55 protein-coding genes and 2 tRNA genes (2 of these 57 running past the window's edge) are annotated in these 55,245 nt (G+C 60.0%); 22 read left to right on the plus strand and 35 right to left on the minus strand.

Going from position 1 to position 55,245, the window contains the following annotated elements:
- The 4 genes from QLQ16_RS01685 to QLQ16_RS01700 all read right to left on the minus strand — a co-directional run.
- On the minus strand, nucleotides 1-1,074 hold the 5' portion of the coding sequence (locus QLQ16_RS01685; protein WP_283222949.1) for a TRAP transporter large permease. The gene continues 204 nt to the left of window position 1, outside the view; the window shows 1,074 of its 1,278 coding nt (coding positions 1-1,074); the start codon lies at nucleotides 1,072-1,074; its stop codon lies off the left edge, out of view.
- The gene (locus tag QLQ16_RS01690) at nucleotides 1,071-1,565 is read right to left on the minus strand and encodes a TRAP transporter small permease (RefSeq protein WP_283222950.1); all 495 of its coding nucleotides are present in this window, start codon (nucleotides 1,563-1,565) and stop codon (nucleotides 1,071-1,073) included. The genes QLQ16_RS01685 and QLQ16_RS01690 overlap by 4 nt, the downstream gene beginning before the upstream one ends.
- Nucleotides 1,566-1,639: 74 nt before the next feature.
- Nucleotides 1,640-2,611: a TRAP transporter substrate-binding protein gene (locus QLQ16_RS01695; protein WP_283222951.1), complete on the minus strand. Its 972-nt coding sequence runs from the start codon at nucleotides 2,609-2,611 to the stop codon at nucleotides 1,640-1,642.
- 191 nt (nucleotides 2,612-2,802) lie between these two features.
- A complete protein-coding gene (locus QLQ16_RS01700; RefSeq protein ID WP_283222952.1) occupies nucleotides 2,803-4,494 on the minus strand; it encodes an electron transfer flavoprotein-ubiquinone oxidoreductase in 1,692 nt (563 codons plus the stop codon).
- 140 nt (nucleotides 4,495-4,634) lie between these two features.
- On the opposite strand from QLQ16_RS01700, the gene QLQ16_RS01705 reads away from it, so the two are divergent.
- Complete coding sequence (locus QLQ16_RS01705) at nucleotides 4,635-5,417, plus strand: SDR family oxidoreductase (RefSeq protein WP_283222953.1); 783 nt, start codon at nucleotides 4,635-4,637, stop codon at nucleotides 5,415-5,417.
- A gap of 9 nt (nucleotides 5,418-5,426) precedes the next feature.
- Nucleotides 5,427-5,849 (plus strand): acyl-CoA thioesterase, encoded by a 423-nt coding sequence (locus QLQ16_RS01710; protein ID WP_283222954.1) that lies wholly within the window; start codon nucleotides 5,427-5,429, stop codon nucleotides 5,847-5,849.
- Nucleotides 5,850-5,872: 23 nt separating this feature from the next.
- Here QLQ16_RS01710 and QLQ16_RS01715 read toward each other — a convergent pair whose 3' ends face one another.
- A complete protein-coding gene (locus QLQ16_RS01715) occupies nucleotides 5,873-6,763 on the minus strand; it encodes a metal-dependent hydrolase (RefSeq protein ID WP_283222955.1) in 891 nt (296 codons plus the stop codon).
- 124 nt (nucleotides 6,764-6,887) lie between these two features.
- On the opposite strand from QLQ16_RS01715, the gene QLQ16_RS01720 reads away from it, so the two are divergent.
- Complete coding sequence (locus tag QLQ16_RS01720) at nucleotides 6,888-7,565, plus strand: TetR/AcrR family transcriptional regulator (RefSeq protein ID WP_283222956.1); 678 nt, start codon at nucleotides 6,888-6,890, stop codon at nucleotides 7,563-7,565.
- Here QLQ16_RS01720 and QLQ16_RS01725 read toward each other — a convergent pair.
- Nucleotides 7,523-8,119, minus strand: coding sequence for a peroxidase-related enzyme (locus QLQ16_RS01725; RefSeq protein ID WP_283222957.1), 597 nt, complete (start codon nucleotides 8,117-8,119; stop codon nucleotides 7,523-7,525). The two genes, QLQ16_RS01720 and QLQ16_RS01725, sit on opposite strands and share 43 nt — an antisense overlap.
- A gap of 57 nt (nucleotides 8,120-8,176) precedes the next feature.
- On the opposite strand from QLQ16_RS01725, the gene QLQ16_RS01730 reads away from it, so the two are divergent.
- From QLQ16_RS01730 to QLQ16_RS01740, 3 genes are all read left to right on the plus strand, one after another.
- The gene (locus tag QLQ16_RS01730; protein ID WP_283222958.1) at nucleotides 8,177-8,596 is read left to right on the plus strand and encodes a carboxymuconolactone decarboxylase family protein; all 420 of its coding nucleotides are present in this window, start codon (nucleotides 8,177-8,179) and stop codon (nucleotides 8,594-8,596) included.
- A gap of 79 nt (nucleotides 8,597-8,675) precedes the next feature.
- Nucleotides 8,676-9,347 carry a nitroreductase gene (locus QLQ16_RS01735; protein WP_283222959.1) on the plus strand — a complete coding sequence of 224 codons (672 nt, stop codon included), beginning with the start codon at nucleotides 8,676-8,678 and terminating at the stop codon, nucleotides 9,345-9,347.
- Between the two features lie 60 nt (nucleotides 9,348-9,407).
- Nucleotides 9,408-11,726 carry an acyl-CoA dehydrogenase family protein gene (locus QLQ16_RS01740; protein ID WP_283222960.1) on the plus strand — a complete coding sequence of 773 codons (2,319 nt, stop codon included), beginning with the start codon at nucleotides 9,408-9,410 and terminating at the stop codon, nucleotides 11,724-11,726.
- A 12-nt stretch (nucleotides 11,727-11,738) separates the two neighbouring features.
- On the opposite strand, the gene QLQ16_RS01745 is transcribed toward QLQ16_RS01740, so the two are convergent.
- Nucleotides 11,739-12,308, minus strand: coding sequence for a PAS and helix-turn-helix domain-containing protein (locus QLQ16_RS01745; RefSeq protein ID WP_283222961.1), 570 nt, complete (start codon nucleotides 12,306-12,308; stop codon nucleotides 11,739-11,741).
- A gap of 78 nt (nucleotides 12,309-12,386) precedes the next feature.
- Between QLQ16_RS01745 and QLQ16_RS01750 the strand changes: the two genes are divergently transcribed.
- From QLQ16_RS01750 to QLQ16_RS01760, 3 genes are all read left to right on the plus strand, one after another.
- On the plus strand, nucleotides 12,387-13,094 hold the full coding sequence (locus QLQ16_RS01750) for a CoA transferase subunit A (protein ID WP_283222962.1): 708 nt from the start codon (nucleotides 12,387-12,389) through the stop codon (nucleotides 13,092-13,094).
- Between the two features lies 1 nt (nucleotide 13,095).
- Nucleotides 13,096-13,737: a 3-oxoacid CoA-transferase subunit B gene (locus tag QLQ16_RS01755; RefSeq protein ID WP_100119696.1), complete on the plus strand. Its 642-nt coding sequence runs from the start codon at nucleotides 13,096-13,098 to the stop codon at nucleotides 13,735-13,737.
- A gap of 159 nt (nucleotides 13,738-13,896) precedes the next feature.
- Nucleotides 13,897-14,820: a RodZ family helix-turn-helix domain-containing protein gene (locus tag QLQ16_RS01760; protein WP_283222963.1), complete on the plus strand. Its 924-nt coding sequence runs from the start codon at nucleotides 13,897-13,899 to the stop codon at nucleotides 14,818-14,820.
- Between the two features lie 46 nt (nucleotides 14,821-14,866).
- Here QLQ16_RS01760 and QLQ16_RS01765 read toward each other — a convergent pair whose 3' ends face one another.
- Together QLQ16_RS01765 and QLQ16_RS01770 are read right to left on the minus strand one after the other, a co-directional pair.
- Nucleotides 14,867-15,643, minus strand: coding sequence for a plasmid replication/partition related protein (locus QLQ16_RS01765; RefSeq protein ID WP_283222964.1), 777 nt, complete (start codon nucleotides 15,641-15,643; stop codon nucleotides 14,867-14,869).
- Nucleotides 15,644-15,694: 51 nt separating this feature from the next.
- A tRNA-Gly gene (locus tag QLQ16_RS01770) sits at nucleotides 15,695-15,768 on the minus strand.
- Between the two features lie 155 nt (nucleotides 15,769-15,923).
- Here QLQ16_RS01770 and QLQ16_RS01775 point away from each other — a divergent pair.
- Complete coding sequence (locus QLQ16_RS01775) at nucleotides 15,924-16,952, plus strand: tripartite tricarboxylate transporter substrate binding protein (RefSeq protein WP_283222965.1); 1,029 nt, start codon at nucleotides 15,924-15,926, stop codon at nucleotides 16,950-16,952.
- A 61-nt stretch (nucleotides 16,953-17,013) separates the two neighbouring features.
- Here the strand turns inward: QLQ16_RS01775 and QLQ16_RS01780 are convergent, their stop codons facing one another.
- On the minus strand, nucleotides 17,014-18,492 hold the full coding sequence (locus tag QLQ16_RS01780) for an NAD-dependent succinate-semialdehyde dehydrogenase (protein ID WP_283223120.1): 1,479 nt from the start codon (nucleotides 18,490-18,492) through the stop codon (nucleotides 17,014-17,016).
- Between the two features lie 151 nt (nucleotides 18,493-18,643).
- On the opposite strand from QLQ16_RS01780, the gene QLQ16_RS01785 reads away from it, so the two are divergent.
- Nucleotides 18,644-19,621, plus strand: coding sequence for a helix-turn-helix transcriptional regulator (locus QLQ16_RS01785; protein ID WP_283222966.1), 978 nt, complete (start codon nucleotides 18,644-18,646; stop codon nucleotides 19,619-19,621).
- A gap of 278 nt (nucleotides 19,622-19,899) precedes the next feature.
- Here QLQ16_RS01785 and QLQ16_RS01790 read toward each other — a convergent pair whose 3' ends face one another.
- The 5 genes from QLQ16_RS01790 to dnaQ all read right to left on the minus strand — a co-directional run bounded on the left by QLQ16_RS01790 (nucleotide 19,900) and on the right by dnaQ (nucleotide 23,489).
- Nucleotides 19,900-20,820, minus strand: coding sequence for a uracil-DNA glycosylase family protein (locus QLQ16_RS01790; RefSeq protein WP_283222967.1), 921 nt, complete (start codon nucleotides 20,818-20,820; stop codon nucleotides 19,900-19,902).
- 107 nt (nucleotides 20,821-20,927) lie between these two features.
- Nucleotides 20,928-21,134 carry a hypothetical protein gene (locus QLQ16_RS01795; protein ID WP_283222968.1) on the minus strand — a complete coding sequence of 69 codons (207 nt, stop codon included), beginning with the start codon at nucleotides 21,132-21,134 and terminating at the stop codon, nucleotides 20,928-20,930.
- Nucleotides 21,131-22,273: a cyclic-phosphate processing receiver domain-containing protein gene (locus QLQ16_RS15780; protein WP_348534144.1), complete on the minus strand. Its 1,143-nt coding sequence runs from the start codon at nucleotides 22,271-22,273 to the stop codon at nucleotides 21,131-21,133. Before QLQ16_RS15780 ends, QLQ16_RS01795 begins: the two co-directional genes overlap by 4 nt.
- Entirely contained in the window at nucleotides 22,270-22,653 is a 384-nt protein-coding gene (locus QLQ16_RS01805; RefSeq protein WP_283222969.1) for a hypothetical protein, read from the minus strand. Before QLQ16_RS01805 ends, QLQ16_RS15780 begins: the two co-directional genes overlap by 4 nt.
- Nucleotides 22,650-23,489, minus strand: a complete 840-nt coding sequence (gene dnaQ / locus QLQ16_RS01810) for a DNA polymerase III subunit epsilon (protein ID WP_283222970.1) — start codon at nucleotides 23,487-23,489, stop codon at nucleotides 22,650-22,652. The genes QLQ16_RS01805 and dnaQ overlap by 4 nt, the downstream gene beginning before the upstream one ends.
- A 130-nt stretch (nucleotides 23,490-23,619) precedes the next feature.
- Here dnaQ and alaS point away from each other — a divergent pair, with 130 nt between their 5' ends.
- The 3 genes from alaS to QLQ16_RS01825 all read left to right on the plus strand — a co-directional run bounded on the left by alaS (nucleotide 23,620) and on the right by QLQ16_RS01825 (nucleotide 28,215).
- Nucleotides 23,620-26,343, plus strand: coding sequence for an alanine--tRNA ligase (gene alaS / locus QLQ16_RS01815; RefSeq protein ID WP_283222971.1), 2,724 nt, complete (start codon nucleotides 23,620-23,622; stop codon nucleotides 26,341-26,343).
- 79 nt (nucleotides 26,344-26,422) lie between these two features.
- On the plus strand, nucleotides 26,423-26,947 hold the full coding sequence (locus tag QLQ16_RS01820) for a TlpA family protein disulfide reductase (protein ID WP_283222972.1): 525 nt from the start codon (nucleotides 26,423-26,425) through the stop codon (nucleotides 26,945-26,947).
- Nucleotides 26,948-27,105: 158 nt separating this feature from the next.
- Nucleotides 27,106-28,215, plus strand: coding sequence for a transglutaminase-like domain-containing protein (locus tag QLQ16_RS01825; RefSeq protein ID WP_283222973.1), 1,110 nt, complete (start codon nucleotides 27,106-27,108; stop codon nucleotides 28,213-28,215).
- 69 nt (nucleotides 28,216-28,284) lie between these two features.
- Here QLQ16_RS01825 and QLQ16_RS01830 read toward each other — a convergent pair whose 3' ends face one another.
- A complete protein-coding gene (locus QLQ16_RS01830; RefSeq protein WP_283222974.1) occupies nucleotides 28,285-29,079 on the minus strand; it encodes an SDR family NAD(P)-dependent oxidoreductase in 795 nt (264 codons plus the stop codon).
- 64 nt (nucleotides 29,080-29,143) lie between these two features.
- On the opposite strand from QLQ16_RS01830, the gene QLQ16_RS01835 reads away from it, so the two are divergent.
- On the plus strand, nucleotides 29,144-29,737 hold the full coding sequence (locus QLQ16_RS01835) for a TetR/AcrR family transcriptional regulator (protein WP_283222975.1): 594 nt from the start codon (nucleotides 29,144-29,146) through the stop codon (nucleotides 29,735-29,737).
- Between the two features lie 10 nt (nucleotides 29,738-29,747).
- Here the strand turns inward: QLQ16_RS01835 and QLQ16_RS01840 are convergent, their stop codons facing one another.
- The 7 genes from QLQ16_RS01840 to QLQ16_RS01870 form a co-directional block, all read right to left on the minus strand.
- Nucleotides 29,748-30,680, minus strand: coding sequence for a pseudouridine synthase (locus QLQ16_RS01840; protein WP_283222976.1), 933 nt, complete (start codon nucleotides 30,678-30,680; stop codon nucleotides 29,748-29,750).
- A 29-nt stretch (nucleotides 30,681-30,709) separates the two neighbouring features.
- Entirely contained in the window at nucleotides 30,710-31,432 is a 723-nt protein-coding gene (trmB, locus tag QLQ16_RS01845) for a tRNA (guanosine(46)-N7)-methyltransferase TrmB (protein ID WP_283222977.1), read from the minus strand.
- Nucleotides 31,433-31,488: 56 nt separating this feature from the next.
- A complete protein-coding gene (locus QLQ16_RS01850) occupies nucleotides 31,489-31,956 on the minus strand; it encodes a PIN domain-containing protein (RefSeq protein WP_283222978.1) in 468 nt (155 codons plus the stop codon).
- Nucleotides 31,943-32,170, minus strand: coding sequence for a DUF6364 family protein (locus tag QLQ16_RS01855; protein WP_283222979.1), 228 nt, complete (start codon nucleotides 32,168-32,170; stop codon nucleotides 31,943-31,945). Before QLQ16_RS01855 ends, QLQ16_RS01850 begins: the two co-directional genes overlap by 14 nt.
- Nucleotides 32,171-32,281: 111 nt before the next feature.
- Nucleotides 32,282-33,184, minus strand: a complete 903-nt coding sequence (gene gluQRS, locus QLQ16_RS01860) for a tRNA glutamyl-Q(34) synthetase GluQRS (RefSeq protein ID WP_283222980.1) — start codon at nucleotides 33,182-33,184, stop codon at nucleotides 32,282-32,284.
- 6 nt (nucleotides 33,185-33,190) lie between these two features.
- Nucleotides 33,191-34,237 (minus strand): NAD(P)/FAD-dependent oxidoreductase, encoded by a 1,047-nt coding sequence (locus tag QLQ16_RS01865; RefSeq protein WP_283222981.1) that lies wholly within the window; start codon nucleotides 34,235-34,237, stop codon nucleotides 33,191-33,193.
- A gap of 10 nt (nucleotides 34,238-34,247) precedes the next feature.
- Nucleotides 34,248-35,186, minus strand: a complete 939-nt coding sequence (locus QLQ16_RS01870) for a LysR family transcriptional regulator (RefSeq protein WP_283222982.1) — start codon at nucleotides 35,184-35,186, stop codon at nucleotides 34,248-34,250.
- Between the two features lie 131 nt (nucleotides 35,187-35,317).
- Here QLQ16_RS01870 and QLQ16_RS01875 point away from each other — a divergent pair, with 131 nt between their 5' ends.
- From QLQ16_RS01875 to dnaE, 4 genes are all read left to right on the plus strand, one after another.
- Nucleotides 35,318-36,019, plus strand: a complete 702-nt coding sequence (locus QLQ16_RS01875; protein WP_283222983.1) for a pirin family protein — start codon at nucleotides 35,318-35,320, stop codon at nucleotides 36,017-36,019.
- Nucleotides 36,020-36,053: 34 nt separating this feature from the next.
- Nucleotides 36,054-36,587, plus strand: coding sequence for a flavodoxin family protein (locus QLQ16_RS01880; protein WP_283222984.1), 534 nt, complete (start codon nucleotides 36,054-36,056; stop codon nucleotides 36,585-36,587).
- 134 nt (nucleotides 36,588-36,721) lie between these two features.
- A complete protein-coding gene (locus tag QLQ16_RS01885) occupies nucleotides 36,722-37,417 on the plus strand; it encodes a DUF599 domain-containing protein (protein WP_283222985.1) in 696 nt (231 codons plus the stop codon).
- A 54-nt stretch (nucleotides 37,418-37,471) separates the two neighbouring features.
- Nucleotides 37,472-41,038, plus strand: a complete 3,567-nt coding sequence (dnaE, locus tag QLQ16_RS01890) for a DNA polymerase III subunit alpha (protein WP_283222986.1) — start codon at nucleotides 37,472-37,474, stop codon at nucleotides 41,036-41,038.
- 72 nt (nucleotides 41,039-41,110) lie between these two features.
- On the opposite strand, the gene tolA is transcribed toward dnaE, so the two are convergent.
- The 9 genes from tolA to QLQ16_RS01935 form a co-directional block, all read right to left on the minus strand.
- The gene (gene tolA, locus QLQ16_RS01895; protein ID WP_283222987.1) at nucleotides 41,111-42,055 is read right to left on the minus strand and encodes a cell envelope integrity protein TolA; all 945 of its coding nucleotides are present in this window, start codon (nucleotides 42,053-42,055) and stop codon (nucleotides 41,111-41,113) included.
- Between the two features lie 22 nt (nucleotides 42,056-42,077).
- The gene (locus QLQ16_RS01900) at nucleotides 42,078-42,497 is read right to left on the minus strand and encodes a biopolymer transporter ExbD (RefSeq protein WP_283222988.1); all 420 of its coding nucleotides are present in this window, start codon (nucleotides 42,495-42,497) and stop codon (nucleotides 42,078-42,080) included.
- Between the two features lie 10 nt (nucleotides 42,498-42,507).
- On the minus strand, nucleotides 42,508-43,212 hold the full coding sequence (gene tolQ, locus QLQ16_RS01905; protein WP_283222989.1) for a protein TolQ: 705 nt from the start codon (nucleotides 43,210-43,212) through the stop codon (nucleotides 42,508-42,510).
- Nucleotides 43,213-43,297: 85 nt separating this feature from the next.
- Nucleotides 43,298-43,711, minus strand: a complete 414-nt coding sequence (ybgC, locus tag QLQ16_RS01910) for a tol-pal system-associated acyl-CoA thioesterase (protein WP_283222990.1) — start codon at nucleotides 43,709-43,711, stop codon at nucleotides 43,298-43,300.
- Entirely contained in the window at nucleotides 43,708-44,895 is a 1,188-nt protein-coding gene (locus tag QLQ16_RS01915; protein WP_283222991.1) for a pyridoxal phosphate-dependent aminotransferase, read from the minus strand. Before QLQ16_RS01915 ends, ybgC begins: the two co-directional genes overlap by 4 nt.
- 15 nt (nucleotides 44,896-44,910) lie before the next feature.
- Nucleotides 44,911-45,414: a transcription antitermination factor NusB gene (gene nusB / locus QLQ16_RS01920; protein WP_283222992.1), complete on the minus strand. Its 504-nt coding sequence runs from the start codon at nucleotides 45,412-45,414 to the stop codon at nucleotides 44,911-44,913.
- Nucleotides 45,414-45,911 carry a 6,7-dimethyl-8-ribityllumazine synthase gene (gene ribH, locus QLQ16_RS01925; protein ID WP_283222993.1) on the minus strand — a complete coding sequence of 166 codons (498 nt, stop codon included), beginning with the start codon at nucleotides 45,909-45,911 and terminating at the stop codon, nucleotides 45,414-45,416. The genes nusB and ribH overlap by 1 nt, the downstream gene beginning before the upstream one ends.
- Nucleotides 45,912-45,913: 2 nt before the next feature.
- Nucleotides 45,914-47,041 (minus strand): bifunctional 3,4-dihydroxy-2-butanone-4-phosphate synthase/GTP cyclohydrolase II, encoded by a 1,128-nt coding sequence (gene ribBA, locus QLQ16_RS01930; RefSeq protein WP_283222994.1) that lies wholly within the window; start codon nucleotides 47,039-47,041, stop codon nucleotides 45,914-45,916.
- A complete protein-coding gene (locus QLQ16_RS01935; protein ID WP_283222995.1) occupies nucleotides 47,038-47,676 on the minus strand; it encodes a riboflavin synthase in 639 nt (212 codons plus the stop codon). The genes ribBA and QLQ16_RS01935 overlap by 4 nt, the downstream gene beginning before the upstream one ends.
- A gap of 187 nt (nucleotides 47,677-47,863) precedes the next feature.
- On the opposite strand from QLQ16_RS01935, the gene phaR reads away from it, so the two are divergent.
- Complete coding sequence (gene phaR, locus QLQ16_RS01940; protein ID WP_431310365.1) at nucleotides 47,864-48,433, plus strand: polyhydroxyalkanoate synthesis repressor PhaR; 570 nt, start codon at nucleotides 47,864-47,866, stop codon at nucleotides 48,431-48,433.
- Nucleotides 48,434-48,490: 57 nt separating this feature from the next.
- On the plus strand, nucleotides 48,491-49,879 hold the full coding sequence (gene rimO, locus QLQ16_RS01945) for a 30S ribosomal protein S12 methylthiotransferase RimO (protein ID WP_283222996.1): 1,389 nt from the start codon (nucleotides 48,491-48,493) through the stop codon (nucleotides 49,877-49,879).
- Between the two features lie 129 nt (nucleotides 49,880-50,008).
- Here the strand turns inward: rimO and QLQ16_RS01950 are convergent.
- Nucleotides 50,009-50,093 (minus strand) — tRNA-Leu (locus QLQ16_RS01950).
- 18 nt (nucleotides 50,094-50,111) lie between these two features.
- On the opposite strand from QLQ16_RS01950, the gene rnr reads away from it, so the two are divergent.
- On the plus strand, nucleotides 50,112-52,418 hold the full coding sequence (gene rnr, locus QLQ16_RS01955) for a ribonuclease R (RefSeq protein ID WP_283222997.1): 2,307 nt from the start codon (nucleotides 50,112-50,114) through the stop codon (nucleotides 52,416-52,418).
- Nucleotides 52,419-52,476: 58 nt separating this feature from the next.
- Here rnr and QLQ16_RS01960 read toward each other — a convergent pair whose 3' ends face one another.
- Both QLQ16_RS01960 and QLQ16_RS01965 read right to left on the minus strand, forming a co-directional pair.
- Nucleotides 52,477-53,946, minus strand: coding sequence for an NAD(P)H-hydrate dehydratase (locus QLQ16_RS01960; RefSeq protein ID WP_283222998.1), 1,470 nt, complete (start codon nucleotides 53,944-53,946; stop codon nucleotides 52,477-52,479).
- Nucleotides 53,947-53,951: 5 nt separating this feature from the next.
- On the minus strand, nucleotides 53,952-55,245 hold the 3' portion of the coding sequence (locus QLQ16_RS01965; RefSeq protein ID WP_283222999.1) for an amidase. Its footprint extends 56 nt past the window's final position; only the last 1,294 of its 1,350 coding nucleotides appear in the window; the start codon falls outside the window, past its right edge — the gene reads right to left on this strand; the stop codon is at nucleotides 53,952-53,954.

A 55,245-nucleotide genomic window follows, 5' to 3' on the forward strand; every position in this document is an offset into this window, starting at 1 on the left:
GACCAGGCCGAAGTGCACTGGATCGATCCCGAAGTGCATGGCCACTGGGGCCAAGATGGGGGCCAGCACGATGATGGCGGCGCTGGTCTCGATGAACATGCCAATGAAGAACAAGGCGGCGTTGACGCCCAACAAGAAGTAAGCGGGTGACTTGAGCACATCTTGCAACCAGTGTCCAATCGCTTCGGGCACGCCCGCACGGGTGATCAGGAAGGCGAACAAACCGGCGTTGGCAATGATGAACATGATCACAGCGCTGGACAACACCGACTTGCGCATGATGATGGCCAAGTCTTTCAGCTTGATCTCGCGGTAAATCACGGTGCCCACGATCAGCGCGTAAAACACCGCCACGGCAGACGCTTCGGTGGGGGTAAACACCCCGCCGTAGATGCCGCCCAAAATGATCACGGGCATCATGAGCGCCCAACCGGCTTGCCACGAGGCTTTGCCAAAGCTCAGACGTCCTTCACCATCGTTCTTGCCCCAGCCTTTGTATTTGCAATACACCCAAACCCAGAACATCAAAGCCGCGCCAATGAACAGGCCTGGACCAAAACCAGCGATGAACAATTCACCAATGGAGACTTCGGCGCTCACGCCGTAAAGGATCATGGGAATCGATGGGGGGATGATCACCCCCAATTCGGCCGATGTGGCTTGCAAAGACGCCGCATAGGTGGTGGGGTAGCCGTGCTTGATGAGCGCGGGGATCAAGATGGTGCCGATGGCAAATGTGGTGGCCACCGACGAGCCCGAGACGGCTGCAAAGATCATGCAAGTCAGCACGCAGGTCATGGGCAAGCCACCTTGCACGCCACCCACGATGCTCTTGGCGAATTCCACCAAGCGGCGCGAGATGCCGCCGGTTTCCATGATGTTGCCCGCCAAAATGAAGAAGGGGATGGCGGCCAGCGGGAATTTGTTGATCGAATTGAACATCTCTTTGACCGAGATGAGCATGTTGGCGTTGCCGATTTGGATGCCGACGATGGCCGACAAACCGATCGAAACAGCCACGGAAATGGTGAGTGCAAAGCACAGCACCATGGTGCAAAGCATGACGACGCTCATTGTGCGGTCTCCAATTCAAGGCGCTGTGGATCGAGCCAGTTGCCGATGATGCTGATCACGCTGAAACATGCGCCCACAGGCAAAGCCATGTAAGCCCAAAACATGGACACGTCTTCCAAGCCAATCATGGACTGGACCTTACCGCGATTGGCGTAGTCCCAGCCCCACCAAATGATGATGCAGACCAAAGTCAGTGCAGCCAAGGCCACGGCGGTGTCGAGGACTTTCTTCATGCGGGGGCCGCTCCAGCGGTAAAGCACGTCGACGCTGACCATTGCGCCTTGACGAAAGGCCATGGGGATGCCCATGAAGACCATCCAGATCAGGCTGAAGCGGATGAGAACTTCGGTCCATTCAATCGGCACTTCCAACACAAAACGGGTAAAAATTTGCAGCATGCCGAGACTGGCGGCCACAAACAGCATGAAACAGGCCACGAACATGGAAAAGGTGGTGGTCCACTTTTCAATGCTCAGGTAGAGGGAGCGCATAAAGAATCCTTCAAGACAAAATCAAAAAACGCCCGCCAATCCTGGATTGGTCGGGCGTTTCCACATGCTTCAAATCACTTGTAGTTGCGGATGCGGTCCAGGTTGGCTTTGCCGAACTGCTTTTCAAATTCGGCCATGGCGGTGCCCATGGTGGCGACGAATTTGGTTTTGTCCACGTTCTCGATCACGTTCATGCCTTTTTTGCGCAATTCAGCCACGCCATTGGCATCGTCTTTGTCCACGCGGGCGCGGTTGACTTTGACGGCCTCTTTGGCGGCATCCAAGAAGATTTGCTTGTCAGCGGCGCTGAGATTGTCGAACGAGCCTTTGTTCATCAGGATCACCACGGGTGAATAAACGTGGCCAGTGAGTGTCAGGTGCTTTTGCACTTGGTCAAAGTTGGCGGCCATGATGACGGACAGTGGGTTTTCCTGGCCGTCCACGGTGCCTTGTTGCAAAGCCGTGAACACTTCTGGGAAGGCCATTGGTGTGGTCACAATGCCCAAGCTCTTGTAGGCTGCGACGTGCACTGGGTTTTCCATGGTGCGCATCTTCAGACCCTTCAGGTCACCGGGTTCGTTGACCGCACGTTTGCTGTTGGTCATGTGACGCACGCCGTTTTCACCCCAAGCCAAAGCCTTGAAACCCTTGGCGTCGAATTTGGACAGCAGCTCTTGGCCGATGGGGCCATCGAGCACGGCGCGTGCGTGCGCTTTGTCGCGGAACAAAAAGGGCACGTCCAGAATTCGCGCTTCAGGCACAAAGTTGGGTACAGGGCCGGTGGAGGTGGTGGCCAATTCTTGGGTGCCCAGTTGCACCGATTCGATGGACTCGCGCTCGCCGCCCAAAGAGCCGGAGTAGAAGTTTTGGATCTTGATGCGACCGTTGGTGCGTTTTTCCACTTCTTTGGAAAGTGTGTCGATGGCTTCGCCTTGGTGGGAGTTTTGCGCCACCGAAATGCTGTTGCGCATGACCGTTTGTGCGGAGACTGCGGTCATCACACCGATGGCCAAACTCAGGCCCAACATCAATTTGCTCAATTTCATTCAATCACTCCTCGTGGATCAGGGGACAAGAACAAGTTGACCATCAACTTGTCATACAAGTTCATTATGGTGTGATCATTGACTTGGTGATCTAGGGTTTTCGCGGGGATGGTGATGCCAAGGTGACGCGGCGAATCAAGTGGGCCAAAAAAAAGGCCCTTCGCAGGGCCTTTTGCTTGGAGGTGAATGCTTCACATGCCCGAATAGTTCGGACCGCCGCCGCCTTCGGGCGTGACCCAGACGATGTTTTGTGTCGGGTCCTTGATGTCGCAGGTTTTGCAGTGCACGCAGTTTTGCGCGTTGATTTGCAAGCGGTCGGAGTTGTCTTCGTTTTTCACAAACTCGTACACGCCGGCAGGGCAATAGCGCGACTCAGGGCCTGCAAACTTGGCCAGGTTGACATTGACCGGCACCGAGGCGTCTTTCAGCGTCAGGTGGGCGGGCTGGTTTTCTTCGTGGTTGGTGTTGCTGATGAACACGCTGCTCAAACGGTCGAAGGTCAACTTGCCATCGGGCTTGGGGTAGTCGATCTTGGGGCAATCGGCCGCAGGCTTGAGGTAGGTGTGGTCGGCCTTGTCGCGGCGCAGTGTCCATGGGATGTGGCCGCGCAGCACGAACTGCTCGAAGCCGTTCATGAGTGTGGCCACCGTCAAGCCCTTCTTGAACCAGGTCTTGAAGTTGCGCGACTTGTTGAGCTCGGTGTGCAGCCAGCTGGCTTCAAAGGCCTCAGGGTAGGCGCTCAACTCGTCGTGTTGACGGCCTGCCACCAGGGCGTCGTAAGCGGCTTCAGCGGCCAGCATGCCGGTCTTGATGGCGGCATGGCTGCCCTTGATGCGGCTGACGTTGAGGTAGCCAGCATCGCAACCGACCAAGGCACCGCCAGGAAATACGGTCTTGGGCAGGCTCATCAAACCGCCCGCCGTGATGGCGCGGGCGCCATAGCCCAGGCGCTTGGCGTTGACCTTGCCTTTGTCGTTGGTGAAATACCACTGGATGTTGTTGTGGGTTTTCCAGCGCTGGAACTCTTCAAAGGGGCTGAGCCAGGGGTTGGCGTAGTCCAGACCGACCACATAACCGATGGCGATCTTGTTGTCTTCCATGTGGTACATGAACGCGCCACCGTAGGTGTCGTTGTTCATGGGCCAGCCAGCGGTGTGCATCACAAATCCGGGCGTGTGGCGTGAGGGGTCGATTTCCCAGACTTCCTTGATGCCGATGCCGTAGGTCTGCGGGTCGCGGCCTTCGTCCAATTTGTACTTGGCGATGAGTTGCTTGCCCAGGTGGCCGCGTGCGCCTTCGGCAAACACGGTGTATTTGCCGTGCAATTCCATGCCCAGTTGGAAGTTTTCGGTGGGCTCGCCGTCTTTGCCAATGCCCAGATTGCCGGTGGCCACACCTTTGACGGAGCCGTCGTCGTTGTAGAGCACTTCAGCGGCTGTGAAGCCGGGGAAGATTTCCACGCCCAGGTTTTCAGCCTGCTGGGCCAACCAGCGGGTGAAGTTGCTCAGGCTGATGATGTAGTTGCCGTGGTTTTGTGCACACTCGGGCAAGAAGATGCCGGGGGTGCGGGTGGCACCCGTTTCAGACAAAAAGCTCCAAGCGTCGTCGGTGACGGGCTGGTTCAGCGGGGCGCCCAGTTCTTTCCAGTTGGGGAAAAGTTCGGTCAAGGCCTTGGGATCCATGATGGCGCCGCTCAAGATGTGCGCGCCGGGCTCGCCCCCTTTTTCAAGCACCACAACCGACACGTCCTGGCCTTTTTCAGTGGCCAGTTGCTTCAGGCGAATGGCCGTGGACAGGCCGCCAGGGCCGCCGCCGACAACGACCACGTCGTATTCCATGGATTCGCGGGGGCCGTAGGTGCTCAGGATTTCTTCGGGGCTCATGAACGTCTCTTGATGAAGTTGCAAAGGTCTCGACCGGTTGTCGAGCGAGTGACTCATTTTATGCGGCGAGACCAGCGTTCCCCGCCACAATGGCGTCAACCGTGGGTTTCCACTGAGTTCAGCAGTTCAAAGGAGTTGTCATGGCGTATGAAATCGATTTGTCGGGCCGCGTGGCCCTGGTGACGGGCGCATCCAGCGGCCTGGGTGCGCAATTTGCCAAAACACTGGCCGCCGCGGGCGCGGGCGTGGTGCTGGCCAGTCGCCGGGTGGACAAGCTCAAGGATTTGCGTGCCGAGATCGAGGCTGCTGGCGGCAACGCCCATGTGGTGGCGATGGACGTGACCGACCAGCACAGCATTGCGGCGGCCGTGGCGCATGCCGAAACCGAGATGGGCAGCATCGACATTCTGGTCAACAACTCGGGCGTGAGCACCACCCAGCGCATCCAGGACGTCACCGAGGCCGATTACGACTTCATCATGGACACCAATGTGCGCGGTGCTTTCTTTGTGGCCCAAGAGGTGGGCAAGCGCATGCTGGCCCGCGCCAAGGGCGCGGCGCCGGGCAGTTTCACCGGCGGGCGCATCATCAACATCGCGTCCATGGCGGGCTTGAAGGTCTTGCCTCAAATCGGCGTTTACTGCATGAGCAAGGCAGCGGTCATTCAGATGACCAAAGCTTTTGCGGTGGAGTGGGGGCGTTTTGGCATCAACGTCAACGCGATTTGCCCTGGCTACATCGACACCGAAATCAACCACCACCATTGGGAGACCGAGCAAGGCCAAAAGCTCATCAGCATGCTGCCGCGCAAGCGGGTGGGCCAGCCGCAAGACCTGGACGCCTTGTTGGTCATGCTGGCCAGCGACCAAAGCCACTTCATCAACGGCGCGGTGATCGCGGCCGACGATGGCTTTGCGGTGTGAGGTGAGGCGATGAAATTTGAATTGCCGGCCCACAAAAAATTCGTGCACAAGCTGGTGATCCCGATCCGCTGGGGCGATATGGACGCGATGGGTCACGTCAACAACACCGTGTATTTCCGTTACCTCGAGACCATCCGCATCGATTGGTTTGAAGCCATCGGCTGCCAGGTCAACCCCCAAGGGCAGGGGCCGGTGATCGTGAACGCGTTTTGCAATTTCTACAAACAGTTCGAGTACCCAGGCGACATCCTGGCCAAGCTGTATGTGAGCGACCCGGGACGCACCACTTTTGAAAGCTGGTGCACGCTGGAGCGCACCGATCAGCCTGGTGTGGTGTTTGCCGCAGGTGGGGCCACCACCATCTGGGTGGACTTTCCGCAGCAAAAAGCCGTGACTTTGCCCGATTGGGTCAAGGACTTGGTCACGCCCTGAGCGCTCAGCCCAGGCGCGGCGCCTCAGGCTTTGGCGCCCACGGCGGTCCATTGGTCGGCATGGTTGGCCAACCAGTCTGTGGCTTGGGTGGGGTGGCCTAACTGCATGGGGTGAAAGTCTTTGCGGGTGTATTCCCAAACGGGTTTGGCCACGCGCCAGACCAGGCCATGGCGACCGAACAGGAATCGACTGGCCGACCACCAGGTGCTCGGTTTGAACAAGGTCTTGTCATGCCAGAGGTTGTTGACCGTTTGGCGCATCACATCGGTGCTGAACTGCACTGTCACGTACCAAAACCAGCGCATGCGCCAGGCGTGGTTGCCGCCCAAACGTTGGTACAGGTCAAAAGCCACGCACTTGTGCTCGGACTCTTCGGCGGCATGCCAGCGCCACAGGGTCTTGAGGGGTTCTTCGGCGCCTGCAAACCAGTCGCCAGGCTGGTCCAGACTTTCCAAGGTCAAGTCGCCAAAAATCGAGGTGTAGTGCTCGAAGGCGGCGGTGATCGCCAATTCATGCAGGTGGCCCTTGGCACTTTTGCTGAAAAACTCCTCACGGCCTTTTTTCAGGCGGCGCTCGGCGCGTGGGCCCCAGTGGTTGACCAAGCCTTGCTTCTCAAGGTGGGCGTTGTACAAGCCGTGCAGGTGGCGGTGCGTGGCCTCTTGGCCGATGAACCCTTTGGCCACACTTTTGAGGTCGGCGTTTTCGGGGGTGTCGGGCAGGGCCTTGGCGCCGTTTTTCACCGCGTCAATGAACGATTGCTCGCCCACTGGGAAACTCATGGACAGGGCATTGGCATACGCCGTCATGAAGGCATCACCGCCATTCCAGTGGCGTGAAAAGCCTTTGGACAAGTCCACCGACAGGCGGCGCACGGTCAGGTCGGTGGGGCTGGGCAATGTGGTGGGGGTGTTCATGGCGGATTGCTTTGCAAAAACATTCGGAATATGAGCATTATTCAGATTTAATAGGGGCCTGACAACTCGCGAACTGCTCAGATTTGAAAGTGTCCCCCAAATGTCCAAAGCAACTGCTCCCAAAATGCCGTCAGCCCCGAAAACAGGCCGTCGCCAGCCCATGCAGGTGCGTTCGCAGCAAACCATCCAGACCTTGTTCAAGGCCGCTGCTCAGATTTTGGACAAGGAGGGCGAGGCGGGTTTGAGCACCAACAAAGTCGCCGCAGCGGCGGGTTTTTCGATCGGCACCCTGTACCAGTACTTTCCCAGCAAGGAGGTGTTGGTGCGGGCCATGGCCGCCAAAGGGCAGGGCTTGGTGCTGGAGGCGCTCGAGGCGTATTTGGCGGCACTGGAAGGCCGGGCCGATGTGGCGCAAATGGATGCCAAAGAGCTGCTGCGGCAAGCGATCCGGATTTTGCTGAAAGGTTTTGCCGGTGGCAAAGGCTTTACCCCAAGCTTGATCCGTTTGGGTTGGGCCAGCGAGCAACCGCAAGAAACCGCCAGCGTGGTGCGCCAAGTCTCGGACCGGCTGGCCATCTTTTTGGAGCGCATCGAGCATCCCCAGTTGCCCCCGCCTTCGGCCGCTGTTTTGTTTGTGCTGACCCGTTCTGTGATTGGCACCTTGCGAAGTGCCAGCCTGGAAAAGTCGCCCTTGCTGGGCGGTGCGGCGTTGGAGGATGCCTTGGTGCAATTGGCCTGGGCCTTGCTGGCCCCGCCCCATCAGGCGGAGGGCTTGGCCTTGGGCAAGCGGCCCATCACATAAAACTCGGGGTTGGGCATCATGCCGCTGAAGCTGGCCATGCGGTTGCTCAGGCCAAAGAAGGCGGTGATGGCCGCGATGTCCCAGATGTCCTCGTCGTTGAAGCCGTGCGCGTGCAGGGCGGCAAAGTCAGCGTCGTTCACTTCGTCAGAGTGCTGGCAAACCTTCATGGCGAAGTCCAGCATGGCGCGCTGGCGTGGGCTGATGTCGGCCTTGCGGTAATTGATGGCCACCTGATCGGCCACCAGCGGTTTCTTTTCATAAATGCGCAAGATCGCACCATGGGCCACCACGCAATACAGGCAGTTGTTGGCCGAGCTGGTGGTGGTCACGATCATCTCGCGCTCACCCTTGGTGAGGCCACTCTCGCGCCCTGCGGACTCGGGCACCATCAGGGCATCGTGGTAGGCAAAAAAGGCGCGCCATTCGGCTGGGCGACGGGCAAAAGCCAGAAACACATTGGGCACGAAACCGGCTTTTTCCTGGACTTCGAGGACCTTGGCTTTGATGTCTTCGGGCAGGTCAATGATTTCGGGGGCGGGGTAGCGTGTGCTCATGGTTTCTCCAGGTTCGTTTGCATTTGATTATGCTCAACACACTTAAAGGAGCCTGTCATGTCCAACACACCCACACCTTCTCAACAAGCGCGCCAAGCGCGTCCCGACGATGCCGCATTTCAGGCAGGCATTGACACCCGCACCCAAGTCATGGGGGTGGAGTTTGTGGACCGCGCCTTTGGCAACGCCAACGACTACACAATGCCCATGCAGGAGTTCATCACCCGCAATGCCTGGGGCAACGTCTGGCAACGCCCCGGCCTGGACCTGAAAACACGCAGCTTGATCACCGTGGCCATGCTCGCTGCCCTGGGCAAACAACAAGAGCTCAAGGGCCATGTGCGTGGGGCGCTCAACAACGGTGCCACGCCCGAAGAGCTGCGCGAAGTCATGCTGCACGCCACCGTGTACTGTGGTTTTCCAGCGGCCATCGACGCGTTTCGCTCGGTCACCGAGGTGGTCCAGTCCCAAGGCTGAAGATCGAGTAACCAAGGCAACAAGCGCGCATTGACGGGCTGCGTCTTTTCACCGATTCTCGGCAGAGGAGACAAAAACCATGGAATTTTCAGAACTCATCAAGGCCCGAAAAAGCGTTCGCGGCTACCTGCCCAAACCCGTGCCACGCGCGGTGATCGAAGAGATCATCGAGGTGGCCAAGTGGGCGCCTTCGTCGATGAACACCCAGCCTTGGCATGTGCATGTGGTCACGGGCGAGCCCTTGGACCGTATTCGACGGGGCAACACCGAGAACATGCTCAAGGGCGTGCCGCCCAAGCGCGACTTCCCAATGAAAGAGTCCTACGAGGGCATTCATCGTAAACGCCAGGTCGACATCGCGATTCAGCTGTTCGACGCCATGGGCATCGCCCGCGACGACAAAGAGCGGCGCACCGATTGGGTCATGCGCGGATTTCGGCAGTTCGATGCCCCTGTGTCGCTGGTGCTGACCTATGACAAATACCTCGAACCTGCGGCCATCAGCCAGTTTGACTTGGGCGCTTTGTCGCATGCGCTGGTGTTGGCGGCGTGGGAGCGCGGCCTGGGCAGCGTGATCAACGGCCAAGGCATCATGCAGTCGGCCGTGGTGCGTGAGCACGCGGGCATCCCCGACGATCAGAACATCATGATTTGCATCGCTATGGGCTACCCGGACGAAGACTTTGTGGCCAACAGCGTGAAGTCGGTGCGCGAGGACGCCGCCAACTTTGTGCGTTACGTCGGCTTCTGAGCCCACTTTTGACCCAGGCGCCATCGGGCGATGGCGGCCGCCTCTGAGAGTGAAGACCCCATGAACTTGAGTAAAGACGAGCTGGCTTTTCGTAACGAAGTGCGCGCCTTTGTGGCCGCCGAGTTGACCGATGAAATCCGCCTGGGCGGGCACCGCACCTCGGGCATTTTTTCGGACTACGAGGTCGGCATCCCTTGGCAGCGTGTTCTGGCCAAGCGCGGCTGGGCTGCGCCGCACTGGCCGGTGGAGTGGGGCGGCTGCGGCTGGTCGCCCAGGCAACACGATATTTTTGCCAGCGAGATGTCGGCGGCCGACGCCCCCAAAGTTTCGCCTCTGGGGCTGGTGATGGCCGCGCCCGTGCTGGTGGCGTTTGGCACGCAGGCCCAAAAAGAGCGTTGGCTCGCGGACATCCGCAACGGTGTGAGTTACTGGTGCCAGGGCTACAGCGAGCCGGGTTCGGGTTCCGACTTGGCCTCGCTGCAGTGCCGCGCCCGCCGCGATGGCAACGAGTGGGTCATCAACGGCTCCAAAATCTGGACCACCCACGCCCACCGCGCCACGCACATGTTTTGCTTGGTGCGCACCGACAACAGTGGCAAACCGCAGCAAGGCATCAGCTTTTTGATGTTCGAGCTGAACAACCCGGGCATCCAGATCCGGCCGATCATCAGCATCTCGGGCGATCACGAATTTAACCAGGTCTTTTTTGACGAAGCCCGCGTGCCTGCTGACGCGCTGATCGGAGAAGAAAACCAGGGCTGGACGATTGCCAAGTTTTTGCTGGAGCACGAGCGGGGCGGCTCATCTGCGCCGTTCTTGCGGGGCCGCCTGGCCCGCTTGCGCGAGTCCTTGCAAGAAGCCTTTGCGCAAGGCGCGCCGGGCACCGAGCACGAAGACATCGCCTTGAGCTTGGCCAATGCACAGTGCCGCATCGACGCCTTGCACGCTTGGGAACAAGAGGTGCTGACCGCTCGCATTGGCGGCGGCACGCAGCCTGCCTGGATGCCGGCTGCGCCGTCCATGGGCAAAGTGCTGGCGACCGAGCTCAAGCAGCACCTGACCGAGCTGGGTCTGGACATTGCAGGCGCCTATGGGGCTACCAGCCTCACCATCGAAGAGGCCAACGCCCACGCGCTGCCTGTGCCTGAAGAGTCGGTGTTTGCGACGCGGGCATACCTGAACGACCGAGCCGCGTCGATTTATGGCGGCACCAACGAAGTGCAGCGCAACCTGATTGCCCGCCACGTTCTGGGGGCCGAGGTGGTGGAGCCCGTGTTGCCACTGGACGAGACGCAGGCCATGCTCGTGGCCAGTCTGCAAGGCTGGCTGCAAGACAAGTTGCCGTTTGACAAACGCGCAAAGATGATCGCCACGCCTGAGGCGATCGCACCGCTGTGGCGCGGTCTGGCGCACGAGCTGGGCCTCTTAGGCGCTGCGCTGCCTGAACACTTGGGTGGCATGGGCGGTGGATTGCCCGAGCATTTGCTGATCTGCCAGGCCCTGGGTGCTGCTTTGGTAACCGAGCCCTACAGCAGCTCGGCCGTGCTAAGTGCCAACTTGCTGCAGGCGCTGGGTGACCCGGCGTTTGACGTTTTGCTGCAAGGCCTGGCCGAAGGCCAAGTGCGCTTGGCCGTGGCGGCCTTGGAGCCTGCCGGGCGCACGGATCTGAGCCGGGTGCAGACGCGTTTGCACAATTCAAACGGCCAGTGGCAGATCACCGGGCGCAAAGCCCTGGTGCGCGGCGCGCCCGGGGCCACACATTGGCTGGTCAGCGCACGAGACGACGCGGGCCAGCTGCGCATCTGCCTGATCGACCCCGCAGCTAGCGGGGTGCAGCGGCGTGATGTGCGCTTGATCGACGGCGCTTGGGCGTCTGAGCTGGCGTTTGACCAAACGCCTGTGCAAGCCCTCATCGGCCAAGGCGATGCACTGGACGCACTCTCTCAAGCGTGGGACACGGCCACCTTGGCCGCCGGCGCTGAGGCCGTGGGCGTCATGCAGGCCTTGATGCGCGACACGCTGAACTACACCAGCCAGCGCAAACAGTTTGGCCTGCCGCTGGCGGCCTTTCAGGCTTTGCAACACCGCATGGCCGACATGTACATGGCCCTGGTGCAGGCCGCAGCGGCAGTGGGCGCTTGTGCCCATGTGCTGGGCGACAGCCCCGAGCGCCGCGCTGAGCGGGTGTCATCGGCCCATGTGACGGTGCTGCGTGCGGCGCGTTTGGTGGGGCAGGGCGCGGTGCAGTTGCACGGCGGCATGGGCATGACCGACGAGCTGGCTGTGGGCCATGGCTTCAAACGGCTGACAGTGATCGAGCAGCAGTTTGGCGGGATGGCGCAGCATTTGCGGCGTGTGGCAGGTTTGACCCGCGCCTGAGCTTTTGTATGCTCAACCCCGCATGAGCTTCTGGATGAGATCTGCCGCCCCTGAGGCTTGGTATTTGCGCATCAGCTTGACGCGGTAAATCTCGACGGTTCGGTGGCTGATGCCCAGAGATTTGCCAATCTCTTTGCTGGTCAGGCCATCCATCAGGTGGGCAGCGACTTCGCGTTCGCGGGCGGTGAGTTCGGCCTTCACGGGTTTGCGGGCCGAGAGGTCTTCAAAGGTCCAGATGCCGGCTTCGTGCGGGGCGTCGCGGTTCAGGGCCCGTCCGGTCACATGGCACCAAAAAGTCTCGCCTTTGAAGCGGCCGTCCACGCGTTTCATCACCCGGTCGTCGGCGTACACGCCCTTGGCGTTCAAGATGGGGGTGATGCGCTGGCCGGTGCGTTCGTACTCGTCAGCGCTGGGGTAAAGCAGCTGGAAGGTTTGGCCGATCAGTTGTTCACGCGGCACGCCAAACATCTCGCACACGCGTTGATTGCAATCAACCATGGTGCGGTTGCGCGAAAGCACCATGCCGATGGGGGCCAGGTCAAATGCCAGGCGGTAATCGATGTCGTGGACGCTTGCAGTCATCAGGGCTCACCATTACGAAAAACTACGTATCTGAATACGTAGTATCGTAGCGTTTTCATCCACTGTCTGGAGTTTGGTGTGAACAAGATTTTTCCTTCCGCAGCCGAGGCCTTGAAGGGCATCGTCGCTGACGGTCAACTCATCGGTGTCGGCGGTTTCGGCCTGTGCGGCATCCCTGAAGCCCTGATCGCTGCGTTGCGCGACAGCGGTGTGCAAAACTTGACCGCGATTTCCAACAACGCGGGTGTGGACGATTTCGGTCTGGGCTTGCTTCTACAAACCCGCCAAATCAAGAAAATGATTTCGTCTTATGTGGGTGAGAACAAAGAGTTCGAGCGCCAGTACTTGGCGGGCGAGTTGGCTTTGGAGTTCACCCCCCAAGGCACGCTGGCTGAAAAGCTGCGTGCAGGCGGTGCGGGCATCCCAGCTTTCTTCACCAAGACCGGTGTGGGCACCCTGGTGGCCGAAGGCAAAGAGTTGCGCGAGTTCGATGGCGAGACCTATGTGATGGAGCGCTCGCTGGTGCCCGATGTCTCGTTGGTCAAAGCGCACCGCGCCGACAAATCCGGCAACCTTCAGTTTCGCTATACCTCGCGCAACTTCAACCCGGCTGTGGCGATGGCCGGCAAGATCTGTGTGGTCGAGGTCGAGGAGATCGTCGAGACCGGCGACATGCACCCCGACAGCGTGCACTTGCCCGGCATTTATGTGCACCGCATCGTGCTCAACACGAAGCCGGAAAAGCGCATCGAGAAACGCACCATTACAGAAAAGGCGGGAGTCTGATATGAGCTGGAGTCAAGACCAAATGGCCGCCCGTGCGGCCCACGAACTGGAAGATGGTTTTTATGTGAACCTGGGCATTGGCATCCCCACGCTGGTGGCCAACTTTGTGCCCGCCGACAAGGAAGTCTGGTTGCAAAGCGAAAACGGCATGCTGGGCATTGGCCCCTTCCCAACCGAAGACGAGGTCGATGCCGACCTGATCAACGCGGGCAAGCAGACCGTCACGACCATCAAGGGCTCGTCGATTTTTGGCAGCGAGCAGTCGTTTGCCATGATCCGCGGCGGCAAGATCAACCTGTCCATCCTGGGCGCGATGCAAGTGACCGACAAGGGCGACTTGGCCAACTGGATGATCCCCGGCAAGATGGTCAAGGGCATGGGCGGCGCGATGGACTTGGTCGCTGGCGTCAAGCGCGTGATCATCTTGATGGAGCACGTCGCCAAGAAGAAAGACGGCACCGAAGACATGAAGATCCTCCCCGAGTGCACATTGCCGCTCACCGGCAAGGGCGTGGTCGACCGCATCATCACCGACTTGGCTGTGATGGACGTCACCGACGCGGGCCTCAAAGTGGTCGAGTTGGCGCCGGGCGTGACGCCTGAGGCGCTGCAGGCCAAGACGGGTGTGAAGCTGATCTTTTGATCTGGTGTTCACATGAATCGTTCAAAAGCCGCGTACAACGCGGCTTTTTTGATGGTTTGAAGCTACCGGTTAACTGTTAACTACCTATTGAGATAAATTTTCAGATCACATATATTAAAAAAGTAATACAAAATAAATTTTGAATTGTTCTTTTTTGGTATGAATGAATCTTTTTCTGATCTGACTCGCGCTGATTTTCTGTACAAATCGCGTGAAGCCCAAAACATCGGTGTTCATGAATTGGCCAAACGGGTGAATTTGTCACCAGCACAAATTCATCAATTGGAGTCGGGTACTTTGGCCCCCGGACAGCGGTCATTGTTTTACACACCGGCCATTGAGCAAAAAGCAGCCATCAAGTGTGCCCATGCATTGGGTGTGGATATTCAAACCCTGTGGTCAGGTTCGGAGAAGGCCGCAGCGCCCCATGCAACCTTTCTTCCAGACCTGAAAATCCTGGATGACCTCGTGGTCTTGCTGAAAAAGCAATCCATGGCGCAAGAAATGGGTGAAAGCGATCGTCGCATTTCGTGGAAGTGGTTGTTCATTGCGCTGGTGGGCTTGTGGATGGCAGGGGCGATGGGCTTCTATGGTCAGCAAGTGCTCGAGTGGTCTCAAGAACGACATGGTCAGAATGCTGCGCCGCTATCTTTGGCCCACGCACTCGCACCCACTGAGAGTACGCAGGCTTCGGCGCAGCCAGAACCCACGGTGGACATGCTCTCTGCTGCTGTGGCTGAAACCCCTGCCGCATCGGTGGTGTCTCAGGCCGATGCCCTTTGCGACAGCCCATCTCCCCAGTCCACCATGCGCGCGAGCCAAGCCTCCAAAGCTGGCAACAGCGTGCATGTGGTCGCCATCGCCGACCTCGTCATGTGCGTGCGAGATGGCTTGGGCAAGCAAACCGCCTTGACCCTCAAAGCGCAAGAATCACGCACGCTGCTGGGCCAAGCGCCGTGGAGTGTGCGTGTAGATAAGCCCTTGCCCACCAAGCTTCACATGTATTTTCAGGGCCAAAAGATTTATTGGCCCGAAGGCGAGTTGAGTGGCGTGATCTTGAAAGAAGTCGCTGGCGACTTCTAAGGCTCCAAAAAGTTCAGCACCCCAAGCCCCTTTTTGAGGGGCTTTTTTACGCGGTGATTTGTGCTTGCAATCGAGCCACTTGCTGGCGAAGTTGTTCGTTTTCGGCACGCAGCCGCAGCACCTCTTGCTGCAGACTTTCATTGCTGCTGTCTTGAGGCTGTGAGGCCTCGGTTTCGGCTGCGTTGATTGAAGACTTTTCTGCCAATGTGCGGATGCTTTCTCTCACCCGCTTGGCCGCTTGTTTCAGCTCGACTTTGCCGCCCAGGGCGGCGCTGGCTTGCTCTTGCACGGGCAGCGTGGCCACGGCCGCGGCCGCATTGATGGAGATGTCCCCGGCTTTGACGGCTGCCACCAGTTCTGGGGCGGCTTGCTTTTGGATCTTTTCAATTTGCAGGACTTGGCTGCTGCTCAGGCGTGCCGCCTTGGCAATGTCCGAGCGGCTTTTCAGTGCAGGCTTTTCGGCGGTGGCGGTGTCCGTTTTTTCATGCACCGATGCTTGGCGCGCCGCCAAAATGTCGCGTTTGCGCAGGGCCAGCACGCCACGCTGAAAGTCGGACACGCTGCGCCGGCCCAAGTGCTGGTCGATCATCCACAGGTGCACATCTTCCATCGACTGAAAGCGCGTGTTCTGCACGGTCTGAAAGGGCAGGCCGTGTTTTTCGCAGATGCCGTAACGGTTGTGCCCGTCCACCAGCACATCGCCCCACAACACCAAGGCATCGCGGCAGCCTTCGGCCAGGATACTGCGCTCCAGCGCCAAGTGCTCGTCGGGTGTCAAGGGATCGATGTAGGCCTTGAGTTCTGGGTTGACAGTGATCTTCATGTGCAAGGGGATGAAATGCCGAAGGCCCCTTGCGGGGCCTTCTGTGTGTGCTGGAGCGGGTGATGGGAATCGAACCCACGTTATTTGCTTGGGAAGCAAGAGTCCTACCATTGAACGACACCCGCAATGGGGTTGATTGTACGTTGCCTGCGGCTGCAGTTCGGGGCACAAGCAAGTCTCACGTGTGACGATTTTCCACTTGGGCTATGGCTTACCCCGTGGACGAAGCGGCCGCGATGGCTTAACTTGCAGTTTTACTGTTCAACTGGCATTTTTCAACATGAGCATTGACCACACACCCATCGAAAACATTTCCGCCAATCAGGCCGATTCGCAGCGCCGCAAAACCTTGCAAGGCATGGCGGGCATCTTGGCGGGCATGACCGCACCCGCATGGATCAGCTCCGCATGGGCGCAGGACAAATTCCCCAGCAAACCGATCACCTTGATCGCCCCCTGGCCCCCCGGCGGCAGCAGCGATGCCGTCATGCGGGCGTTTGCCGAGAGCGCTTCGCGGTCCTTGGGCGTTTCCGTCATCGTGGACAACCGGCCTGGCGCTGGCGGCACCTTGGGGGCCACGGCCATGGTCAATGCCCGGCCCGACGGCTACATGCTCACCCAGTTGCCTCTGGGCGTGTACCGCTTGCCGCACATGCAAAAAATGCCTTTTGACCCGGTCAAGGATCTGACGCACATCGCCTGCCTGACCGGCTACACCTTTGGCTTGGTGGCCACCATGGATGCGCCGTTCAAGACGCTCAAGGAAATGGTGGCCTATGCCAAGGCCAACCCCGGCAAAGTGGAATACGGCAGCACTGGCACCGGCACCACGCCCCACCTGGCCATTGAAGAGTTTTCGCAAAAGGCCGGCATTGAGCTCAACCACATCCCCTACAAAGGTTCGGCCGAATTGATGCAAGCGATTTTGGGTGGCCACATTCGCGTGATGAGTGGCACCACCGAATTCGCCCCCTTGGTCAAAGAAGGCAAACTGCGCCTATTGGCCACCTTGGGCCGCAACCGCACCAAAGCCTTTCCCGATGTGCCCACCGTCAAAGAAAGCGGTTGGGACACGATCACCGAGTCGCCCTTTGGCATCGGTGGCCCCAAAGGCATGGACCCTGCCGTGGTGCGGGTGCTGCACGATGCGTTCAAGAAAACCTTGGAAGACCCCAAAGTGCTGGAGACGCTGGACCGCTTCTTCCAGCCCGTGATCTACATGGGCACCGAGGAATACACCCGATACGGCGCACGCACCTTTGAAGCGGAGCGTTCCACCATCGAGCGGCTGGGCCTGGCCAAGAAATGACGAAGGCACCCGCAGGTGCCTTCCGAAGCATTTGAAAGAGCCGCCAAATGGGCGGCTCTTGTTATTTCAGGATGTCGCCCACGCAGAGGTACTTGATCTCCACATAGTCGTCGATGCCGTGGCTGGAGCCCTCGCGGCCCAAGCCCGACTGCTTGACGCCGCCAAAGGGCACGTGCTCGGTGGCCAAAATGCCCACGTTGATGCCGACCATGCCGTATTCGAGCGCTTCACTCACGCGGAAGATGCGGCCCACATCGCGGCTGTAGAAGTAGCTGGCCAGACCAAACTCGGTGTTGTTTGCGGCGTCCACCGCTTCTTGCTCGGTCTTGAACTTGAAAATCGGCGCGAACGGACCAAAGGTTTCTTCTCGGGCGCAGACCATGTCGGCCGTCGCGTCGGCGATCACGGTGGGCTCAAAGAACTGACCGTCCAGGCGCTTGCCGCCGGTCAACACGCGGCCGCCTTTGGCAATTGCGTCCTTCACATGGCGTTCCACCTTGTCGAGGGCCGAGGGCTCGATCAGCGGGCCTTGGTTCACGCCGTCTTCAAAGCCATTGCCCACCTTGGCGGTTTTGACTTTGGCCGCGAACTTGGTGGCGAACTCTTCGTACACCGACTCCTGCACATAAAAGCGGTTGGAGCACACGCAGGTCTGACCCGCATTGCGGTATTTGCTGGCGAATGCGCCTTCCACAGCGCTGTCAATGTCGGCGTCTTCAAACACGATGAAGGGCGCGTTGCCGCCCAGCTCCAGCGACATCTTTTTGACTGTGGGGGCCGACTGCGCCATCAGGATGCGGCCCACTTCGGTGGAGCCGGTGAAGCTGATGTGGCGCACCACGTCGCTGGCGCACAGCACTTTGCCGATGGCGATGCTTTGCGGGCCGTCGGCTGTGATGATGTTGATCACCCCGGCCGGGATACCCGCGCGGATCGCCAGCTCGGCCGCAGCCAAGGCCGTGAGCGGGGTTTGCTCAGCGGGTTTGATGACGACGGGGCAACCGGCTGCAAGCGCTGGGGCCACTTTGCGGGTGATCATGGCCAGGGGAAAGTTCCAGGGCGTGATGGCCGCGCACACGCCAATGGGCTGCTTGAGCACCAACAAACGGCGGTTGTTGTCGAACTGGGGCAGGGTCTCGCCGTTCACGCGCTTGGCTTCTTCGGCAAACCATTCCACAAAACTTGCGCCATAGGCCACTTCGCCACGCGACTCGGCCAGCGGCTTGCCGTTTTCTGCGGTCATGAGGCGGGCCAGGTCTTCGGTGTTGGCAATCAGCAGGTCAAACCAGTTGCGCAAGATGGTGCTGCGCTCTTTGGCGGTCTTGGTTTTCCAGGGGCCCCAGGCGGCGTTGGCGGCGGCAATGGCAGCTTCGGCTTCGACCGCGCCCAGGTTGGCCACGCTGGCCAAGTGCCCGCCCGTGGCCGGGTCGGTCACGTCAAAACGCTGGCGACCCACCACCCATTGGCCATTGATCAGGGCGTCGGTTTTGAGCAAAGTCGGGTCGTTGAGCAGGGCGAGGGGGGAGGTGTTCATGGTGATTGGATTTTCGTGAAGTCAGTGAATTGGGCATGGCCTAAGAAACAGAGCATACCGACCCCGCAATTTCGCAGATGTCACCTGTGCACACTGAATGCGCAGCCAAACAAGAGCCAAGCATCAAAGCCGTGTTGCGCTCGCTTATATTGCACCAATGGACCACAACTTCACCCGGCTGCTGGACACGCTGGCGGCTTTGCCAGCGCACCCCATCAAACTCAGCACCCCCCAAATTTTGCAACGCTTGCAGGGCAAGGGGCACAACGCAACGCTGCGCACGCTGCAGCGCGACCTCAATGCCCTGAGCGGCCATTACCCGGACATCGTCAAGCTGGAAGGCAAACCCGCGCAATGGGGCTGGCGCGAGGGTGCGCCCGTGTTGTTCTTGTCACAAATGGGCCTGCCGCAAGCCTTGGCGTTTGACTTGTTTGCACGCGAGTTTGCACCCGTCATGCCCGATGAGTTGCAAGCCCTGCTCAAACCCTGGCTGCAAGAAGCCGGGCGCAAACTGGCCAGCGCGCCGCGCGAACATGCCAGCCAGTGGGCCAAGAAAATCGCCATTCACCACGACGGCCCCCCTTTGTTGCCTGCACGACCATTGCCCGCCACATGGGCGCAAGTCTCTAAAGCCCTGTTTGAAGGCAAACAAATCAAGGCGCAGTACCGCGCTGCCCAAAAACCAGATGCCAAGACCTATGTATTGAACCCGCTGGGCCTGTTGCGCCGCAGCTTGGTCAGTTATTTGGTGGCTACATTTGACGGGCACCACGACCCGCGCCTGCTGGCCCTGCACCGCTTGGACAAAGTGCAGTTGCTCGATGACCCTGCCCAAGTACCCATCGGGTTTGATTTGAACACCTACCTGAGCCAAGACCGACTGAACATAGCCAGCGGCCAAACCTTGGCGCTGGAGCTGCACCTGACCCGTGGCGCTGCCGAGCATCTGCAAGACACACCCTTGTCACAAGACCAAACCATTGAAGACCTGCCCGAACAAGCCCATTGGGTGTGTGTGCGGGCGACTGTGAGCGAGTCGCCGCGCTTGGTGTGGTGGATTTTGGGGTTTGGCAAACGAGCCCGAGTGATCGGGCCAGAGCGCTTGGTCAAGCAGGTGCAAGAGCTGCGCGGGTGAGGCTTGACAGTCTGCGCCACTGCGCGTGAAGACCCAGCCCGTATTGCGCCCCCCAAAATCATCCAGCTCACACACCGCGTAGCGCACCTTGTCGTCCATTTATTCTCCGAGCCGGTACTTGCTCACGCACCAATACCGTGACGGGTTCAAAGCGCGTCACGGTCAAGGCGATGCTGACCGCTCTTGGCAATGACGGTCAGTCATTGCGGGTCTTTTTCACGAATGACGCGGATGGTGCCAAAAGGCGGGGTAGGTGGTGGGCATGGGTTGAGGTCTCTTTAACGGTTAAGGCTGGCGCGTTCTTCTATTAGCCTTCTGAGCAATTTTTGGGATGCAGTCAATGCTCTTTGCGCGTCAGGCTTTCGTGCTGAGGGATGATGGGTGCGAATGCAATGAATATGACGCTCCACCTCATCCGTCACATCCACCCTGAACTCCCATAAATAGGCCGTTTTTTGACAGTGATTTTGTTTTGGCAGGGCAACGCACTTGAGGAATTCATTGCGAGTTTTCGCAGCAGATATGCCACTCAAAAACACGATGAAATCAGGCTTCAAGATCTCAATTTGTTTTTGCAGCAATGCTTTTGAGACTGGCTTGATGAAGGATTCGTAGGGTTCTTTTTTAAAAATAGGGGACTTCCCGTTCCAATCAAAACAGTGCAAATTGCTCCAAACCCATCCACCGCTGTCATAACCCGAGCCAATTTGAGAGAGTTCTTTATCTAAGCCGCGTAGGTAGTTGTAAAACGTCCTGCCTTTATCATTTTTCGGTTTCTTCATGCCATTTCCGAAAACCTGCGCATGTCGGTGCATCGTTTTTTCAATGTAATCCTCAAGTGATTGATACTGATACCATAAGGACTCTGCAGGTAGGTCGTTTGGCCCCCGTTGATGCGTGGGTTTAGCAATAACTTCGGTCGCAGTCAAAGCTTGGCCTTCCTTGTCTCGCTTCAGCAGTGGATACCAGCCAGCAGTTTCAGCGCCGACCAGCATGATTTTTGTTTTCGAGTTTTCGTAGTTTGCAGAAACAGAAGGCAGAAACAAGCCAGACAATTTATTCAGTTCTGTTTCTTTTTTCTTTGCTGGATCAAGCTTTTCAGCCCAAAAACCTTCTTGTTTTTTGGGCTCTTTCGTGGCGTCTGCGGCATGCTTTTGAAGCACCTCTAAAAATATTTTTTTGAGTTCTTCGTTGGTCATTTAAAAAATCTCCATAGCTGTATGAGTTGGACAAAGTCGCCCAGCGATGCAAGGCGCGGTGAATCTATCACAGATGCCCGTCTGTATAGATGGCGAAACATCCAACTTCACCGCGCCGGTGTCGTCCCCGTTTGCGCCCCTTTTTCGTTGTAGGTGTAGATCCAGCCGCTGCGTTGGATGTTGACGCTATGGCTGGTGTAGCCCTTGAGTCCGTCGTTTGGACCATTGCCGCACGGCTTTACAAAAAGCTCTCGGTTTTGGTTGTCATAAACGTGAACCCAAGATCCGCGTTGGACGGCGTTGGCGATGCTCATGGTGATGTCCTTTCAGGAGTGGCGAGCGAGAAACGAGGCTGAAGCAGTCTGCCCCAGCCCGAGAAAAACAAGTATTTCAGGTCAATGTCCACATACCGTGCATCTCGGCTGTAGTGCAATTCGTGGGCCAGTTCGGTGCACATGCGCAGTGCTGATTGATGCAATGCTTCATTGGCTTCGGCATGCGGGCGCTCAGGGGGAACTTCCAGCAATTGATTCAGCACCCAGCACAACGCTTGCAGCCTGCGCTTGGCAGCGGGGTCTTGGGTGGGCAGTGTGACGCGTAGCGCCCAAGCCATGACGGTGCTGTCACCGGTGGTTTGCAGGTCCTCTACGGTCACATAGGCGGCACGGCGGGCATACAAACCATCGATCAGCTGTTGCGCGGCTTGTTTGGGCAGTGGGCCATCGCTATGGCCCAAGGCGCGTGGCTGCTGCGCCGTGCTGGCGGCTAACCAAGCACGGGCTTCTTCGTGTGCCAGCCAGGGCAGCATCTCGCTGGTCAGGCACAGGGTCAGCGTGTTTGCGTCATGGTCGATGCAGCTTGCGCTGGCCCATTGGGCCAGGGTTTGGTGGATGCAGGCTTGCGCTTGCGGGTTGTCAATGGGCAGTTCGACTTGCAAGAACGCTGTCAAGGCGTTGTCTTCGTCCATCAGGTGCGTTTCGTCCAGCATCACCTGGGTCGCACCTGCGGCATAGATGGATTCGATCCACCGCCGCGCCTGTTCGCTGCTGCCCGTGTAGTCGTACCAGATGGGCCAGCGTGCGGGGTGTTTGGCCCCGGGCTGCAGGGCGGCCAATGCCTCTGGCAGTCCTTGCCGTCGTTTGTTGGGTTGCCGTGGGGGACGGGCTTTTGCCAATTTTTCTATCTGCGCCACTGCCGCCAGCATGCGAGGGCGTGCGGCGCTGTTGGCGGTGTGAATGTGAATCACCGGCAGCTCAAAGCAGTGGCGGGTCACAGTGCCCTCTAGCCAAACCAACACGTCATAGCCCGTGCCAACGGTGTCGTCGCCCAAGTCGTGGTCCAAGCTGATTTCGGTGACCTGCTCGGTTTGCAGTGCGGTAATCACTTCGTGCGGCCAGCGCATCAAGGTCCAGCCATTGGGGGCGGGGCGAGTGTCATCAAGGAAGATTTTCATGGTGTATCCATGGCGTCAAAGGTAGATGGATGTGGCAAGGTGCCCTGTGCGTGCAGGGCGCATAAAGTTCGGCACCCACTGGCGCCCACCCGCAGTTGGGCGTCTTGCCCGCACAGTTCGCAAACACTGCGCGAGGCCGTGAGGGCCTGTGCGGCCAAAAGCGCTATCGCGGTCCGCTGCGGCTCAGACATGCCTGAGGTGTCGATGTGGATGCGCAAGCTGCCCAGTTTTTGCTTGATTTGCAGCACACGGGGTTGCTGCAAGTTCAGGCCCGCTTTTGCCATTTGGGCCAAGCAGTGCACGACCAGCGGCAACCAGCCTGCGTTGTGCTGCAGTGGTGGCAGGGCGGGGAAGAGCTGGCGCAGTTCGGCCTCGGTCATGTTTGCCCACATGGTGCATCCCCCCCAAAGGCGTTGATGTGGATGAGCCTGCACTGGGAGGCGGGCATGCTGCTGAGCGCTACGTCCAAGGCGCATACACGGTAGCTGTAGCGCTGTGGCGTGTGCTGGTGAGGGTTGGCTTTTGCAGTGGCGGCGTAATGCAGCACCAGCGTGACCTCCATTCGGGCATCGGTGGGCAGGCAGCCGGTCAAATGGGTCAACCAGTCGCCGTGGTGGGTCAGCGGGCAGGGTGCTTTGGGGTGGTTCAGCTTGGCCAGCAGTTCACGTTCGGCGGCTTGTTTGTGCAGTCGTTGATACACCTCGGCCAGCAGCTGCGCGTCCAGCAGTGCGCCATGAAAGTGACGCGCTGACCGGTCCACCCCAAAACGCGCACACAAAGCATCCAAGCTGTTGCGCTGGTTGGGAAAGTTTTTGCGGGCGATGGCCAGGGTGTCCACCACGCCAGCGATTTGTTTTTGCAGCGCAGGGCGTTTCAGGTGCAGGAGTTCGGCGTTCAAAAAGCCCAGGTCAAAAGGGGCGTTGTGGATCACGAGTGTGGCCCCTGCCACAAAAGCCAAGATGTCGTCGGCCAGTTCGGCAAAAGTGGGCTTGTCTTGCAAAAACGCGTCGGTGATGCCGTGAACTTGTGTGGCCTCTGGGTGGCAACGGCGCTGGGGGTTGATGTAATGGTGCAGAGTGCGGCCCGTGGGCTTGAAGTCAATCAACTCCAAGCAGGCAATTTCGATGATCCGTTCGCCATGTTTGGCCGATAGGCCGGTGGTTTCCGTGTCCAAAACGATTTGACGAAGGGGTGTGTGGGCTGGCTGGTGTGTCATGTTTTGGAGTGTGAAGCCGATATGCGACGTATGTTGTCGCATGTGAACCGCAGAAGCTGACGCCGGCTTCATACCAGAGCCTAAGGCCCCAAACTTATAATGACCGGCTGCATCTAAAGCAAAGAACACCATGAGCCAAACCGTTATTTCCGTCGCCGACATCCGCAAGACTTTCCTGGACTTTTTCGAGTCCAAGGGCCACACCGTGGTGGCGTCCAGCCCCTTGGTGCCAGGCAACGACCCCACCCTGATGTTCACCAACTCGGGCATGGTCCAGTTCAAGGACGTGTTTTTGGGCTCCGACAAGCGCTCGTATGTCCGCGCCGCGTCCGTGCAGGCCTGCCTGCGGGCCGGCGGCAAGCACAACGACCTGGAAAACGTGGGCTACACCGCCCGCCACCACACCTTCTTCGAGATGCTGGGCAACTGGTCGTTTGGCGACTACTTCAAGCGCGAGTCGCTGGAGTGGGCGTGGGAGCTGTTGACCCAGGTCTACAAGCTGCCCGCCGACAAGCTGTACGCCACGGTGTACATGGAAGACGACGAGGCCCATGCCATTTGGGAAGGCATTTTCGTCAAAGCCGGTTGGACGCCAGAGCGCATCAAGCAAGAGAACCGCATCATCCGAATCGGAGACAACAAGAACGGTCGCTACAAGTCAGACAACTTCTGGATGATGGCCGACACAGGTCCTTGCGGCCCGTGCTCCGAGATTTTTTACGACCACGGCGCGCACATCCCCGGCGGCCCACCCGGCAGCCCCGATGAAGATGGCGACCGTTTCATCGAGATCTGGAACAACGTGTTCATGCAGTTCAACATGGACGAAACCGGTGCCGTCACGCCGCTGCCTGCGCCTTGCGTGGACACCGGCATGGGCCTGGAGCGCTTGGCGGCCATCTTGCAGCACGTGCACAGCAACTACGAAATCGACATTTTTGACGCGCTGATCAAGGCCGCATCCCGCGAGACCGGCTGCAGCGACCTGAACAACAAGTCGCTGCGCGTGATCGCCGACCACATCCGCGCCACCGCGTTCTTGGTGAGCGACGGCGTGGTGCCTAGCAACGAAGGCCGTGGTTATGTGCAGCGCCGCATCGTGCGCCGCGCGATTCGCCACGGTTATTTGCTGGGCCAAAAGACCCCGTTCTTCCACAAGCTGGTGCCCGACTTGGTCAAGCTCATGGGCGCGGCTTACCCCAATATGGCCGATCAGGCCGAGCGCATTGCCGATGTTTTGCGCGTGGAAGAAGAGCGTTTCTTTGAAACTTTGGCAAATGGCATGGAGATTTTGAACTTAGCGCTACTGGGCCTTAATTGGCCTGGAATGACTGAAGATGAAGTTCGTGCTTTGCTTGAGGGGCGTATTCAGTCAACTGTGCGTCCTCTGGGGTCTTTAGATGGTGAATTGGCTTTCAAGTTGCACGACACCTATGGGTTTCCCCTGGATTTGACACAAGATGTTTGCCGTGAACAGGGTGTGGAGGTAGACGTTGAAGCTTTTGCCACCGCCATGGAAAAGCAAAAAGCCCAGGCCCGTGCGGCAGGCAAGTTCAAGATGGACAAGGCGCTCGACTATTCGGGCGAGGGCAACGATTTTGTGGGCTACGACGACCTGACGGCCAACGCCAAAGTGCTGGCTTTGTACGCCGACGGCAATGCCGTGACCGAGCTGAAAGCTGGCCAATCAGGCGTGGTGGTGTTGGACACGACCCCGTTCTACGCTGAGTCCGGCGGCCAAGTGGGCGACCAAGGCATGATTCACAACGCTGGCGGCCAGTTCAACGTGGCCGACACGCTCAAGATCAAGGCCGATGTGTTTGGCCACCATGGCGAGATCAAATCCGGCAGCCTGAAGGTCGGCGACGCGGTGCAAGCCCATGTGGACTTGGGCCTGCGTTCTGCCACCGTGCGCAACCACTCTGCTACTCACCTGATGCACAAAGCCCTGCGCGAAGTGCTGGGCAGCCATGTGCAGCAAAAGGGCAGCTTGGTCAACGCCGAGCGCACCCGCTTTGACTTTGCGCACAACGCGCCTGTGACCGATGCCGAAATCCGCCAGATCGAAGCCCTGGTCAATGCCGAAATTTTGGCCAACGCCGCTGCGCAAGCGCGTGTGATGGACATCGAGAGCGCCCAGAAAACCGGCGCCATGATGCTGTTTGGCGAGAAGTACGGCGAGACCGTGCGCGTTTTGGACATCGGCTCCAGCCGCGAACTTTGCGGCGGCACCCACGTCAAAGCCACCGGCGATATTGGCCTGTTCAAGATCGTGGGCGAGGGTGGCGTGGCTGCAGGTGTGCGCCGCATCGAAGCCGTGACCGGTGAAAACGCGCTGGCGTATTTGCAGTCACTCGAAGACACCGTGACGCAAGCCGCAGGCTCGCTCAAGGCCCAACCGGCTGAGCTGAACGCCCGCATCGCCCAGGTGCTCGACCAGGTCAAGGCGCTCGAAAAAGAACTGGCCGCTGCCAAAGGCAAGCTGGCTTCGGCCCAGGGCGACGAGCTGGCCAAGCAAGCGGTGGACATCAAAGGCATCAAGCTTCTGGTGGCCACGCTGGAGGGGGCCGATGCCAAGACCTTGCGCGACACCATGGACAAGCTCAAGGACAAAATCAAGACCGCCGTGATCGTGCTGACCGCCGTGGACGGCGAGAAGGTGCAGATCGCCGCAGGCGTGACCGCCGACACCACCGGCAAAGTCAAGGCGGGCGAGTTGGCCAGCTTTGTGGCGGCCCAAGTGGGTGGCAAAGGCGGTGGCAAGCCCGACATGGCCATGGCCGGGGGCACCAACCCCGCAGCCTTGCCCGCAGCTTTGGCCAGCGTGCAGGCTTGGGTGACTGAGCGGGTTTGAACGTCACCTTCACCGAAAGGCGCACCTGCTTGAGCGGGCGCGCCTTTTTTCTTGAACCATTGAAACCATCCGCTAGACCATGAACCCCTCGTTCGTGAACTTGGCCCGAAGAGGCTTTTTGGCGGCGGTGTTCACGCTGGTGCCCCTGTGCGCTGTGGCCCAGTTCGACAAACAAGCCTGGCCTGCCAAGACACCGACGCCGGTCTTGAACCTGCAAGACCTGCAAGGCCACACATGGACGACGGCCGCTTTGAAAGGCCGTGTGGTGGTGCTCAATTTTTGGGCCACTTGGTGCGCGCCTTGCAAAGAGGAAATGCCCACCTTGCAAGATTTGCACGATTCGCCTCAGGCGCCGGTGGTGATCGCCGTCAACGTCAAAGAGCCCAAAAGCCGCGTGCAGACTTTTTTGAACCAACGCCAGTTGAGCTTGCCGGTGGTGCTCGATGAGCGGGGCGATTTGGCCCGGCAGTGGGGCGTGCGCGTGTACCCCACCACGGTGCTGATCGCGCCCGATGGTCAGGCCCGTTGGCGGGTGTTGGGCGATCTGGACTGGGACGGCTTGCAGGCCGAGGCCTGGATCAAGGACTTGCAGCGCCTGCGCTGAAACGCCCTGAGCAGCCTCAGCGGGACGCATCAAGGATAATCGCCGCAGCTGTGCGCGCTGTGCGCCAGCTGACCTGCTTTCGGGGCATTGGCGTTCCACCTCCACAGGTGGCGCCTCGTGTGTGCCGACAGGTCTTGCCCCCACACCGGAGTTTCTTCATGACGACCGCTCGCCGTTCCTTGCTCAAAGGCGGTGCCGCCTTGGGCGCGCTTTTCGCGACCCCCACTTGGCTGCACGCCCAAACCCCCGACGCACAACGACGCTTTGCGCCCGAAGTTGGCACTTGGCGCACCTTTGACGTGACCACCCGCGTGGAGATCGCCGAGCCCCAAGGCGCCACCCGCATTTGGTTGCCCGTGCCCAGCGTGGACAGTGCTTGGCAACAGTCCTTGGACACCCGCATCAGCAGCAATGGCCAGGCCCGCATGGCCAGCGATGGCCAAGAAGGCACCCGTTTCGTGTCCGCTGAATTCGCCCCTGGCGTGCGCCCCGTGATCGAGATCACCAGCCGCGTGCAAACCCAAAACCGCGCCGCTGAGCTCAGCGCCCGCAACACCGCACCCGAAGCGGCCGACACACTGCGCTACTTTACCCGTGCCACGCAGATGCTGCCGCTCGATGGCATCGTGCGCACCACCGCCTTGAAAGCCACCCAAGGCGCCAAAACCGACGAACAAAAAGCCCGCGCCATTTACGACTGGGTGGTGCGCAACGCTTACCGCGAGCCCAAGGTGCGCGGTTGCGGCGAAGGCGACATCAAGACCATGCTGGAGACCGGCAACCTGGGCGGCAAATGCGCCGACCTGAACGCCTTGTTTGTGGGCCTGTGCCGCGCGGTGGGTCTGCCCGCCCGCGATGTGTACGGACTGCGATTGGTGCCTTCGGCTTTTGGCTACAAAGAGCTCTCGGGCAACCCGGCCAGTCTCAAAGGCGCACAGCACTGCCGCGCCGAGGTGTACTTGCAAGCCCACGGCTGGGTGGCCGCCGATCCGGCCGATGTGGCCAAGGTCATGCGCCTGGAAACCGCGCAGTGGCTCAAGACCACCGACCACCCCGTGGTGGCGCCTGTGTACAAGCACTTGTTGGGCGGCTGGGAAGGCAACTGGTTGGCTTGGAACACCGCGCACGATCTGCGCCTGCCTGGCTCCAAAGGCGACAAGCTCAACTTCTTGATGTACCCGATTGCTGAAACCGAGGAGGGCCGCTTGGACTCTTACGCACCCGATGCCTTCAAGTACACGATCACGGCCTCTGAAGTGAAGGCCTGATGGCTGCTTGAGGCCCATAGAAAAAGCCCCTGCATGGTTGGCGTGCAGGGGCTTTTTGCTGGCACTTCTTCAGACTTTGATGGCTTTGCTCATCATTATCTTGAACATGCGGCCTGCCATTCCTCGGGACATGAGGCGGCTCATCATGAACGCCATCATTTTGTTGCGCGCGCCGGGCACGGCATCGAGCTGGCGGCCCAAGGCGTTCAGGCCACAACGGGCCACGTCTTGCGGGCTCATGATGCTCATGCCCATGGACGCAAAGTCGATGCCGGTGGCTTTGGCCATGGGGGTGTCGGTAGGGCCTGGCGAGAGCACCGAGACATCCACGCCTTGGTCTTTCATCTCAAAGTGCAGGCCCGCTGCCAAGCCCATGATGTAGGACTTGGTGGCCCCGTACTGCGCCATATAGGGTTGCGGCATCCAACCGGAGAGGCTGGATACAAACAGGATGGCCCCGCGCTGGCGTTGTGACATGCCTTGGCCAAAGTGCCGTGCCAGCCGCATGGGGGTGATGACGTTCATTTGCACCATCTGCTGGTGACGCTCGGCAGAAGACGCCACAAAAAGCCCCAGGGTTTCGATGGCCGCGCAGGGAACCAGCACATCGATGGTCAGATCTTGTGTGGCCGCCATCACCTGGTCCAGTCCGTCTGCGGTCATCAAATCTGCAGACACGGTGCGCACCTGCACGCCCGTGCTCTCTTGCAAGGCTTTGGCGTGTGCCTTCAGTGCGTTTTCGTCGCGGGCTACCATCACCACATTCAGGCCATCTTGGGCCAGTTGCTGCACGATGGCGGCTCCAATGCCGGATGTGCCGCCAGTGACCAAGGCCCATTGGCCATAACGCTTCAAGCTGTTCATGAAAACTCCTTTTTTCTAACCGATCAGTTAGAAATTATAATCACAAAGAACACACCAAGAAAAAATGGGACGCCATAAGAATTACGACCGCAGCACGATTGCCCAAAAAGCCATGGAGGTTTTTTGGCGTGATGGCTTTCATGGCACGTCCACACAAGCTTTGGTGGACGCCATGGGGGTGAACCGTTTCAGTGTGTATGCCGAATTCGGCAACAAGCAAAACCTGTACGAAGCAGCGTTAGCGGCTTATGACCAGGATGTGGTGACCAACCATTTCCAGGCCCTGGAGTCTGATCGTGCCGGTTTGTCAGATGTGGAGGCCATGCTGTTGGGTTTTGCTGGTGCCGCAGGGCAGCCGGGCTCTGAGCTGGGCTGCTTCATGTGCAATTGCGCCACCGAGCGTGCGCCCTATGACTCAGGCAGCCAACAATTTGTGCATCAGCACGTCGAGCGCATCAGCGCGGCCCTGTCAAACGCATTGGCCAATGCGCAACAGGCGCAGCACATACGTGCCGATGTCGATGTGAAGCAGCAAGGCCAATTCTTGGCGACTTTGATTTTGGGGGTGTTTGTGCTGCTGCGGGCGCAAGTCTCGGCCCCGGTTGTTCAGGCCACCGCACAGACGGCGCTGCAACATTTGCATCAGCTGCAGGCCTGAAGTCGCAAATTCACACGGCGTTGCTGTACGGCACACTCAGTGACCATTGGCTGGTCCAGTGGCGCTGTACGCCTGTGACGGGGTCCACAAATTCCACCGCATAGGCCAGCAGTTGCAGCGGCTGGCTGAAGTCCTCGGCTTCATCGGGGCCACGCAGCACATGCGGGTAGAACTGGTCACCCTCGATCGGGATGCCCAAGGCGTTCATGTGCACCCGCAATTGGTGGCGCTTGCCGGTCACTGGTTCGAGTTCGTACAGGGCACGCTGCCCCTCAGGGTGCAACAAACGGATGCGGGTCTCGCTGTTGGGCTCGCCCGGCACTTCACACATTTTGAAAAACTGGGTTGGGTCTTCGGCCATGCGGCTGGTGTGGGTCAGCGGCAGCCCAAGTTTAGGGCGATGTGCGGCCACGGCCCGGTACACCTTGTGGATGGTTTTGTCGCGAAACAAAGCTTGGTAAGCATTACGGTCTTGTGGGCGTTTGCTCAGCAAAACCAGTCCGGCGGTCTCCCGGTCGATGCGGTGGATGGGCGTGAGTTCTTCACAAGCCGTCTGGCGTTTGAGCTGTACCAGCAGGCTTTGCTGCACATAGGGCCCCGAGGGGGTGACCGGCATGAAGTGGGGCTTGTCAGCCACCAACAGGTGGTCATCTTCAAAGACGATGTGGGCGGTGAATGGCAACACCGCCTCGGCAGGCCGGTGGCGGTAGTAGTACAGCCGTTGGCTGTGCCGATAAGCTTGCTGGAGGCTCACCTTTTGGCCGTCTTCCAACAAGACCAAACCTTGTTCAATCCGCTCAGCCCATGTGCTGCGAGGCACATTGGGCAGCCGCTCGCAGAGAAAATCCAGCACCGTGCCCCACGGACCGGGAGGCAGGGCAACACAGCTGGGGCTGACGCCATCGCGCATGCCAATGAGCGGGTTGCGGGGAGGGCGCGCCATGGCCGCAGATTTTCAGAGGAGGCGGGGTGTCAGACCCGGCGAAACACCAGGTCCCACACACCATGGCCAAGTTGGATGCCACGATTTTCAAACTTGGTCAGAGGCCGGTAGTCGGGCTTGTTGGCGTAGCCACCTGCGCCGGGTTCGGCGGTGTTGGCCAAGAGGGGTTCGGCGCTGACCACGACCAACATCTGTTCGGCATAGGGCTGCCAGTCGGTGGCCAGGTGCAGGTAGCCGCCGGGCTTGATGTGCTGCGCCAAGCGTTGCACAAAAGGCGATTGGATCAGGCGGCGCTTGTGGTGGCGGCTTTTGTGCCAAGGGTCTGGAAAGAAGATGTGAACGCCGTCCAGGCTGTCCTTGCCCAGCATGTGGTCCATCACCTCGACAGCGTCGTGCTGCACGATGCGGATGTTGTCAATACTTTCTTCGCCGCAGCGCTTGAGCAGGGCACCCACACCGGGTTCGTGCACTTCGCAGCACAGGAAGTTGTCGTCAGGGCGCTCCTGCGCGATCTTGGCGGTGGCGTCACCCATGCCAAAACCGATTTCCAAAATCAGGGGGGCGCTGCGGCCAAAGGCGGCCTGCACATCCAGACGCTCGGCCTTGTAGGGCACCAGGAACTGCGGCCCAAACTGATCAAAAGCCCGCACTTGGCCCGAGCCCATGCGGCCAGCGCGCAGCACATAGGTTTTGATGGTGCGCATGAAAGGGGCGTCGGCCTGTGCTTCTGGGGTAGGTTCGGGTGTGGTCATGGAAGGGGCAAAGGTATTTCGCAAAACCTTGGATTATCGTGGTTCAGCTGCCTGACTCAGGCCGCGGCGAACGGGTTCTCGAGCTTGACCCCGGCCAGCACCTCACCCGTGCTCATGTCTTCGGTCAGCAGCACAGCGCATCCCGCAATGTGGGCGCTGGCCAAGATCAGGGCGTTCCAGTAGCTCAGGTTGTGTTTTTGGTGCAGGTCGAGTGCCATGTCGATGGTCTCCGGTGTCACTGCCGCCAGATCGAGTTGGCGGTAACACTGCAGCTGTTCTCGAATGTGGGTGTGTGGCAGCCCCAGCTTTCGCAGCCCCACCTGGTTGTACTCGTTGAGCACTTGCGTGGACAGCACGCCCAGCCGCTCAAAGCGCAGGTGTCTGAGCAGGTCGATGGCGATGCGTTGTTTGCGGGGCTCGTCGGTACTGTCGGCGTAGACCAGCACGTTCGTGTCGATGAAGCAGCGGGTTTTGGGCAGGGTCAGCCGCTGCGACCAGGGCGGCGAGGGCTCAGCCGCGATCATGCACGGCATCCCGGTCAAATTTCCAGCCCTGCAGGCGACCGCCGCCGCTCAGGCACCGCTGCTCCCACACCTGCCATTCGGCGGTTTGGCGCTCCTCGCCGGCCAGTTGCACCAGATAGTCGCGCACAGCTTGGTTCAGGCTTTTGCCCATTTTGCGTGCCGCTTCGCGGGCCGCTTCTGCCACGCGCTCGTCCACAGACAGGGTGATGTTCATGGTTGGACCTCCTTTGATCGCACATATTATGTGTGAATTTCTAAAGGGGTGCAAACCTGCAGCTGATCTGGACAACACCTGGTGCACGTCCCAAGAACGCAGAAACGTTGATCAGGGCCAGCGCTTGGCCCAGTCGTGCTGCCACTGTTGCAGAGCTTGATGGATGCTGCCTTTGGGTGCTGCTGACAAGCCCAGCGCTTGCGCAGCCGCTGTCAGCGAGGCCAGCGGATTGCTGAGGTCCAGCGCTTGAGCGCCGTTTTGCTTGCTAAGCTTTTCGCCATTGGCGCCCAGCACCAGGGGCGTGTGCAGGTACTGCGGCGTGGGCAAGCCCAGGGCGTGCTGCAGCACGATTTGGCGTGCGGTGTTGTCGGCCAGGTCTTCGCCGCGCACCACATGGGTGATGCCTTGCGCCGCATCGTCCACCACCACCGCCAGTTGGTAGGCCCACAGGCTGTCCGCCCGGCGCAGCACAAAGTCGCCCACGGCGTCGCTCACGTTTTGGCGCACCTTTGGGGTGTGTGCGCCAAGTCTGCGGTCTGTCCACGCGGTGAGGGCGGGCAGATTCAGGGCTTGTTGCACCGCCTGCACATTGAGGCGCCATGCCCGGGCCGTCTTGCCGTTCAGGCCGCTGCGGCATGTACCGGGATAGACGGCGGCTTGGTGTCGGGCCACGGCCTGGTTTTGGGCTGCTTCGATCTCTTTGCGCGAGCAGCCGCAGGGGTAGGCCCAACCTTTGTCGATCAGTGCATCCAGCGCCACTTGGTAGGCATCACTGCGCTGGTGTTGCCAGAGTGAGGCTTCGTCGGGGATCAGTCCGCACAGGGCCAGTTGTTCCAGGATGCGGTGATCAGCGCCAGGAACGCAACGCGGTGTGTCGACGTCTTCGATGCGCACCAGCCAGCGGCCTTGGTGGGCGCGTGCATCGAGCCAACTGGCCAGCGCCGCCACCAAAGACCCTGCATGCAAAAGGCCGGTTGGCGAAGGCGCAAACCGGCCTGTGTACCTCACACCCATGGGGGATCAGCGTTTTTTCAGGACCGACAGCGCCAGCTCCAGTCCCGAGACAAAAGCGTCTTCGACCCGGTGGCCCAAGCACCAGTCACCGCACAATCCAATGCCCTGGTCCTTGAACCACAAGTGGCTCTGGCCCAGCGGCTGTGCGGTTTTGGCGTACAGCCAGCGGTGCACCTCGGCATGGGCCGGGGTGGCTCTGATGCCGGTGATTTCGGCAAAGGCCTTGAGCAGCTTGCCGCTGATGCGGTCGGGCGTGTCGTTGATGTGCTCGGCCGACCAAGGGGCGCTGGCTTGTACCGTCCAGCGTTCGATGCGTTCGCGCCCGGGTTTGGACGATTCGCGGGCCATCCAGGCGATGCGGTGGTGGGTGCTGCGGGCGGCATTCCATTGGGGGCCAATCGTGATGAGGCCCGGCTGCACCGCTTGGGGGTAAGCCAGCATCAGCGTCCAGCAAGGGTCCACGCGCACGTCTTTCAAGGGCTTTGCCAAGTCGGTCAGTTGCGAAGCCCGCAGCAGATCGGTCGCTTGCGCAGGCGGGATCGCCAGAATGACTTTGTCAAAACCGCCGTACACGTGTTGGGCGCCGTCTTCGGCATCGGTGTGCAGTTGCCAGGCGTTTTTGCGGAGGGGGTCGGCACTGATTTTGGTGACCCGGGTTTGCAGTTGCACATTGTTGTCTTCGACCAGCGGCGCTGCCCAAGCTTTGACCAAACCATTCATGCCGGGCGTGGCCACCCAGTGGCGCTCTCCGCCGGGCAGGCCTGCTTCGATCACACGGCCATTGGGGTCCAGCACGCGCACGGCGTTGGCACTCCAAGGTTTGCACACGCCGGGCACGGTGCCCAGGGCCAGTTCAAAGCGGGGGTCACGCACCGTGAAGTATTGGGCGCCATGGTCAAAACTGCCGAAGGCGCTGGTGCGGGTCGACATGCGACCGCCGAGTCCTCGGCTTTTCTCAAACAAGGTGACGTTGTGTCCGGCTTGGCGCAACGTCCGTGCGCAAACCACGCCGGCCATGCCGACACCGATGATGGCGATGTGTTGTGTGTTCATGGTTCACACTCTACACGCGATGGACGGGTTGGAGCAATGCATCGCGTGTGGTCGATCGCTCCAATTGCGACAGCCACCAACGCAAGGCTTGCCCAGCGGGCACTTGCTTGCTGTCGCGCCACACATATTGGCAGGTACTGATGCGCGGTTTTTGCACGGCCTTGGTCACCAGCATGCCGCTGTCGATGTAGGGCCTGGCCAGGCTTTCGGGCAAAAAACCACCGCCCAGACCGCGCAATTGCGCTTCAAGTTTGCTGGGCATGTCGGGCACGGTGAACACGTCTTGTCCGCCCAACAAGCCAACGGTGATGCCGCTGCCTCGGCTGACCGAGTCGGCCACCGCCACGGCCCGGTGCTGCAACAAGACCTCGTGGCTCAAAGGCTCAGCCGCCGTGGCCAGTGGGTGGTGGCTGGCCACCGCAAACACAAAAGGAATCAGCCCCAATTCGGCATGGTGGACGTCGGCGGGCAGGCCCTGCGCGGTCACCACGCCCAAGGCCAGATCCGCTTGCCCGGATGTGAGCGCGGCCAGTGTTCCCGACAAAGTTTCATAACGCAGTCGCAGTCGCGTGGGCGCGCCCAAGGCCAAAAAGCTGGCGCACAAGTCCATCACCACACTGCGAGAGACCACGCTGTCCACCGCCACGGTGAGCACCGCTTCCCAGCCTGTGGCGACACGGCGCACCCGGTTGGCCACGGCGTCCATGTCGTCCAGCAATCGTGTGGCTTCGCGCAGGAGTTCCTGGCCCGCCGCTGTGGGCTTGGCCTGGCGCGAACTGCGGTCGAACAGCAAGACGTCCAGCGCATCTTCGAGTTGGCGCACCCGGTAGGTCAGGGCGCTGGGCACCAAGTTGAGTGCCCGAGCCGCCGCCGCAAAACTGCCTTTTTGGGCAATGGTTTGCAGCATGGTCAAGGCTTCGGGGGTGAGCCAGTCGCGTGGGGTTTGCATGGTGGGTGCTTCAATATTCAATTAAATTGAATGATGCCAGCAAACAAGCGCAACGGACAGGCGGCCTTGCATCGGTACAGTTGAGCCCTCGCTTGAGGCATGGGCCACGAGCACACAAACAGGAACCCGCCATGTTGACCCTCCGCAAATCTGCAGAACGGGGCTATGCCGACCACGGCTGGCTCAAGTCCTTCCACAGCTTTTCGTTTGCCAATTACTTCGACCCGGCCCACATGGGCTTTGGCAATCTGCGTGTGATCAACGAAGACCGCATCGCCCCCGGCACCGGTTTTGGCACGCACGGCCACCGCGACATGGAGATCATCAGCTACGTGCTGTCGGGCAATCTGGCCCACCAAGACAGCATGGGCAACGTCAAAGGCATCCCGCCTGGTGATGTGCAGCGCATGAGCGCCGGCTCGGGCGTGCGCCACAGCGAGTTCAACCACGCCAAGGGCGAGCAAACCCACTTTTTGCAAATCTGGATTGAGCCCAATGTGACCGGCATCGACCCTGGTTACGAACAAAAAACCGTGCCCGAAACGGCCAAACGCGGCCAACTGGCTTTGGTGGCGGCCCCCGAGGCTTCAGAGCATTCGGTCAAGATCCACGCCGACGCCCGCATGTACGCAGGCCTGTTCACTGGCGCAGAGTCCGCGCAGCTGGCGCTGGACGCCGCGCGCAAGGCCTATGTGTTTTTGATCCGAGGCACTTTGCAGGCCAACGGCCACACCTTGCAAGCCGGTGATGCCGCCATGCTCGAGGGCGAGACCTTGCTGGCGCTGAGTGCTGGCCAGGAAGCCGAAGTGCTGGTGTTTGATCTGGCCGCCTGATTTTTTTCTCTTCACTTTTTTCAAGGAGCTTTTCATGGCTAAAACCGTTGTTGTCTTCCATTCCGGCTACGGCCACACCCAGCGCGTGGCGCAATTCGTGGCCCAGGGCGCCAACGCCCAACTGGTGACCATCGATGCCGATGGCAACATCACCGATGCGGACTGGACCGCACTGGACGCGGCCGACGCCATCATCTTCGGCTCGCCCACCTACATGGGCATGGCTTCTTGGCAGTTCAAGAAATTTGCCGACGCCACCTCCAAGCGCTGGTTCACCAGTGCCTGGAAAGACAAGGTCGCTGGCGGTTTCACCATCTCGGCCAGCCCCAGCGGCGACAAACTGTCCACCATCCAGTACTTCATCACCTTGGCCATGCAGCAAGGCATGGTCTGGGTGGGCCAGCCATCCATGAACGACGGCACCATCAACCGCATCGGCTCCAACTCCGGCGTGATGGCGCAAGTGGGCCCGACCAGCCCTGCCGAAGACATCCCACAAGGTGACCTGGACACCGCCAAAGCCTACGGCGAGCGCGTGGCCGCTGTGGCCGCCAAGCTGCGCGGCTGATTTTTGGGGGGGGAGTCGCCTGCCTGGCGTGCCCACTCACAAAAAAAAGCAAAGCCTGAGAAGCCAGACCGCCTCGGTCTGGCTTTTTTCATGGCCGCGCGCGCATGGGGTGTGCCTCTTGCTAGGATGCAGGCATGAAAATCCTCTCGATGATGCCTTGGGGTGACTGGCTGGCGCTGGTCTCCTTTTTCAGCCTGTGGGCTGGTTACGCCTGGTTTGCCCGGATGCGTGGACAACTGGACCAGAGCCTGATTGCCACGACCAATGCCTACCGTGTCAAATGGATGCTGCAGACCACCGCCCGCGATCCGCGCATGCTGGATGGTTTGATCACCCAGAACCTGTCGCACACCCCCTCGTTCTTTTCATCCACCACGATCATCATCATCGGCGGTCTGTTTGCCTTGCTGGGCACGACCGACAAGGCGGCTGAGTTGGTGCGTGAGATCCCGTTTGCACAGCCCACGCCCATGCTGGTGTTCGAGTTCAAGGTGCTGGTGCTGGTGGGCATCTTTGTGTATGCCTTTTTCAGGTTTTCGTGGTCCATGCGGCAGTACACCTTTGTGGCACTGGTGATTGGCGCCATGCCACCGCCTGAAACCTTTGACGAAGGCTTGCAGGACCGCCAGCAGGTGGCCGAACGGGCAGGGCGCTTGGTTGGGGCAGCGGCCGAAACCTTCAACGATGGCTTGCGGGCCTATTATTTTTCCTTTGCCGCCATGGCCTGGTTTTTCTCGCCACTGGCGCTGGTCTTGGCCACGGCCTTGGTGGTCATGATCCTTTACGGGCGTGAATTCCACTCGGAAGTCCTGCAGGTCTTGCGGGACTGAAAACAGGCCTCAAATTTGTCAAATTGAAGCTCTTGGTCTCCTAGAATGGGGGCTATGTTTGCCCACCTGCGCCTCCACTCTGAATTCTCGGTCGTTGACTCCACTTGCCGCATCGACGATGTGGTCAAAATGGCCGCCAAAGACGGGCAACCGGCCCTGGCCATCACCGATCTGAACAACCTGTTTGGCGGGGTCAAGTTCTACAAAGAAGGCCGCGGCAAGGGCGTCAAGCCGATTTTGGGCGCAGAAATCAACCTCGAAGGTTTGGGCGGCGACGCGGGCGCTTTGTCCCGTGTGATTTTGCTGGTGCAAAGCCACCAAGGCTATCTCAACATTTGCGAGCTGCTGGCACGGGCCTGGACACAAAACGTGCTCAAGGGTGTGGCGGTCGTCAAAGTCGACTGGCTCAAAGAGCTTTCCGAAGGCCTGATCCTGTTGTCGGGCGCACAAGCCGGGCCGGTGGGGCAAGCCATTGTGCAGGGCGACAACGACAAAGCAGCCGACTTGGCGCTGCAGCTGGGCTCGATCTTCCCGCACCGCTTTTACCTGGAGTTGCAACGCGCGGGCCGGCCCGAAGACGAAACCCAGGTGGCCGGTGCGGTGGCGTTGGCTGCGCGCCTTCACTTGCCGGTGGTGGCCACGCACCCAGTGCAGTTCCATGCGGCTGAAGACTACGAAGCCCACGAAGCCCGAGTCTGCATTTCCGAAGGCGAGATCCTGGCCAATCCGCGCCGGGTGCGCAAGTTCACGCGCGAGCAGTATTTCAAGTCGGCCCAAGAAATGTGCGCCTTGTTTGCCGATGTGCCCAGTGCCATCGCCAACACGCTGGAGATCGCCAAGCGCTGCAACCTGAGCCTGGTGCTGGGCAAGCCGCAGTTGCCCAATTTCCCGATTCCGCCCGTCGATGGCGTGGTCATGTCGGTGGACGATTATTTCCGGCACGTTTCCCACGAGGGCCTCAAGGAACGCCTGATCCACCTCTACCCCGACGAGGCCAAGCGCGAAGCCGAGCGTGCGCGCTATGTGGAACGGCTCGAGTTTGAGCTGGGCACCATTTTGAAGATGGGTTTTCCGGGCTACTTCCTGATCGTGGGTGACTTCATCCAGTGGGCCAAAACCCACGGTTGCCCGGTGGGCCCAGGCCGGGGTTCGGGTGCGGGTTCGCTGGTGGCCTATGCGCTCAAGATCACCGACCTCGACCCTTTGCAATACAGCTTGCTGTTCGAGCGCTTCTTGAACCCTGAGCGGGTCTCGATGCCCGACTTCGACATCGACTTTTGCCAGGGCAACCGCGACCGCGTGATTGACTACGTCAAGGAAAAGTATGGCCGCGATGCGGTCAGCCAGATCGCCACCTTTGGCACCATGGCCGCGCGTGCGGCCATCCGCGACGTGGGTCGTGTGCTCGACATGAGCTACACCTTTTGCGATGGCATCAGCAAGCTGATCCCCAACAAGCCGGGCATGTCGGTCACGCTGCAATACCCACCGGCCACGCCCAAAGAGGGCGACAAGAACAATTACGCCATCGCCATGGAGCCCATCTTGGCCGAGCGCATCGAGCGTGAAGAGGATGTGAAGACCCTGATCGAGTTGGCGCAAAAGCTCGAAGGCATGACGCGCAACATCGGCATGCACGCCGGGGGCGTGTTGATCGCACCGGGCAAGCTGACCGACTTTTGCCCGCTCTACCAGCAGCCCGGCAGCGAATCGGCTGTGAGCCAATACGACAAGGACGATGTGGAGGCCGCGGGTCTGGTGAAGTTCGACTTCTTGGGCTTGGCCACGCTGACGATCCTGGAGATTGCCCGCGAGTTCATCATGAAGCGGCACAAGGGCCAAGAGAACTTCGCCTTTGAGAACATCCCGATCGACGACGCAGCCACCTACAAACTGTTCTCCGATGGCAAGACCGAAGCCGTGTTCCAGTTTGAAAGCCGCGGCATGCAGGGCATGTTGCGCGACGCACGGCCCACACGGCTGGAAGACCTGATTGCCCTGAACGCCCTGTACCGTCCCGGCCCTATGGACCTGATCCCCAGCTTTGTGGCCCGCAAGCACGGCCGCGAAGTGGTGGAATACCCGCACCCGGCGGTGGCAGAGATGCTCTCCGAGACCTACGGCATCATGGTCTACCAAGAGCAGGTGATGCAGACGGCGCAGATTTTGGGCGGTTATTCCCTCGGTGGCGCCGACTTGCTGCGCCGCGCCATGGGCAAGAAAAAAGCCGAAGAAATGGCCGAGCACCGCGAGAAGTTTCGCGCCGGTGCCCTGGCCACGCACAACATCCCGCAGGACAAGGCCGACGAAGTCTTTGACTTGATGGAAAAGTTTGCGGGCTACGGTTTCAACAAGTCGCACGCGGCCGCTTATTCCCTGTTGGCGTACCACACCGGCTGGCTCAAGGTGCACTACACCGCCGAGTTCTTCTGCGCCAACATGACCGTGGAAATGGACGACACCGACAAGCTCAAGGTGCTTTATGAAGACGCTTTGAAGTTCGGCATCACCTTCGACCCGCCCGATGTGAACCGGGGTCACTACCGCTTTGAGCCGGTCACCGACAAGGTCATCCGTTACGGTCTGGGCGCCATCAAGGGCACGGGCCAGCAGGCGATTGAAGCGATCGTGGCCGCCCGCAACGAAGGCGGCCCCTTCACCAGCTTGTTTGACTTTGCCGTGCGCGTGGACCGCACCCGTATCAACAAGCGCACGGTCGACGCGCTGATCAAGGCCGGGGCTTTTGACTCCTTGCACATGAACCGCGCCGCTTTGTCGGCCAGCATCGACCGGGCGTTTGAGTTCTCGAATGCCACCACGGCCAACGCCAACCAAGGCGGGCTGTTTGACATGCTGGGCGATGATTCGCACGGCTCGAGCACGCAAGAGCCTGATTTGGTCGATGTGCTGCCCTGGGGCATCAAGGAGCGCTTGCTCCTGGAAAAAACCGCCGTGGGCTTTTACCTGTCGGGGCATTTGTTCGATGCGGTCGAGCGCGAGGTGCGCCAGTTCGCACGCCGCAAGATCGACGACCTGATCGACAGCCGAGAGTCCATGGTGCTGGCAGGCATCGTCAGCGATCTGCGCATCATCAACGGCCAGCGCGGCAAAGTGGCCATCTTCAAGCTCGACGACAAATCGGGCGTGATGGAAGCCACCGCCGACGAAGGCCTGATCAACTCGGCCAAAAACTTGCTCAAAGACGATGAGTTGATCATCGTCACCGCCAAGATGCAGGCGGACCGATTTTCAGGTGGTTTTCGCTTGAAGATGGAGCAAATCATGGACCTGGGCGCGGCGCGTTGCCGCTATGGCAAGTTCCTGCGCGTGGCCGTCAATGGCCGTGCGCCCGACATTGCGCGTTTGGTCAGAGAGTTCCCGGCGCAACGCGAGCAAACCGAGCAGGGCGATCTGGTCCGCGGCTTGCCGGTGCGCCTGAAGCTCGAGCGTCGCGACGGCGAAGTCGGCGCCCGTGCCGAACTGGCGCTGGGCGAGCAAGCCCGTTTCTTCCCGTCCGATGCGGCACTGGCCAGCTGGATGGCGCAGGCCGATCAGGGGCAAGCGGTCATTGTGTACGAGGACAACAACCCCATACTGACGCTGCGGACAGTGTCGCAGTAAGGCTTTTGGGAATCCTCTACCGAGGGGCCCTGAGGCATCAGGGCGTGGGGCTTTCGAAGCCCTGTGCGTGGGTCAGTCCTGCGGCCTGAAACCCAACACAATGACGGACGGCACGCGGCCATCGGTGTCTTTGGGGAACACTTCAGTCTTGTCGATCGCGCGCAGCACGGCGTCGTCCCAGGCGCGGTTGCCGCTGGACTGCACGATGCGTCGGCTGAGGATGGTGCCGTCGGGGCTGACTTTGACTTCGACTTCGGCCCGTGGATTGCCCACCACATCGCCGGGGTAGGTGATGTTGGGTTTGATGCGGCCCACCAAGCGACCCGCATAACTGGACGAGGGGCCCGCTGACTTGAGGGCGCTGCCCGTGGCGTTTTCGCCGCCCGAAGCCCCGGCCAGGCCTTGCATGCGTTTGAGGTTTTCACTGCGCAGTGCGTCCATGCGGGCAGCATCGGCTTTGGCCTCTGCCGCTTTTTTGGCTTCTGCTTTTTCGGCGGCCTTTTTCTTTTCAAGCTCTTTGTCGGCCTTTTCTTTGGCCAGCTTGTCCTTCTCGGCTTTTTCCTTGGCGGCTTTTTCTTCTTTCTCGCGCTCTTTGCGCTTGAGCTCGGCCTTGTCTTTTTCGGCTCTCTCTTTTTCGAGCTTCTCGGCTTCTTTTTTCTTCTCGAGCTGCTTTTTCTTTTCCAGCGCAATTTGCGCATCGCGCTGCTCGATCCGTGGATCGGGGGCAGGGGGCGCGGGCTTGGCTTTGGGTTCTGGCTTGGGCTCGGGTTTTGGAGGTTCAGGTTCGGGCTGAGGTGCAGGTGGCGGCTCTTGCAGGCGGGGCGCAGCGGCCTGCGGTGTGGCGGACCATAACTCGGCTTCGGCCTGCACGGTCTGAGGCTGGGTGCGCCACTGGGTGGCCAGCGTCAACGCCAAGAACAACACCGCATGCGCCACGATGGCGATCAGCAAGGAGCCTTGCCGTCCCTCGGGTGCGGGCGGCGCAAACTCCAGATGCGGTGCGGGGCGTGGACTCACAGCCGAATTCCTCATGCGGTGCTCAGGGCGCCAATTGCACCGACAAGCCCACGCGGGCAACACCTGCGCGTTGCAGGCTGTCCATGACCTTGACCACGGTTTCGTATTTCACGGTGCGGTCGGCGCTGATGACCACGGCGGTGTTGTCGCTCGGGCCGATGGCGGTTTTCACGCTGGCCGCCACATTGGCCAGACTGGCCGTGATGGTCTTGCCCTCGATGACCAACTCCAGCTGTTCGTCTTTTTGGATCACGACTTGGATGACCTTGTCGGGTTGTTTGGCGGCTTTGCCCACGCTGGGCAAGTCCACCATGCTGGGCGTGATCATGGGGGCGGTGACCATGAAGATGATCAGCAGCACCAACATCACGTCGATGAAGGGCACCATGTTGATTTCAGCGATGGTGCGGCGACCGCGACCCCGGGATGAAACGGCGGGCATGCTGCTTCCTTCAGTGGCCAGAAGCCGAGTTGCTGCCACCGGCCGAGCCCAGGCTGCGCTGCAGGATGTTGGAGAACTCTTCGATGAACGTTTCCATCTTGATGGCGATGCGGTCCACGTCGTGCGAGAAACGGTTGTAAGCCAGCACAGCTGGAATGGCCGCAAACAGGCCAATGGCGGTGGCCACCAAGGCTTCGGCAATGCCAGGGGCCACGGTGGCCAGCGTCACTTGCTGCAGGCTGGCCAAGCCGGTGAAGGCGTGCATGATGCCCCACACCGTGCCGAACAAGCCCACATAGGGCGAGATCGAGCCGACCGAAGCGAGGAAGGCCAACTGGGCTTCGGCCACATCCATCTCACGCTGGAAACTGGCGCGCATGGCGCGGCGTGCGCCGTCGAGCAAGGTGCCGGCATCGCTGATGCGGCGCTCGCGCAGTTTTTGGTATTCGCGCATGCCGCTGGCAAAAATGCGCTCCATGGGGCCCGACATCTTGGCGTTCTGCGTGGCGGCGTTGAACAACTCGTTCAGGCTGGTGCCCGACCAGAACACGCGCTCAAATTCTTCGTTGAGGTTCTTGATGCGTTTGATCGCCGAGAGCTTGCGCACAATGGCCGCCCAGCTGGTGACCGAGATGGCCAGCAAAATGCCGACCACCAGTTGCACCACGAAGCTGGCGTGCAGCAACAAGGAAACGATGGACATGTCTTGGTTCATTGGAGGTCTCCCGATGGGCCGCCCCAAGGGCGACCTGTGCCCCCTCGGGGGGCAGCGATTACACAAAGTGATGAGCGTGGGGCTTTCATTTCAAAGCTTCCAGAACGGTGGCCGGAATGCGGCCCGGTTTCAAAGTTTGGCTGTCCACCCAGCCGATGCGAATGGTGCCTTCGGCCAGCAAACGGTCGGTTTGGCCGGGGCTGTGCAGGTAAGCGCGTTGGGCAATGGTCAGGCTGACCCGACCGGCCTCTTGCAGCTCGGCGGTCACCCGCAAAGTATCGTCCAAGCGGGCTGGGGAATGGTACTTGACAGCGGTTTCGCTCACCACGAACATGCCGCCCGATGCGTCGCGCAACACCTGCTGGCCAAAACCCAGGCTGCGCAGCCATTCGGTGCGGGCGCGTTCAAAGAACTTCAGGTAGTTGGCATAGAACACGATGCCACCGGCGTCGGTGTCTTCCCAATAAATGCGGATGGGGAATTCAAAAGGCGTGTTCATGGGTGCAACCAAGCTTTCAGGCGCGCAATGGCCGTTTGCAATTCGGTCATCGAGTTGGCCGTAGAAAACCGCACGAAGCGCGCAGTCTGGTCGGTGCCAAAGTCGCGGCCGGGTGTGATGGCCACATGGGCATGTTCCAGCGCGGCAAAGGCAAAGTCCCAACTGTCCTTGAGGCCCAGTTTTTGGCAGGCGGATGTGCAGTCGGCCCAAGCGTAAAAAGCGCCGTCGGGGGCCACGGGCACCGTCAGGCCCAGCGCGTTCAGGGCAGGGATGAAGTAGTCACGCCGGGCCTTGAACTCGGTACGGCGGCGCTCGTATTCGGCCAGGCTCGCGGGCTCAAAGCAGGCCAGGGCCGCTTGTTGGGCCACGGTGCTGGCACAAATGAACAGGTTTTGCGCCAAGCGTTCGAGCACCGGCACCAGTGCCTCTGGCACCACCAACCAGCCCAGACGCCAACCGGTCATGTTGAAGTATTTGCTGAAGCTGTTGATGCTGACGATGTCTTCGCCCAGCGCCAAAGCGCTGTGACCAAACTGTTCATCGTGGCTCAGGCCCAGGTAAATCTCGTCGATCAGGGTGATGCCACCGCGTGCCTGCACCACCTCGTGGATGCGGCGCAATTCGGCCGGATCGATGGACGTGCCCGTGGGGTTGGAGGGTGAGGCCAGCAAGACGCCGCGAGTGTGCGGCCCCCAGGCGGCGGCGACTTTGTCGGCGCTGAGCTGAAAGCGCTCATCGGCCGTGGTGGGGATCAACTTGGCCACGCCTTCTGCTGCACTCACAAAGTGGCGGTTGCAAGGGTAGCTTGGGTCGGGCATCAGGATTTCATCGCCGCGATCGATCAGGGCAAGGCAGGCCAGTTGCAAAGCGGCCGATGCGCCTGCGGTGATGACGATGCGCTTGGCCGGCACTTGAACGCCAAAGCGCGTGCCATACCAGTCGCTGATGGCCTGGAGCAAAGGCTCCAGGCCCAAAGCCGGGGTGTATTGGGTCTGGCCGGCATCGATGGCCGCTTGCGCCGCCGCCTGAACCAAAGGCGGTGCGGTGAAGTCAGGCTCGCCAATGTTGAGGAACACGACCGGTCGGTCGGTGTGGGCCACTTCACGGGCTTTTTGCGAGGCGGCCTTGGCCACCTCCATCACGTAAAACGGCTCGATCCGCTCGGCGCGTTGAGAGATGCGCATGTTCAGCGGGTGGCCTTACTTGATGCGACCGGCTTGGCGGTCGGCTTGCACTTCGGCAGCACGCAGCTCGGGGGCCAAGCCGCCCAGCACCGCGTTGACGTATTTGTGGCCGTCGGTGCCGCCAAAGTCTTTGGCCAACTCGATGCACTCGTTGAGCACCACGCGCCAAGGCACGTCCAGGCAATGCTGCAGCTCGTAAACGCCGATCCACATCACGGCGTGCTCCACCGGTGAGATCTCGGCAAAGCTGCGGTCCAGTTTGGGGCCGATCAGGGCGTCCAGGGCTTGGGCTTGTTCGGTGCAGCCGTAGAGCAGGGCGTCGTAGTGGGCCGAGTCGGCTTTGTGAAAGCCCGACAGGTCACGCGTGAACACATCGATGTCAGACGCTTCGTTGCGGCCCACGATGTGCTGGTACAGCGCCTGCAGCGCGAATTCACGCGAGCGGCTGCGGGCGGGCTTGGCCGAGGACTTTCGGGTGCCTGCGGCTGCGGGGGTCTGGGGGGCGGTCTGATCGTTCATCAGGCGGTCTCTTCGTCGTCAAGTTCTTCGGCCAAGTCGGCCGAGAGGTCTTCCATCAGGCAAGCCATCTCGACGGCCACGCGGGCAGCGTCGCGGCCTTTTTCGGTTTGACGGGCCACGGCTTGCTCGAGGTTCTCGGTGGTCAAGATCGCGTTGGCGATCGGCAAGTTGTAGTCCAGTGCGATGCGGCTCACGCCTGCGCCCGACTCGTTGGCCACCAATTCAAAGTGGTAGGTCTCGCCACGGATGATGCAGCCCAAGGCAATCAGCGCATCGTATTCGGCACGCTCGGCCATGGCTTGCAGGGCAATCGGCACTTCCAGGGCGCCGGGCACCATGACGTGGTCGATGTTGGACACGCCCAGGGCTTCGAGTTCCTGGATGCAGGCTGCCGCCAAGGCATTGGTGATGTCTTCGTTGAAGCGCGCTTGGACGATGCCAATGTGCAGGAATTGACCGTCGAGTTCTTGTTCTTGACCTTTGTTCGCGTCGAGCATGTTTATTCCTTGGGGATGTAGCCGGTGATTTCGAGGCCGTAGCCGGTCATGCTGGGCATGCGGCGGGGTTGGCCCATGAGTTTCATTTTGTGCACGCCGCATTCACGCAGAATTTGAGCGCCCACGCCGTAGGTGCGCAGGTCCATCTTGCCGCGCTCGGGCGCTTGTGCAGAGCGGGCACGCCCTTCAAATTGGGCCAGCAACTGGTCGGCCGATTCGCCGCAGTTGAGCAGCACGGCCACGCCACAGCCTTGGGCGTTGAGGTACTGCAAGCTGGTGTCCAGGCTCCAAGAGTGCATGGACCGGTTGATTTCCAGCGCGTCGAGCACCGACAGGGGCTCGTGCACACGCACAGGCACTTCGGTGGCGGCCGACCACTGGCCTTTGACCAGCGCCAGGTGCACGGTTTGGCTGGGTTGGTCGCGAAAGGCGTGGGCCGTGAATTCGCCGTGTGCGGTGTGCAAGGTTCGGCTGCCGATACGCTCGACCAGAGATTCGTTGCGGCTGCGGTATTCGATCAGGTCGGCAATGGTGCCGATCTTGAGGCCGTGCTCGGCGGCGAAGATTTGCAAATCGGGCAGACGGGCCATGGTGCCGTCGTCTTTCATGATCTCGCAGATCACAGAAGAGGGGGAGCAACCGGCCATGGCGGCCAAATCGCAACCGGCTTCGGTGTGGCCTGCGCGCATGAGCACGCCACCGTCCACGGCTTGCAGCGGGAAGATGTGACCTGGCTGCACCAGGTCGGTGGGCTGGCTGGACTTGGCCACCGCCACTTGCACGGTCTTGGCGCGGTCAGCGGCCGAGATGCCGGTGGTCACGCCTTCAGCGGCTTCAATCGACACGGTAAACGCCGTGCTGTAAACGGTGCCGTTGCGGGCTGCCATGGGCGGGAGCTTCAGGAACTCGCAACGCTCGCGGGTGAGCGTCAGGCAAATCAGGCCTCGGCCAAAGCGGGCCATGAAGTTGATGGCTTCGGGCGTGACGTGGTCAGAGGCCAGCACCAGATCGCCTTCGTTTTCGCGGTCTTCTTCGTCAACCAAGATCACGATGCGACCAGCCTTCATTTCGGCCACGATCTCTTCGACGGGCGAGATCGCCACGGGTTTCAGTTGCTCTGGGGCGTTCATGAAGGGTCTTTCTGGATCAGGCCAGCGCTGAGCATGCGTTCAACGTAGCGGGCGACGGTGTCGATTTCGAGGTTGACAGGGCAGCCAGCAGACAAGCTGCCCAGCGCCGTGTTGTCCACGGTGTGGGGGATGAGGTTGATGCTGATCTCGCAGCCATCGGCCAGATCGGTCACGCGGTTGACCGTGAGGCTCACACCATTGACCGTGATCGAGCCTTTGTAAGCCAGGTATTTGGCCAAGGCATGGGGCGCCAGAATGCGCAACTCCCAGCTTTCGCCGATCTGGGCAAAGTGGCTGATGTGGCCCACGCCATCGACGTGACCGGACACGATGTGCCCACCCAGTCGGTCGTGGGCGCGCAGCGCTTTTTCGAGGTTGATGGGGCCTTCTTTGTCCAAGCCGCTGGTTTTATCCAACGATTCGGCCGAGATGTCGATCGTGAATTGACGGCTCTCGGGGCTGAAGGTGGTGACGGTCATGCAAGCGCCGTTGAGGGCGATGCTGTCGCCCAAGCCCACATCGTCAAGGTACCCGGCGGGGGCCTCGATGGTGAGGCGCTTGCCATGGAGTAAAGAGCGACCCAGGTCGTGAATGGCGACGATTCGCCCCACGCCGGTGATGATTCCGGTAAACATTCATCTATTTTCGCAGGGATTGCGGCTGAATCGGACCGGCAGACAATAAAAACCCCTGAAGAGGCGAAGTGGGCATCGAATCTTCCAGTTTTATCAGGGTAAACAGAGTTCTGAGTGACCCGTGGGCTGCCTAAAATCTGTTGCAGTGCAGCATGTTTGCTGTTAATTGTGATTTTTGGAATCCTTTGTGCCCAAGTCCACCACTCCCAACGATTCCCCCGATGCAACTGCAGACGCATCGGTCGAGGTGCGCACGATCAAGAAGTACCCCAATCGGCGTTTGTACGACACACAAGCGTCGGCCTATGTGACCTTGGCGGAGGTGAAAAAGCTGGTCATGAACGGCGCTGCCATGGTGGTGCGTGATGCCAAAACCGGCGAAGACCTCACGCGCTCCATCTTGTTGCAAATCATTTTGGAAGAAGAGTCGGCTGGCGTGCCCATGTTCAGCGAGGCGGTGCTGTCCAACATCATCCGTTTTTATGGCCACACCATGCAGGGTTACATGGGGTCTTATTTGGAGAACCATGTGCAGTCTTTCATGGACTGGCAATCCAAGTTGGGCGCCAACCCCCAGGCCTTGAGTCCTGAGGTTTGGGCGCAATTCATGCAGTGGCAAAACCCGCTGATGCAAAACATGTTTTCAGGTTTGGCCAATCCTTCACAGAACGTGATGGCCCAAATGCAGGAGCAAATGCAAAAACAGATCCAGAAAAACGCCGAGCAGATGCTGGGGGTCCTGGGTTTGAGGACTTGATCGAGACAACATGGCCTTTTGTCACAACGCAGACGTTTTTGCGGGGACAATGGGGGCATGAGCGAAACGAATTCCAATCCCGCCCCCAAAGTGGGCTTTGTCAGCCTGGGATGCCCCAAGGCCTTGACCGACTCCGAGTTGATCCTCACGCAACTGAGCGCTGAGGGTTACCAAACCTCCAAAACTTTTGACGGTGCCGATTTGGTCATCGTCAACACCTGCGGCTTCATCGACGATGCCGTCAAGGAAAGCTTGGACACGATTGCCGAAGCCCTCAATGAAAATGGCAAAGTGATCGTCACCGGCTGCCTGGGCGCCAAGACGGGTGAGGGCGGTGGCAACATGATCCGCGAGATGCACCCCAGCGTGTTGGCGGTGACCGGTCCCCACGCCACACAAGAAGTGATGGATGCGGTGCACACCCATCTGCCCAAACCGCATGATCCTTTTCTCGATCTGGTGCCAGGCGGTTTTGGCGAGGCAGGCCTCAAGCTCACGCCCCGCCACTATGCCTATTTGAAAATCAGCGAGGGCTGCAACCACCGCTGCACTTTCTGCATCATCCCGTCCATGCGGGGTGATCTGGTGTCCCGCCCGATTGGCGATGTGCTCAAAGAGGCCAAAGCCTTGTTTGAAGGCGGTGTCAAAGAGTTGTTGGTCATCAGCCAGGACACTTCTGCTTATGGTGTTGATGTGAAATACCTCACCGGGTTTTGGGATGGCAAGCCCATCAAGACCCGCATGCTGGAGTTGGTGCGCGCCTTGGGTGAGATGGCCCGTGAGCACGATGCCTGGGTGCGCTTGCACTATGTTTACCCCTACCCCAGCGTGGACGACATCATCCCCTTGATGGCCGAAGGCTTGGTGCTGCCTTATCTGGATGTGCCTTTCCAGCACAGTCACCCCGATGTGCTCAAGCGCATGAAGCGCCCAGCCAGTGGCGAGAAAAACCTCGAGCGGATCCAGCGCTGGCGCGAACTGTGTCCTGAACTCGTCATCCGCAGCACCTTCATCGCGGGCTTCCCCGGTGAGACCGAAGAAGAATTCCAGCATTTGCTCGACTTCCTGCGCGAAGCGCAAATTGACCGTGCAGGGTGTTTTGCCTACAGCCCAGTGGAAGGCGCGACCGCCAACGACTTGCCCGGCATGTTGCCCGATGCGGTGCGCGAAGATCGCCGTGCCCGTTTCATGGCGGTGGCCGAAGAGGTGTCGATCGCCCGGTTGCACCAACGCGTGGGCTCGAGCATGCAGGTCTTGGTGGATTCGGCGCCAGCCATGGGCCGCCGTGGTGGCATCGCCCGCAGTTATGGCGATGCACCCGAGATCGACGGCGTGGTGCGTTTGCTGCCGCCCGAAAAAATCAGCAAAACATTCAAAGTCGGAGAACTCATCCGTGCCCGCATCGTGGGTGTGGAAGGTCACGACTTGGTGGGGGTTCCGGTTTGATGTTCGGGCCGATGCTGTTCAGCCGCCAGGCTGACGGCTTGGGCCGTTTTTCGTCGCTTTGTGAATTGGGCAACAAAAAAGCCGTTGATCAGAAATCAACGGCTTTGAATGCATCTTATTCGATAAGATTGGTGCCCAGAAGAGGACTCGAACCTCCACGCCTCTCAGCGCTAGTACCTGAAACTAGTGCGTCTACCAATTCCGCCATCTGGGCGCCTCAGGAATAAAAGGATTGTATATCAAAAAAGTAGCTCCAACCAGCGTATTGCTGGAAGAATTTGAAGGCAGTGTCCAAGGGCACCGTGATGGGCACGGGTTTCTGATCCGTGACAACGGTGAGTCGGACATTTATCTGTCACCCAATGAGATGCGTGCGGTTTTGCACCGTGACCGCGTGAAGGTCCGCATCGTGCGCCAAGACCGCAAGGGTCGGCCTGAAGGACGCATTGTCGAGATCGTTGAACGACCCGAGCAGCCCATCATTGGCCGCTTGTTGCAAGAGGGTGGGCTGTGGCTTGTTGCCCCCGAGGACAAACGCTACGGCCAAGACGTCATGATCCCCAAAGGGGCCACAGGCACGGCCAAAGTGGGTCAGGTGGTGGTGGTCGAATTGACCGAGCCGCCCGCTTTGTTTGGTCAACCCGTGGGCCGCGTGAAGGAAGTGCTGGGCGAGATCGACGATCCAGGCATGGAGATCGAAATTGCGGTGCGCAAATACAGTGTGCCCCACGAATTTTCTGCAGGCTGTCTGGACCAGGCCAAGGGCTTGCCGGATAAAGTCCGCGCTCAGGATCGCAAAGACCGCGTGGATTTGCGCGACGTGCCTTTGGTCACCATCGATGGTGAGGATGCGCGTGACTTTGACGATGCGGTGTATTGCGAACCGGCCAAAGTCGGTCGCGGTAAAGGCTGGCGTTTGCTGGTGGCGATTGCCGATGTGAGCCACTATGTGCAAACGGGAAGCGACATCGACATCGATGCCTACGACCGCGCCACCAGCGTGTATTTCCCCCGTCGGGTGATCCCGATGCTGCCCGAAAAGCTGTCCAATGGCCTGTGCTCGCTCAACCCCGATGTCGATCGCCTTTGCATGGTCTGCGACATGCTGGTCAATGCCAAGGGTGATGTGCATGCCTACCAGTTTTATCCGGCGGTGATGCACAGCCATGCGCGCTTCACCTACACCGAGGTGGCAGCGATTTTGGCCAACACACGTGGACCAGAGGCATTGAAGCGCAAAGCCCGTGTGAACGACCTGATGAACCTGCAAGACGTGTACCGTGCCTTGCTGGCGTCCCGTGCGACGCGCGGGGCGGTGGACTTTGAAACCACCGAAACCCAGATCGTGTGCGATGAAAGTGGTCGCATTGAGAAAATCGTGCCGCGCGTGCGCAACGAAGCGCACCGCCTGATTGAAGAGGCCATGCTGGCGGCCAACGTTTGCAGCGCTGACTTCATCCAACAAGGCCAACACCCGGGTTTGTTCCGTGTGCACGAAGGCCCGACGGCCGAGAAAAAAGACATCCTGCGCAATTACCTCAAGGCGTTGGGCTTGGGCATGAGCATCAGCGACGACCCGCACACCAGCGAGTTTCAGAAGATCGCGCAAGCGACCAAGGACCGCCCGGATGCGCAGCAAATCCACACCATGCTTTTGCGCTCGATGCAGCAGGCCATTTACACGCCGGTCAACAGTGGTCACTTTGGTTTGGCCTACGAGGCTTACACCCACTTCACCAGCCCGATCCGCCGCTACCCAGATTTGCTGGTTCACCGGGTCATCAAGTCGATTTTGCTGGGCCGTAAGTACAAATTGCCCAATTTGCCGGTGCCCGGTGAAGCCCATGCCAAGCTGACCAAACGCTTGGAAAAGAACAAAGCAGCCAAAGGCGCATCGGATGCCAATGCCCCACGCGTGCGGATGTCTGCTGCTGATCAGCAAGCCTGGGAGGCCGCGGGCCTGCATTGCAGCGCCAACGAACGCCGTGCCGACGAAGCCAGCCGTGATGTGGAAGCCTGGCTCAAGTGCAAGTACATGCGCGAGCACCTGGGCGAAGAGTATGGCGGTGTCGTGTCGGCGGCCACGAGCTTCGGTATCTTCGTGACTCTGGATGCCTTGTACGTCGAAGGTCTGGTGCACATCACCGAGTTGGGCGGGGAGTATTTCCGCTTTGACGAGTTGCGCCAAGAATTGCGTGGTGAACGCACCGGTATCCGCTATGCCATTGGCACACGGGTGCAAGTGCAGGTCAGTCGTGTGGATCTGGACGGTCGCAAGATCGATTTCCGCTTGGTCCATCCCGGTGACGATTTGCTGCCCCGCGCCATGCGTGACAAAGGCGTGTCTGCTGCCGACGTGCCACAAGCCAAGAAACGGCAAGGTGCCGTCAAGGGCGACCGTGCCGCAGACCGCCGGATGGCCGATGCCGAACGCAACCGCTCACCGATTCAGGCGCTCAAGGCCTCGGTGAAAAAAGCCTCGACCAAGAAGGTCGCAGGCAAGCCCAAAGGACCACGCTCAAGTCGTTCTCGCCGCTGAAGGGTGTGAGTCCTGTGCAGGCCATGCGATGCATCGCATGGCCTTTTTCATGGCCGCATCACTGAATTTGCAGGGCCAAGTGCTGGGCGGTTAAGCCCTTGTCTGCAGGCCATTGGTCAGCGATCAATCCATGTTGATGGACTGCTGTGCATGTGGCATCCCAGGCGTTCATGCCTTGGGCCATGCGAGCGCCCACCAGCCCTGCCAACACATCGCCGGTGCCACCGGTGGCCAAGCGACCATTGCCGGTGGTGTTGATGACCGGAAGGTGGTCAGGCGCCGCCACGATAGAGCCTGAGCCTTTGAGCACCACCACGCATGAAAACAGGTCTGCGATGCGTTGCGCAGATTTCAGCCGATCGCTTTGCACCTGGGCTGTGCTGATGCCTAAAAGGCGTGCCGCTTCGAGCGGATGCGGCGTGAGCACGGTGGGTTTCCCGGCACCTCGCAAACGTAAGAGTGTCTTCAAACCCTCGTCAGCGGCCAGTGCATTGAGGCCGTCGGCGTCCAAAATCAGATGGGCGCTGCGTTGCAAGATGTCCGGTAAACGCTCGGCGATGGCCTGCCCACCACCGCAGCCCGCCACCACACTGAGGCGCTCCAGTTCCAACGCGGCTGCGTCTGGTTGCATCACATCCGGTGGCAGCGTGTTGGCGGACCCGCCCAACCAGCTGACCATGACACGGCCCGCACCCGCATGCAAGGCCGCAGTGGCTGCCAGCACGGCGGCACCGCCCATGCCCAGTGCACCGCCCACGATCACGACGTCGCCATGGCTGCCTTTGTGGCTGGCATGGGTTTTGATGTGCCGCGTAGTCGCCACATTGAGCATCGCCTGGGGCGCTGGTTTTTGAAAAGTTCTGTGGGCAGGCAATCCACCTTCCAGGCGGTCCAGCCAAATTTGCCCGCACACGTCCCGACCATGGTTCATGAAGAGGCCGGGTTTGCCCGCCAAAAAAGTCAGGGTGTGGCTTGCATTTACCGCCAGGTTCTCGGGCGGGACCAGCCCTGAATCTGCGTCCAATCCGGTGGGGATGTCGATGGCCAGCACCTGGGCTGGCGAGGTGTTCATCGCGTTCACCCAATTTTGCAATTCAGTATTCAGAGGTTTCGTGCCACCGATGCCCAGCAAGGCGTCGATGCACAAGTCCTGCTCGGTCATGCTGGCGAGCCAGGCTGAGGGTAGTTGGTTTTGAACGGCTACGCCGGCTTGCAGTGCGCGGGCCAAGGCGGCCTTGGCATCGGCTGGGTGTTTGTCCGGGTCGAGCAAAAGGCTGACGATGACTTCTTTGCCGGCCAGATGTAAATGCTTGGCGGCCTCCAAACCGTCCCCACCGTTGTTTCCAGGGCCAGCAGCCACCCAGATGCGACGGGCATGGGGCGCCGTGGCCAGCGCCAGTTGGGCGGCAGCTTGGCCCGCTTGCTCCATCAATGGTTTTGTGCTTCTGGCTTGCAGTTCGCGCTCCAGGGCGCGCAAGCTGTCTCGTTGGTAGACCGGCCAGTGGCTCAAAGGGCTGAGTTTTTCCATGCGGATCAGTTCAGCAGCGGTTCCAGCACCAGCGCCAATTGCAAAATGGTGTCGTCTTGCATCGCGCCATGCCATGCCATCAAGCCGACGGGAAAATCACCCGCTTGATGGCAAGGCAGGCTGATGCCGCATCCGTCCATCGTGTTGACCACGCTGGTGTTGCGCAGCATCAGCCCGTTGACCCTGAAAAATTCTGCATCCCGCTCTTTGCCGGGAGCCACATCGCTGAACTTGGGGGCGGTGATGGGGGTGGTGGGGGATAAAACCGCGTCGAAGTTTTGCAGTGCAAGCGTCATGCGCTCGATCCAATGGGCGCGAGCCTGCAACAAATCGATGTATTCACAGGCCATCATGCCTTCGCCGCGCAGGAGGCGTTGCGCCACACGCGGGTCGTAGCGGGCACCGTCTTTCTCCAACAGTTGTCGGTGCCATGCATAGCCTTCGGCGGGGCTAAAGCCTCCCGTGCTCATCATGGGCGCCAACTCGAGCAGTTCAGGCAGGTCTATGTCGGTGATTTGCGCGCCGGCGCTGCGCAAGGTGGCCAAGCTGCGTTCAAAGGCGCGGCCCACTTGGGCATCCATTTGGTCTTGCATCAAGGTGTTCACCACAGCCAGGCGGAAGCCAGCCAAGGGGCGGTGGGCGCTGGGCACCGTGCGGTTGGATAAAATTTCGTGCGCCAAGACCGTGTCGCGCACCGTGCGGGTCAGGGCGCAGACGGTGTCGAGTGTGGTGGACAGGGGCAGGGCGCCCGAGGTGGGCACCAGCCGTGCAGTGTTTTTGAAACCAACAAGACCATTGAGTGCAGCCGGGATGCGGATGGACCCCCCCGTGTCCGAGCCCAAACCAATGAACGCAGCCCCGGTGGCCACGGAAACGGCAGCGCCCGAACTGGAGCCGCCGGGTACATGGGCCTGATGTTGCTGGCCTACTGCTTGCTCGGTGCGAGCATCCCAGGCGGCCGGGGTGCCGTGGTGGGGGTTCACGCCCACGCCAGACAAAGCAAACTCCACCATGTTGGTGCGCCCAATCAGTCCAGCACCTGCCGCTTTCAGCCTTTTGATGGCGGTGGCGTCGTTTGAGGCGGGGGGGCGGTTTTGCAACACGATCGAGCCCGCTGTCGTGACTTGGCCCTGCACATCAAAAAGATCTTTGATCGAGACGGACAGCCCAGCCAGTGGGCTTTCAAAGGGGGCAGCTTGCACGGCGGTCTCGAGCAAGGTTTCGGGTGTCAACTCCAGGAACACATCTTTGCAGGCCGAGCTTTGGGCTCGGTCCAGACAAGCTTCGGCCACGGCTTGG

The organism is Limnohabitans lacus (assembly GCF_030053395.1).
Lineage (GTDB): Bacteria > Pseudomonadota > Gammaproteobacteria > Burkholderiales > Burkholderiaceae_C > Limnohabitans_A > Limnohabitans_A lacus.

Coding starts and splice junctions, on each gene's coding strand:
- QLQ16_RS01690 (WP_283222950.1), bottom strand. CDS start 1,565: ATGCGCTCCCTCTACCTGAGCATTGAAAAGTGGACCACCACCTTTTCC.
- QLQ16_RS01695 (WP_283222951.1), bottom strand. CDS start 2,611: ATGAAATTGAGCAAATTGATGTTGGGCCTGAGTTTGGCCATCGGTGTG.
- QLQ16_RS01700 (WP_283222952.1), bottom strand. CDS start 4,494: ATGAGCCCCGAAGAAATCCTGAGCACCTACGGCCCCCGCGAATCCATG.
- QLQ16_RS01705 (WP_283222953.1), top strand. CDS start 4,635: ATGGCGTATGAAATCGATTTGTCGGGCCGCGTGGCCCTGGTGACGGGC.
- QLQ16_RS01710 (WP_283222954.1), top strand. CDS start 5,427: ATGAAATTTGAATTGCCGGCCCACAAAAAATTCGTGCACAAGCTGGTG.
- QLQ16_RS01715 (WP_283222955.1), bottom strand. CDS start 6,763: ATGAACACCCCCACCACATTGCCCAGCCCCACCGACCTGACCGTGCGC.
- QLQ16_RS01720 (WP_283222956.1), top strand. CDS start 6,888: ATGCCGTCAGCCCCGAAAACAGGCCGTCGCCAGCCCATGCAGGTGCGT.
- QLQ16_RS01725 (WP_283222957.1), bottom strand. CDS start 8,119: ATGAGCACACGCTACCCCGCCCCCGAAATCATTGACCTGCCCGAAGAC.
- QLQ16_RS01730 (WP_283222958.1), top strand. CDS start 8,177: ATGTCCAACACACCCACACCTTCTCAACAAGCGCGCCAAGCGCGTCCC.
- QLQ16_RS01735 (WP_283222959.1), top strand. CDS start 8,676: ATGGAATTTTCAGAACTCATCAAGGCCCGAAAAAGCGTTCGCGGCTAC.
- QLQ16_RS01740 (WP_283222960.1), top strand. CDS start 9,408: ATGAACTTGAGTAAAGACGAGCTGGCTTTTCGTAACGAAGTGCGCGCC.
- QLQ16_RS01745 (WP_283222961.1), bottom strand. CDS start 12,308: ATGACTGCAAGCGTCCACGACATCGATTACCGCCTGGCATTTGACCTG.
- QLQ16_RS01755 (WP_100119696.1), top strand. CDS start 13,096: ATGAGCTGGAGTCAAGACCAAATGGCCGCCCGTGCGGCCCACGAACTG.
- QLQ16_RS01760 (WP_283222963.1), top strand. CDS start 13,897: ATGAATGAATCTTTTTCTGATCTGACTCGCGCTGATTTTCTGTACAAA.
- QLQ16_RS01765 (WP_283222964.1), bottom strand. CDS start 15,643: ATGAAGATCACTGTCAACCCAGAACTCAAGGCCTACATCGATCCCTTG.
- QLQ16_RS01775 (WP_283222965.1), top strand. CDS start 15,924: ATGAGCATTGACCACACACCCATCGAAAACATTTCCGCCAATCAGGCC.
- QLQ16_RS01785 (WP_283222966.1), top strand. CDS start 18,644: ATGGACCACAACTTCACCCGGCTGCTGGACACGCTGGCGGCTTTGCCA.
- QLQ16_RS01790 (WP_283222967.1), bottom strand. CDS start 20,820: ATGACCAACGAAGAACTCAAAAAAATATTTTTAGAGGTGCTTCAAAAG.
- QLQ16_RS01795 (WP_283222968.1), bottom strand. CDS start 21,134: ATGAGCATCGCCAACGCCGTCCAACGCGGATCTTGGGTTCACGTTTAT.
- QLQ16_RS15780 (WP_348534144.1), bottom strand. CDS start 22,273: ATGAAAATCTTCCTTGATGACACTCGCCCCGCCCCCAATGGCTGGACC.
- QLQ16_RS01805 (WP_283222969.1), bottom strand. CDS start 22,653: ATGACCGAGGCCGAACTGCGCCAGCTCTTCCCCGCCCTGCCACCACTG.
- dnaQ (WP_283222970.1), bottom strand. CDS start 23,489: ATGACACACCAGCCAGCCCACACACCCCTTCGTCAAATCGTTTTGGAC.
- alaS (WP_283222971.1), top strand. CDS start 23,620: ATGAGCCAAACCGTTATTTCCGTCGCCGACATCCGCAAGACTTTCCTG.
- QLQ16_RS01820 (WP_283222972.1), top strand. CDS start 26,423: ATGAACCCCTCGTTCGTGAACTTGGCCCGAAGAGGCTTTTTGGCGGCG.
- QLQ16_RS01825 (WP_283222973.1), top strand. CDS start 27,106: ATGACGACCGCTCGCCGTTCCTTGCTCAAAGGCGGTGCCGCCTTGGGC.
- QLQ16_RS01830 (WP_283222974.1), bottom strand. CDS start 29,079: ATGAACAGCTTGAAGCGTTATGGCCAATGGGCCTTGGTCACTGGCGGC.
- QLQ16_RS01835 (WP_283222975.1), top strand. CDS start 29,144: ATGGGACGCCATAAGAATTACGACCGCAGCACGATTGCCCAAAAAGCC.
- QLQ16_RS01840 (WP_283222976.1), bottom strand. CDS start 30,680: ATGGCGCGCCCTCCCCGCAACCCGCTCATTGGCATGCGCGATGGCGTC.
- trmB (WP_283222977.1), bottom strand. CDS start 31,432: ATGACCACACCCGAACCTACCCCAGAAGCACAGGCCGACGCCCCTTTC.
- QLQ16_RS01850 (WP_283222978.1), bottom strand. CDS start 31,956: ATGATCGCGGCTGAGCCCTCGCCGCCCTGGTCGCAGCGGCTGACCCTG.
- QLQ16_RS01855 (WP_283222979.1), bottom strand. CDS start 32,170: ATGAACATCACCCTGTCTGTGGACGAGCGCGTGGCAGAAGCGGCCCGC.
- gluQRS (WP_283222980.1), bottom strand. CDS start 33,184: ATGGGTGTGAGGTACACAGGCCGGTTTGCGCCTTCGCCAACCGGCCTT.
- QLQ16_RS01865 (WP_283222981.1), bottom strand. CDS start 34,237: ATGAACACACAACACATCGCCATCATCGGTGTCGGCATGGCCGGCGTG.
- QLQ16_RS01870 (WP_283222982.1), bottom strand. CDS start 35,186: ATGCAAACCCCACGCGACTGGCTCACCCCCGAAGCCTTGACCATGCTG.
- QLQ16_RS01875 (WP_283222983.1), top strand. CDS start 35,318: ATGTTGACCCTCCGCAAATCTGCAGAACGGGGCTATGCCGACCACGGC.
- QLQ16_RS01880 (WP_283222984.1), top strand. CDS start 36,054: ATGGCTAAAACCGTTGTTGTCTTCCATTCCGGCTACGGCCACACCCAG.
- QLQ16_RS01885 (WP_283222985.1), top strand. CDS start 36,722: ATGAAAATCCTCTCGATGATGCCTTGGGGTGACTGGCTGGCGCTGGTC.
- dnaE (WP_283222986.1), top strand. CDS start 37,472: ATGTTTGCCCACCTGCGCCTCCACTCTGAATTCTCGGTCGTTGACTCC.
- QLQ16_RS01900 (WP_283222988.1), bottom strand. CDS start 42,497: ATGCCCGCCGTTTCATCCCGGGGTCGCGGTCGCCGCACCATCGCTGAA.
- tolQ (WP_283222989.1), bottom strand. CDS start 43,212: ATGAACCAAGACATGTCCATCGTTTCCTTGTTGCTGCACGCCAGCTTC.
- ybgC (WP_283222990.1), bottom strand. CDS start 43,711: ATGAACACGCCTTTTGAATTCCCCATCCGCATTTATTGGGAAGACACC.
- QLQ16_RS01915 (WP_283222991.1), bottom strand. CDS start 44,895: ATGCGCATCTCTCAACGCGCCGAGCGGATCGAGCCGTTTTACGTGATG.
- nusB (WP_283222992.1), bottom strand. CDS start 45,414: ATGAACGATCAGACCGCCCCCCAGACCCCCGCAGCCGCAGGCACCCGA.
- ribH (WP_283222993.1), bottom strand. CDS start 45,911: ATGCTCGACGCGAACAAAGGTCAAGAACAAGAACTCGACGGTCAATTC.
- ribBA (WP_283222994.1), bottom strand. CDS start 47,041: ATGAACGCCCCAGAGCAACTGAAACCCGTGGCGATCTCGCCCGTCGAA.
- QLQ16_RS01935 (WP_283222995.1), bottom strand. CDS start 47,676: ATGTTTACCGGAATCATCACCGGCGTGGGGCGAATCGTCGCCATTCAC.
- rimO (WP_283222996.1), top strand. CDS start 48,491: ATGAGCGAAACGAATTCCAATCCCGCCCCCAAAGTGGGCTTTGTCAGC.
- QLQ16_RS01960 (WP_283222998.1), bottom strand. CDS start 53,946: ATGGAAAAACTCAGCCCTTTGAGCCACTGGCCGGTCTACCAACGAGAC.